A 56152-nucleotide genomic window follows, 5' to 3' on the forward strand; every position below is an offset into this window, starting at 1 on the left:
AGCATCGCCGCGAACTGCACCACGATGCTGAAGAAGATCCTGCAGCTGTTCACCGATCTCGACGAGAACACCGCGGCCGCGATCGATCAGGCCGACGGCCCCAACCTCGACAACCCGACCATCAACGTCGGCGGACACGATGTACAGATCCCGTCGATGGACACCGCACCCGCGGACGTCAAGCAGTGGTGGGACAGCCTCAGCGAGCAGCAGCGCCAGGAACTGATCGCCCAGCATCCCCCGATCCTGGGCAACCTGAACGGGTTGCCGGCAGAGGTGCGCGATCAGGTCAACGTCGCGGTGATGGACGACGATCTGGACCGGGTCGAGCACACCGCGCACCAGCACGGGGTGTCTGTCGACGACGTGAAGTCCGATCCGAGCCGGTTCGGGCTCTCGCGCAACGACGTCGTGCGCTACGACAACGCCAAGCGGACGCAGGACGGACTGCTGCATCAGATGGGAATCGACGGTGACGAGCGCAACGCTCGCCGCTACAGCGACATCAGCCCGCAGGAACGGATGGACCGCAACCTTCGCCCGACGATGTTGTGGGCTTATGAGCCAACGGCTTTCGACGGCAAGGGGCGGGCAGCCGTGTCCATCGGCAATCCGGACAAATCGGCCAACACCGCGGTCATCGTGCCCGGCACCGGGTCCAGTGTGCGCGACGGGTGGCTCTCCGACGGTCACAACGACGCCCGCAATCTCTACGATCAGGCGCTGCGGGCAGATCCGAACAACCCGACCGCGGTGATGTCGTGGATGGGTTACGACACTCCCGAGAGCTTCACCGATCCGAACATCGCCACCCCCGGGCTGGCCCGCACCGGCGGCGACGCGCTGGCGTGGGATGTCAACAGCCTGGGCGTCACCCATGACCCGTCGGTGCCCCAGCACACCACGGTCATCGGGCACTCCTACGGATCGACCACGGTGGCCGATGCCTTCGCCCGCAGCGGTATGCAGGCCAACGACGCCGTGCTGCTCGGCTGCCCGGGCACTGATGCCGCCCGCAGCGCCGCCGACTTCCACCTCAACGGCGGACAGGTCTACGTCGGCGACGCCTCCACCGATCCGGTGGGCATGCTCGGCGAAGCCGGGCCGGGTCTGCCCAACGCGCTGAACGAGAAACTGGGCAACATGATGGGTGTCTCGGCCGGACTGGGCACCGACCCCGCCGGCCAGGACTTCGGGTCGGTCAGGTTCCGCGCCGAGGTCGCCGGGGCGGACGGCATCGACCCGGCCGACCATTCGAACTACTACACCGTCGGCAGCGAATCGTTGCGCAGCATCACCGACATCGCGTCCGGGAACGCCGACCGCCTCGTCACGGACAACCTCATCGCCGAGCACCGCCACCCGGTGACCGTGAGTACGCCCCGCGAGGTCGACGTACCCAACATCGGAAAGGTGCCGATCCCCGGCGTCGACGTGCAGACCCCGATCACCTACGACCCGGAATGGGACCGAGAGACCGTCACCAATGACCACAAATACTGACATGCGGTTACGCGTCTGCGCGGCAGCGTCATTCACTGCCCTCGCTGTCCTCGCCGCCCTCACAGGAGGTTGCTCATCGATGTCTCCCCCGCCCAAGGACACCGCATCCGCCGGCCCGTCGGCGCAGGGCCTGCCCGACGATCAGGCCCGCGCGCAGGTCGTCGACGCGGCCAAGGAGATCGCCCGGGCGGCGAATCTGCGCGTCACCTTTGCCACCTTCGAGTGGGAATGGTGCAACGATCAAGGCGAACCGCCGTATCACGGTCGTGTCGACGTGGCATATGAGGTGCCATCGGGCACGGAGAGCGCGGCGATGGCCAAGCAGGTTGCCGCAGTCGCGGCGAAGTTGCCGGGCTGGGCGGCCGGTCCGCCGCCGGGACTCAACCCCTTCGGTGAAGTCGCGCACAAGGGCGGCGTCATGGCGATCGCTGCAGTGGGCAACTACCCCGAGCGCGGTGCGCTGCAGATCTTCGGCGAGTGCCGGAACATGAACGACCACCGCCACGACAGCGCGCTGAACGACATCACCGGCGAGGTACAGGGTCGCTGAGGCGGTGGCCCCAGGACGGGACCAAAGCCCCTTCTGAGTACGCGCCGCTCGTCGTCACACTGGTGCGCAGGAGATGACGATGAACGAATTCATGCGCAGCAGCGACGCTTTCACGTGGTCCATGGAAAGCGATCCACGATTGCGTTCCACTGTGGTCACCGTGATGCTGCTCGATCGCCTGCCCGATTGGGATGAGGTGCGACGTCGCGTCGAGGCCCTCAGCCTGACGCTGCCGATGCTGCGGCAACGCGTGGTGGAGACACCGCTGTACGCACCGCCGCGATGGCACGACTGCACGAACTTCGATCTCGACTTCCACATGCGCCGAATGGCGTTGCCGTCGGACGGATCGTTCGCAGACGTCCTCGAACTCGCCCGCCTGGCGCAGATGGAGGACTTCGATCGCGCTCGACCGTTGTGGAAGATCACGCTGATCGAGGGACTGCCCGACGGTGGGGCTGCAGTGCTGTGCGTCTTCCACCATGCCCTCTCCGACGGGGTGGGCGGCGTGCAGATCGCGATGACCCTGTTCGGCCTGACAGAGCTCGCGGCGCACCACGACGCGCAGCGAGTCAGCTCGTCGCACACCGTGTTCGACGGCTATGCCGAGGCGGCGCGATACGGCGCCGGCCTCATCGGCGAGGCCGCGACCGAGGCCGCGACGGCGTTGCCGCGGCTGCTCGTCGACAGCGTCCGATCACCGCTGCGCGCCACGCGCTCCGCCGCGGAGATGGCCACGTCGGTGTACCGGACCGTCCGACCGGTGAACCGCGCGGGATCGGCTCTGATGAGCAAGCGAACCCTGCTGCGGCGCCTCGACGTGCTCGACATCCCCATGCCCCGGCTGCGGGAGGCCGCCCACCGTGGCGGGGGCGCGCTCAACGACGCCTTCGTCGCCGGGGTGGCCGGCGGGTTGCGCCTCTACCACGAGCGACACGACGTCGGTGTCACCTCGCTACATCTGACCATGCCGATCAATCTGCGCACCGACGACGATGCGCCCGGCGGCAACCGCATCACCGTGATGCGGTTCGACATCCCGGTCGACGAACGCGATCCCGCCATGCGCATCCACCGGATCCGCGAGGTCACCACCCGGGTCCGGCACGAGAAGTCGCTCCCCCACACGCAGCTGATCGCCGGAGTGCTCAACAGGGTGCCGCGGTGGTACATCGGGTCGATCCTGCGGCACGTGGACTTCCTGTGCAGCGACGTGCCCGGCATCCCGGTACCAGTCACCCTGGCCGGGGCACACGTGTTGAAGCAGTACGCCTTTGGACCGACGATCGGCGCGGCAGTGAACGTGACCCTGCTGACCTACGTCGACACGTGCGCGCTGGGTGTCGACGTCGACGCCGGCGCGGTCCCCGACCTGCCCCTGTTCATGGAGTGCCTCCGGGACGGCTTCGACGAAGTGCTCGAACTCAGCGAGACGGGCGCATCGATCAGCGACCGGGGTCGGTCGCTGACGGCGAGAAGAGCCAGGCGGTGAGCCACACGATCGCGGCGACGAGGAACAACGCGCCCGGTATGTGAAATTTGAGGGTGTCGCCTTCCCCCAAGGCGGCCTGGATGAACGAGTAGACGAACGCGAGACCGGCGAGGATCACCGTCCACCACCCGCTACGCCGGTGATAGGCGAGCCCCGCCAGCGCGGCTGTCAGCCCGGCGGTGACGACGTGCAGCGCGATCGCGGCACCGCCGTGGATGTCTTCGAGTTCGTGCAGCTGCACCAGCTCACCCGCCGTCACGAACGAGACGATCAGCACCGCGACCGTTGCCAGCGCGAAGCCGCGGGCAGTGGTCAGGAAAGCTGTCGCTGAGTTCCGTACATCGCCTTTCGGCATGGCTGTCCCTCTCCTCGGCGGTACCCCGACAGTACCGACACACCCACGATCGTTCCCTAACACAGCAGTTTTTCAGAGTTATCACAGCGGAAACACTGCGCGGGAATCCCTTTCACGCTCCCGACGAAAGGTGACCGATGACTGACATGGCTCGACACGCAGCAGAAGCTCTGTGCACGGGATTGGGGCGACGGGATTTCCTGCGCGCGGTCGCGGCCGTCGGCGCCGGAACGGGTGTCGTCGGCGTCGCAGCGGCGTGTTCCTCGGGCAGCTCCGCACCATCGTCGCTTTCGGCGACCGCAGGGACCTTTTCGCTCTTGCAGCCGGGCCAGGGCGATCCCGCCGGCGACCACTATCTACAGTCCCGACCGGACGAGGTGCTGTGGGGTTACGTGCCGACCGTCCACGCGAAACCCGTGCTGCAGATGACGTCCGGCCAGACGGTCAGCATCGACGCGGTCAGCCATGAAGGCATCCTCGAAGATCAGGGCCGAAACCCCGTGGAGTACTTCGGCGGCCACGGGGTCGCGAGATCCGATGTGCTCGACGACGCGATCGCGATCGCCTCCGAGTACCGCAGGACACCACGCGACTTCGACAAGGACGGTCCGCACGTCGTCACCGGGCCCGTCTTCGTCGAGGGAGCACAGCCGGGTGATGTGCTGAGGATCGACGTACTGGAGGCGATTCCGAGGGTCCCCTACGGCGTGGTCTCGAGTAGGCACGGCAAGGGTGCGCTGGCCCGCACGCCCGACGGTGGCCCGCCGCCGGGAATCACACTGGCGGAGGTGATGCCGCCGATCAGCACCGACGGACGGTCCACCGACGACCCCGTCCGCTACGGGAGCGTATCGACCTTCACCACGGTCGAGGACGGTCACGGCGTGATGACCTACGGCGACTCCCAGGTCCGGTTTCCGCTGCGGCCGTTCATGGGAATGATGGGCGTCGCGTTCTCACAGGACACCGAGTTGACCGCGGCGACGGCGAATTCCATCCCGCCCACCGTCGGCGGCGGGAACATCGACATCCGTCTGCTGGGCATCGGCTCGACGTTCTACCTGCCGGTCTTCGCCGAGGGCGCGCTCTTCTACGTGGGCGATCCGCACATGGGCATGGGTGACGGTGAGGTGGCGCTGACGGCGATGGAGGGTTCGCTGCGGGGCACGTACCGGTTGACGGTGTGCAAGCCCGGATCGGGTGATGCGCCGTCGGTGTCGTACCGCTACCCGTTCGCCGAGACCGCGGACGCCTGGGTGCCCATCGGACTCTCGGACCCTGACGCATCGATCGGCGGTCAAGGCAGTGACCTCGACGTGGCGATGCGCCGCGCGGTGGTGAACGCTTTGGACTTCCTGGAGACCGACAAGGGGATGGATCGCGCGACGGCGTACGCGTATCTGTCTGCGGCTGCGGACTTCTCGGTGTCGCAGGTGGTGGATCGCACCGTCGGCGTGCACGGGCAGGTGTACAAATCGCATTTCGCGTGAGGCGGGGAGGTCAGGGTAAGGACATGGCTGGCAGTGATGTCAAAGCGGGCATTCAGGACTTGTCGAGGCGGGTCAGCTGAGCCCGGTACAGCGTGGGCAATGCCGCCGCGAGCGCCTGATCGAAGCGACCGCCGCGCGGACCCGGGGTGTACTCCGCTGTCACCAGGACCCCGCGGTGCACGCCGACGATCATCGCGATGTCCCAGGCCAGCGACTGCGTGTCGGTGGTCGTTCGAGTGTGCATCAGCACGCCGACCGAGCCGGCGGGCACATCGTCGAAAGGCGGTGCAGCCAGCCGGGTCTCGGACTGCAGCGCCGGTGTCTTCAGCGAGAACGACGCGCACCTGTCGGCGAGCCCGTCGATCTGCACCGGCCGCGGGGTGAGCGCCAGCTCCACACCGATGGCGGCGCCGATCATCGACCGCAATCCCAGAGCTTTCTGCGTCACCTCGCCCTGCGACAGGAACACACCGCATTCGGCGGGCCGAACGGGAGCGGGCCCGCCCTGCGGGGATGCGACGATGGTCGCCCACCGGGTGCCCGGCATGGCGGGCACCGAGCGCTGATCGACGAGCATCGACTCGGTGAGGAAGGTCAGATCCGGCAGCACCGGAGGACCGCCGGTGCGTGCGGGTCGCGAGAGAGCACCACCGACCACCACGATTCCGATGGCCGCGAGTACGACGTGAAGAATCGTGAGCAGCACCCGCACGGAGCGCGCGGCGCTAGCCGGCGGCCGGATGTCGATCCACCCGTTCGACGAACACCGGCACGCTCACGCTGCCACCTCCCTCGATACTGGCGATCAGCGCCACCCGCCCCGTCGCGTGGGCCGTCAGCCCGAAGTCACTGATCCAGAAATGGTTCTCGCCCTCGCGATGCCCCCCGGGGATCTCCTGATCGCCGAGGACGATGACCTCTCCGTTGGCGGAGACGACCTCCAACGTCATTCGGAATGGCCTGCCCTCGTCGTCGGGCCCGGCTTGCATCAACGTCACCAAGCTCAGCGGCAACGCCAGTTGCTCGCCGCGTTCGGTCGTCAACCCCACCGCCGGAGCCTTGACCAGGTCGAGGACACCGCCCGTCACGTTGAGTTTGCCGTCGACGATCTCCGCGTGCTCGGCCAGGAACGCCCCGGTGATCTGCATGGTGCCGACAGTAGTCAGCTGTTCGGAAACCTCTGTAACGCCGCGAACGCCCGGGCCGACGTCCAGAGTGACCGCCGTGACGCACGATGCGCAACGGCACTTGTGTGAGTGAGGTCCGCCCATGACTGGACGAGGTGGCTACCCGAGCTCCTCCACGCACCCACACGGCCTGCGTCTTCCGCCTCCGACGCAAGACTCGTGGAGCTGGCAGTGGCGGGGCAGCTGCCGCGACCACCCCATCGAGGTCTTCTTCCCCGACGACCCCCATCGGGCCGTGGTGCGGCACAAGGAGAGGGTCGCGAAGGCGATCTGCCGGGAGTGTCCCGTTCTGCAGCAGTGCCGTGATCACGCCCTGCGGACCCCCGAACAGTACGGAGTCTGGGGCGCGATGACGGCGATCGAGCGCGGACGTCTGCTTCGGCACCGGTCGGCTGTCTGACCAGATCCCAGCTCTTTTCGGCAAGTACACAGCCGGCGCCGACACGATGGAGACATGCCGCCGCCGACGCCGACGCCGCCTCCACCGTTGCCACAGCTCCCGGCACCTGACTTCCACGAATTCCGCCGCGGCATCTCGCTGCTCAGCGGCTGGTTCCCACTGACCGTCGAGATCGTCGCCGTCGTCGTGCTGATCGGGGTCATCGGCTGGCGGACCCGACGGTGGCGAGTGGTCTGGGTGCCGATATCGGCGGCCGTCGGCATTCTCGTCGCGCTGGCAGCGCGCACCTATATGAACTCCGAGGGACTGGCCTCGGACCCGGCACCCGTCACGCTGTGGGTGTGGACGGCGGTGTACGGCGCGGCAGTCGCGATCGCGGTACTAGGCTGGCGCGACGCCAGTTGGTGGCGGCGAGGGCTGTCGGTGCTCGCCGTACCGCTGACCTTGGTGGTCGCGGCGATCTCGCTGAACCAGTGGGTCGGCTACTACCCGTCGCTGCAATCAGCCTGGGGTGCCGTCACCGCGGGCCCGCTCCCCCACGAGGTCGACGTCTCGGCGCTACCCTCGCTGCGTGACACCACCCCGGATACCGGCAAGGTGGTGAAGGTCGACATTCCTGACACCGCAAGCGGTTTCACACATCGCAGCGAGTACATCTACCTGCCGCCCGCCTGGTTTGCCGGCGCCGTGCCACCGCGACTGCCGGTGGTGATGATGATCGCGGGTGAGTTCAACACCCCTTCGGACTGGATGCGGAGCGGCAACATCATGCCGATCATCGACCAGTACTCGAGCCAGCACCACGGCCAGACCCCGATCTTCGTGTTCGTCGACGTCGGGGGCAGCTTCAACAACGACACCGAATGCGTCAACGGGCCGCGCGGCAACGCCGCCGACCACCTGACCGAAGATGTTCGCCCCTATCTCGTCGCGAACTACGGCGCGTCCGACGCAGCGATCAACTGGGCGGTCGTCGGGTGGTCGATGGGCGGCACGTGTGCGGTGGACCTGACGGTGATGCACCCCGATCTTTTCGCGACGTTCGAGGACATCGCGGGCGACCACGGCCCGACCGCGGGCACCAAGCCGCAGACGATCGACCGGCTCTACGGCGGTGACGCCGCACAGTGGGACGCCTTCGATCCGCGCACGGTGATGGCCGAGCACGGCCCGTACACCGACGTCGCGGGCTGGTTCGAGGACACGGTCACCCCGGCCGACGCCGATCAAGTGATGAAGAACGCCGGCCTGCACCGCCCGCAGTCGAGCTCCCCGACAGGATTCGGTGGCCATGACGGGGAGCGCGACACCGACGAGTTGGGCGCTGCCGAAGATCTGTGCGCGGCCGGTCAGGCGGTGGGAATCTCGTGCTCGATCCACAAGATCATCAGCTTCCACACCTGGCAGTTCGCCGAACACGCCTCCTCCGACGCACTGCCCTGGCTGGCGCAGCGCGTGCAGACACCCGGCACCACGGGTTCGTGAGAACTCATGGCGCGGCTGCTGCCGTCAGCTCGCGGACAGCTGCCGCCAGGTGCGCACCAAGTGGCCGAACTCCTTGACCTGGACCAGAACGTGGTCGCGCGCCGCGTTCTCGGCGGCCCCCGCGTCACCCTGCGAGATGGCGTCGGCGATCACCCGATGCTCGGCCATCGAGCGTCGCATGCGGTCGGGCACGCGAAGTTGTAGGCGCCGATACGGCTGAAGCACCCGCTTCAACGCATGGGCCTGCTGACGCAGGTAGTCGTTGCCGCACGAGTCGTAGACAACGCCGTGAAACCGGGCATTGGCGTAGTAGTACGCGTCGGCATCGCCTTCGGTTGCGTGGAGTTCGCACTCCCGCAGGGCGGACTCCAGTTCCGCCAACGCCTCGCGCTCGATGCGGCCGGCAGAAAGTCGGGCGGCCATGCCTTCGAGTTCGGCCATCACCTCGAAGCGCTCGGCCACTTCCGAGATGCTCAGCTCGGTGACGAACGTGCCCTGTTTGGGCCGGATCTGCACCAGGCCGGAGCGCTCCAGCGCTTGCAGCGCCTCACGGATCGGCGTGCGGGAACAGCCGAACTCCTTCTCCAGCTGTGCCGGGTCCAACCGCTGACCGGGCCGGTAGTGGCCGTCGACGACGGCGTTCTCCAGCGCGTCGCGCACCCGCTGCGATTCCGGGACTCGTACCATGCCGCACCTCCTGGGGCTCAGATTAACGAACGACGGGGGTGGTGCAGCTCACTTTTATACGATACGGTCGACGTTATATATATCACGTCGGCGGATGAATATCGGCTCCGTCACATCGTAGCCAGCGAGCGACGGGCATCGGAGAAGGAGCAGACATGGAACGCGTTGACAGCCGGTCACTGACCGAGCTGCTCGCCGCGTGCGCAACCCTGATGAGCGACGTCGGAGAGGCGTCCCTGCGCTCGATCGCCCACGACGCGCTCGGCGCGTACGCCGACCTCGACGACGACGCCAAGCTCCAATTCTTCAGTCACATCACCACCGCCTACGACGTCGACGCCGACCGCGTCCGCGCCGCGTTCCAGCAGTGGGACGACGTCCGCGAGTCCGGTTCACACGCAGGCGAGGAACTGATCGGGTTGTTCACCGCCGTCGAACCGGCGCGCCAGCAGCTGCTCCGCAGGATGAACCACGCTCCTGGCGCCACTCTGGCACTTGTGGAGATGCGTGCCGATCTCCGTCGTCTGATGCGCACGCACCCCGGTCTGCGGCCCCTCGACCACGACTTCCACCACCTCCTGACGTCCTGGTTCAATCGGGGATTCCTCCACATGTCGGAGGTGACGTGGAACTCGCCGCCGCGGCTGCGCGAGCACCTCCTGCGCTACGAGAGCGTCCATCCGATGACAGGAGACGCCGAGCTCCGTCGACGACTGCAACCCGACGATCGCCGCGTCTATGCGTTCTTCCACCCCGCTACCGGCGACGTGCCGCTGATCTTCGTCGAAGTCGCTCTGGTACAGGGCATCCCAGACCGGATCACCCCGCTCTTGGACGCAGATTCGCCGCTCGATCCGTCGAGCGCGGACACCGCAGCGCTGTATTCGATCAACAACGCACTCGATGGGCTCGCCGGCGTGTCGTTCGGCAGTTTCCTGATCAAGCAGGTCATCGAGCAGGTCAGCGCCGAACTCCCCCATCTGCGGCAGTTCGCCACGATCTCACCGATTCCCGGTTTCCGCACCTGGCTCGACGCGAGGATCGGCTTCGATCCCGAATTACGTTCGCTTACCGACGAATTGGATGTGCTGGACCCGGCTGATCTCACCCCTGCCCGGGTGGCACGGTGTCGCGACCGACTCCTGTCGGCGCTTCTCACCTATCTCACCGTGGAGCGGCGTGATGACGGACGCCCGGTCGATGCGGTCGCCCGTTTCCACCTCGGTAACGGGGCTGCCGCGTGGCGGCTGAACTGGCCGGCCAACCCCAGTGCCGCAGCATGGCAGCAGTCCTACGGGGCGATGGTCAACTACCTCTACGAACCCAGCCAACTCGAGCGTCGCCATGAGGAGTTCGTGCGCCGGCGCAGCGTCGCTGTCATCGGGCCACTGCATGCCCTGGCCGACGCCCGATCCTGATCCCACGAGAGAGGAACACCACCGATGGCGCATGACCCCACCATGTACCGCATGTTCGCCGATCATGTTGCGCGACAGCCTGACAAGGGTCTCTTCGAAACCCCAGACGGGCGCACCGTGAGTTACCGCGACACCGCCGACACCGTGCACCGCATCGCCGCCCGACTCGTGGCCGACGGTGTCACGCCGGGCGACCGTGTCGCCATGCAGGTGGCCAAGTCACCGGAGGCCGTCGCGCTGTATCTGGCGACCCTGCAGATCGGTGGCGTGTTCCTGCCGCTCAACACCGCCTACACCGCCGCCGAGATGCGGTACTTCCTGGGTGACGCGCAGCCCCGTGTGCTGGTCTGCGCGCCCGAGCGGCAGGCGGACTACGCCGATCTCGCCGCCGAACTCGGCGACCTCGCCGACGGGCTCGTCGTCGAAACCCTCGGCGAGTCCGGTGACGGCACCCTGCTGCGCGACCACCAGCGGCACGAGGAGATCTTCGACGCCGATCCGACAGATCTCGCGGCCATCCTCTACACCTCCGGCACCACCGGACGTTCCAAGGGTGCGATGCTGACCCACGGCAACCTCGCATCGAATTGCCAAGCGCTCGTGCAGGCGTGGCGGTACACCGCCGACGATCGACTCATCCACGCCCTGCCGATCTTCCACATCCACGGCCTGTTCGTCGCCGTCAACATGACGCTGGCGGCCGGCGCGTCGATGTACTACCTGTCGAAGTTCGACACCGACGCCATCGTCGACCTGCTGCCGCGCGCCACCGTGCTGATGGGCGTGCCCACCTTCTACACCCGGTTGCTCAAGAGCCCGCGGTTGACCGCCGAACAGTGCTCGCAGATGCGCTTGTTCGTCTCGGGTTCTGCGCCGCTGCTGGCCAGCGACCACGAGGCGTTCGCCGAACGAACCGGCCACGCGATCCTCGAGCGCTACGGCATGACCGAGACGGGCATGAACACCACGAACCCTTACGACGGCGGTCCGCGCAGACCAGGCACCGTCGGAAAACCACTCCCGGGCACCGAGATGCGTGTCGTCGACCGCGACACAGCAGAGGTGCTGCCCGACGGTGACGTCGGCATCGTCGAGGTGCGCGGTCCCAACGTCTTCGCCGGTTACTGGCAGATGCCGGACAAGACGGCGGCCGAGTTCCGATCGGACGGGTTCTTCATCACCGGCGACCTGGGTCGCATCGACGAGGACGGCTACCTCTGCATCGTCGGTAGGGACAAGGACCTGGTGATCTCCGGGGGATACAACATCTATCCCAAGGAGATCGAAGAGCTGCTCGACGGCCACCCGAAGGTGCTCGAGTCCGCGGTGATCGGCGTACCGCACCCGGAGTTCGGCGAAACAGTGGTGGCGGTCGTCGTGCCGGCGCCGGATCAGCAGCCACAGGAGCGCGAGTTGCTCGACCACGTCGCTGCTGATCTCGCGCGGTTCAAGCAACCCCGCGCGGTGCGGGTGGTCGACGCACTGCCCCGCAACGTCATGGGGAAGGTCCAAAAGGCCGAGCTCCGAACGCGTTACGCCGATCTGTTCGCCGACGTCGACGCGTGACGACCCTTCAACACAGGAGTAGATGATGGTTCTCTATGGAGTGGCCGCGCTGGCTCTCTGCATGCTCACCGGCACGATCGTCGGCGAGTTGCTGGGCGTGGTTCTCGGTGTGGATGCGAATGTCGGCGGTGTCGGCTTCGCCATGATCATGCTGATCTTCGCCACCGACTGGTTGCGCCGAAAAGGCAAGTTTCCAAGGGCAAGTGAGCAAGGCGTGCTGTTCTGGAGCGCGATGTACATCCCCATCGTGATAGCGATGGCCTCCATCCAGAATGTCGCCAAGGCTGTCACCGGCGGTCCCATGGCGATCCTTGCCGGGCTGGGGGCACTGACCGCCGGTGCCGCGCTGGTTCCGGTGCTTTCCCGCATCGGCGAACCAGCCGAACCACTGCCGCCGTTGACCGAAGAAGAGAAGCAGGAGGCCTGAGATGGAGCTGATCAGTTCGGTACTCCAGAAGAACGATCTGCTGGTGGCGTTCGTGGTCATCGGCGCCCTGGTGTTGCTGTCGGGCTGGCTGTCGAGAACGCTGACACGCGGCCGACTGCACGGGTCGGCCATCGCGATCATCCTCGGGTTGGCGTTGGCCTACTGGGGCGGGGTGACGACCGGCGGCGACCACGGATTGGCCGATTTCGCCTTCTTCTCCGGCTTGGGCCTGATGGGCGGAGCGATGCTGCGCGACCTGGCGATCGTGTCCACCGCATACGGAGTCGATCTGAAAGAGATCAGGCGATCGGGTACAGCCGGCGCCCTGTCGATCGTGTTGGGCGTGGTGGTGTCGTTCATCGTCGGAGCCTGCGTCGCTGCGGCTTTCGGGTACCGCGATGCCGAGTCGTTGGCCACCATCGGCGCCGGTGCCGCCACCTACATCGTCGGTCCGGTGACCGGGACCGCCGTGGGCGCCAGCTCGGAGGTGATCGCGCTGTCGGTGGCGGCCGGGCTGGTGAAGTCCGTTGTCGTGATGGTCGGCACTCCGATGATCGCGCGGCTGATCGGACTGAACAATCCGAAGTCGGCCATGGCTTACGGCGGTCTGATGGGAACCACGTCCGGAGTGGCCGGCGGCCTCGCCGCCACGGACAAGCGCCTCGTGCCGTACGGCGCCATGACCGCGACGTTCTACACCGGGCTCGGTTGCCTGCTGGGCCCGTCGGTGTTCTACGTGGCGTTGAGGGCCCTCGTCGGAGCGTGAGCCCTGCCGGGCCGCCGCAGCCGCGTTCGCCGTGAGCCGGCGCGGCTAGACTGAGCGCCATGGCTGGCAGGATGTCCGAGCGGCGTACCGCGGACTTGGTATCCAATTTCCTTGCTGCGCAGCGGTATACCCGTGACGAGGTGTTCTCCGAGGCAGATCCGGTGCCGTCCCGGCCGGGAGTGCACGGGTGGTGGTTCCGGGAAATGCCGGGCGGCATCGACGTCTCCGACTGCGAGCAGCGCGACGGCTGGACCTTGCTGTACGTCGGGGTGAGTCCCGGCCCGCCGCGGGCCGACGGCAAGCCGCAGACCCCGCAGGATCTCCGCAAACGCATCCGCTACCACTTCGGCGCGGGCAACGCCGGGGCGGACGGCTCGACGCTGCGCAAGTCGCTCGGCGTCCTGCTCGGTGGCGAGCTGGGCTTCGCGTTGCGCAGGGTCGGGTCAGGGAAGCGGCAGACCTTCGCCGGTGGTGAAGCGGTCCTGACCCGGTGGATGGCCGAGAACGCGGCGGTGTCCTGGGTGCTGCACCCGGAGCCGTGGCATGTGGAAGCCAAGCTTCTCACCGCGCTGATGCTGCCGTTGAACCTGCAGGGCAACCAGCGCAACACCTTCGCGCCGGAGTTGAAGCGGCTTCGGCGTGATGCGGCGATCAAGGCCGGCAAGATGCGGGTGCTCGCCGAGTGGTCCTGAGCGGCACTGCTGCACCTGAACGGCATCGATCACGCGATCATTCGCGGCTGTTGAGGGTTTCCTTCATCTTCGCGATCGCGAAGCCCCAGCCCTGCTCGACGGTCGGCTTCGGCGGTATCGAGATCTCGGCAGGATTGGTCCGAAAGTCCAGCAGAGAAGGACCGTCGTGGGCCAGCGCCTCGGCGACGGCGTCGGCGATGTCATCCGGTCGGGTCACACAACGGGCGTGCAACCCCATGGCGGTGGCGACATCGGCGATGTCGGGGTTGTCGAGCTCGGTGCCGTGTTCGGGCAGTCCGCTCTGCTCCTGCTCGAGCTTCACCATTCCCAGGCGTCCGTTGTTGAACACGACGAACGTCGCGGGCAGCCGATAGGTCACGGCCGTACGAAGATCGCCCAGCAGCATCATCAACCCGCCATCGCCACAGAACGCGATGACTTGACGGTCGCGGTCGAGCGCTGAGGCCCCCAGCGCCTGCGGCATCGCATTGGCCATCGAGCCGAGGTTGTAGGAGCCGAGCAGCCGCCGATCGCCGCGCATCTCGACGAACCGCGACAGCCACACCGTCGACATGCCGGTGTCCGAGGTGAAGATGGCGTCGTCGGAGGCGGCGTCGTCGATCGCAGCCGCCACCGCCTCCGGCCGGATCAACTCGTCGGGGTTGTCCAGGTGTTTGCGTAGTCGGCCCAGCAGTTTGCGGTCGTGATCGGGTTCAGCCAGCCGGCGCTGCGCGGCGTGCCACACCTGGAATTCTGCGCGATGGCGGTCGAGGAACTTGGTGTCGGACCGCCGCTGGAGCAACGGAAGTAGTTGCGCCAGCGTGTCTGTGGCATCACCGACCAGCGGAGCCGCGACCGGCAGGCGACAGCCGATGTGTTCGGGTCTGCTGTCGAGCTGGACCACCTTTTTGTCCTGCGGCAGCCAGTCCCGGTAAGGGAAGTCGGTACCCACCAACAGCAGGGCATCGGCCCGGTGGAGGGCCAGGTGCGCGGCCGGGTTCCCGATCAGCCCCGACTGCCCGACCTGGTAGGGGTTGTCGCCTTCCAGTCCCTCCTTGCCCTTCAACGTCAGAACCATCGGCGCCGCCAGTGTTTTCGCCACCGACAGCACCTGCTCGCGCGCCTCCCGGGCGCCACAGCCGACGAGCATCGTCACGGTGTCGGCGTCGTTGAGCAGCGCAGCGGCCGCCTCCACATCGGCGGGCGCGGCCACCTGCCGCGAGCGCTGCGACGCGAATGACCGCTGATGGTCGGCAACCTCTTGATCGCCGATGTCACCGGGAATCGTCAGGACCGCGACGCCGCGCCGGGCCAGCGCCGAGTTGACTGCCTGCTCGAGCAGATACGGCAGCTGGGTGGGCGCGGTGACGGTGGCGTGGTACACGGCCACGTCGGCGAAGACCGCGTCGTTGTCGACCTCCTGGAAGAAGTTGCTCCACATGTCCGACGTGGGGACCTGACCGCAGATCGCCAGCACCGGGGCATGCGACTTCTTCGCGTCGTAGAGACCGTTGAGCAGGTGCAGCGAGCCCGGACCGACGGTGCCCATACAGACCCCGAGCGAACCGGTGAGCTGGGCCTGCGCCCCCGCGGCGAATGCCGCCGCCTCCTCGTGGCGCACACCGATCCATTCCAGCGTGTCCTGGCGGCGGATGGCGTCGGTGATGGGGTTCAGCGCGTCCCCGACCACCCCCCACACCTGACGGACGCCGAGATCGGTGAGTGCGGAGACGAGCGTCGAAGCGACGGTGGCCATGTCGCTCCTTTCTGTGTCGGGGTCACCTGTGTTGGAGACGAGCAGGGGTGAACGAGTCGGCATCGGCGGCCGCCCAGTCCGAGCGCCACGTCGGAACCGCGTCGTCGAGTAGGGCTTTCGCCGGTAACCACTCGAAAATCTCGGCGTACGAGCGCTGCTCGGTGGCCGACAAGCGCTTACGCAGCAGGTGCGGCGACAGGTCGGCGGGGTCGGACACACCCATTGACGCCATCAATCGCATCGCCTCGGCGACCGTCGCCTGTTGGTAACGGTAGACACGTTCGCTCTTGTCGACGACGTCCAGAGCTCGGGCCCGCCGCGGATCCTGGGTGGCGACACCCACCGGGCAGTGGTTGGTGTGGCAGCGCTGGGATTGGATGCAGCCGGTCGCCATCATCATCGACCGCGCTGCATTGGTGTAGTCGGCGCCCTGGATGAGCCGTTTCACGATGTCCGTGCCGGTGGCCACCTTGCCGCTGGCCCCGATTCGGATGCGGTTGCGCAGCCCGGTGCCTACCAAGGCGTTGTGCACGGTCATCAATCCGTCGGTCAGAGGAAGACCGACATGATCCTCGAATTCCAGCGGCGCCGCGGCGGTACCGCCCTCGGCACCGTCGACGATGATGAAGTCCGGGGTGATCCCCTCAATGAGCATCGCCTTGCAGATCGCAAGGACATCCACCCGGGAACCGACGCACAGTTTGAACCCGACGGGTTTGCCGTCGGCGAGCTCACGCAGACGGGCGACGAAGCCGATCAGCTGACGCGGCGTGTGGAACTCCGAATGCGCGGCCGGGCTGACACACTTCTGACCGGCGGGAACACCGCGGTAGCGGGCGATCTCATCGCTGACCTTGGACGCGGGCAGCACACCGCCGACGCCCGGTTTGGCGCCTTGACTGAGTTTGATGGAGATGCACTTGACGGCGTCGTTGGCTGCCTTGTCCTCGAACTGGTCGGGGTCGAAGGCGCCGTCCTCGGTACGCGTGCCGAAGTAGCCAGAGCCTATCTCCCACACTACATCTGCACCGCCGAGGTGATACGGCGTCAACCCACCCTCGCCGGTGTCGTGGGCGAAACCGCCTCGCTTGGCGCCGTTGTTGAGAGCCTTCAACGCGTTGCCCGACAACGCCCCGAAACTCATCGACGAAATGTTCATCAGCGCCATGTCGTAGGGACGGCGACAGTCCGGCCCGCCGATGCGCACCCGGGGCGGATCGGACGGCTGCTCGATCGGCGCGGTCGAGTGCACGAGGTACTCGTAACCGGGTTCGTCGATGTCCCGTTCGGTGCCGAACGACAGCTCGGCCGCAGTGCCTTTCGCGCGCTCGTAGATCAGCGATCGCACGTCTCGGTCGAAGGGCCGCCATCGAAATTGCGCTCGATGAAGTACTGCTGCAGTTCGGGCCGTAGAGCCTCCAGCAGATAGCGCATGTGACCGAGAATCGGATAGTTCCGCAACACCGCGTGCCGCCGCTGCACCAGGTCGTAGCAGCCGACCACAGCCAACATCGCCACCAACGCCGCCGGGATGAACCACCCCCAGTGCAAGACAAAGCCACCCGTGGCCAGCACGACGGCCAGGGCTGCCAATCCCGCCACGACCCCGACTCGGATCATCACCGACCGCCTCGCTTTCCGGGCCCGGTGACCCGTCGTGCTTTCGTCTCGGCTTCATACCCCGGCGTGGCGTTTTTCATCCGTATGGTTCGTCGACTCACAGCAAGCACCCAGCAATCAGAAATGCGTCTGCGGACGGTCGAGGGCACGCCCGTCGACAGTGATGTCGACCTTCTCGTTGTAGAACGCGACCATGTTGGCGATCGGCGCGACCGCAGGTAGCGGGGACTGATAGGTCCAGGCGAGATCGGTGTGCGTCGTCTCTCCGATGCGCGCCGACCAGTACCCGGACGTGACACCCTTGTAGGGGCAGAGCGTCTCGGTGTCCGAGGGCTCGAGGTGATCGAACGAGACGTCGGTCCGGTCGATGTAATACCGTGTCGGCAGGCCTGTTTCGAAGACGAGAACCGCGCTACGCGTGTCGGCCAGCCGGACGCCGTCGACGTCGACGGTGATGTGGCGGTGCGAGCGAAGGGCATCCACCCGCACGTACGGATTACGTGGGTGGCCGTAGATCGGCTCGTCCTCTTCGAACCACGTCACGGCCGTCCACTCGAAGCGCACCAGACCGGCGACCATCCCGTCGCCGGCGTCGAACACTCGCGCCGCTGCCGGATGTGTCGTCGACGGACCTACGACGGTGAACATGCGGGAGGTGCCGAACTGCACTTTCTGAGGATGATCGTCGTCACGCAGGAAGTCGGAGCGGACATCACTGAGCGGGATGTAGTACTGCGGGTAGTACGGCACCTCCCAGACGTACCTGGCGGCGACCGTGTCGAAAAGCTGCTGGCCGTCCAAGAATCCGCGGACTCGGCGCGGTACCGGCTCGACGCGTCCGCGCGCGGCCGCCATCTGCGGGTAGTCGGGCAGGGCAACGTGTGAGCGATCGGTCACGTGAGAGCTCCTCGCGGTTCAGCGATGCCGGATCAGCCGGTCACGCAGGCTGGTGATCCGCCAAGGATGATCCTCGTGCGGCCACATCCGCTCGATTTCGGCGTTGAACTCGGCGCCGAGCAAGATGACGATGCCGGTCACCCAGAGCCACAGAACGACAGCCAGGGGAACGGCCAGCTGGCTGAAGATGGCGTCATCGGCGACGCTGAAGGTCAGGTAGGCCCGCAGTCCCGCTGACGCCAGCACCCAGAGGGCGACCGCGAGCACGGCACCGGGCAGATCTCGGCGCCACGGCGTCTTCCATGGGACCCCGATGTGATAGAGCGTGGCCAGCCCGACGAGGACGACCAGTATCACGCTGGGCCAGAACATCAGGTCCAGAGCACGCAGCGTGGTGTCGGCGATCGCGTCGGGTGCCAGCCAGCGCACCAACCGCGGTCCGATGACCATGGGTGGTAGAACCGCCACCGCGCCGGCGAGCGCCGCGATCGTCAGACCCAGGGCCAGCAAGCGCCGTCGCCACCCGGGCCTCGGCTCGACGCCGTAGACGATCGTGATCGTCTCCAGGTAGCGGTTGACTGCTCGCGATCCGGTCCACAGGCTGAGCGCCAAGCTCAGCGAGACCACGCCGCCGCGAGTCTCGGCGAGCACGGTCTGCACCGCGTTCTCGTAGGTGGCGTACGTCGGATCGGACAGGAACGACTCGGGGATACCGAGCACGAGCTCGCTGAGTTCGGCGGTGCCCTGGGGGCCCAGAGCTGCTGCGACGAAGCCCAGGGAGCCGATGACGGCCAGCAGCAGGGCGGGCAGCGAGATCAGGGTGAACAATGCCGCCTCGGCTGCCAGGCCGGGCAATCGATCGTGTACCGCGGCGCGTCCGGTCCGCCAGATCAGTCGGCTCGTCTGTTGCAGCGGACCCGGGAGGCGGTCGAAACGTGCGGTCCCCCGGCTCAGCACGACGTCGCGGACAGCGCGCGCCTGGCGGGACAGCCGTGCACGCAGGTCTCGTACCTCGCGCTCGGGATCCATCACCTCGAGCCTAGGAGACCGCGCGGCGAGCGAGGAAGTCGGCGCCGGTCCCGCCGAACCGGACGCCTCAGCCCAATTGATCCAGCACAAGCGCCAAGATGAGACCCCCGGCGGCGGCCACACCCGTGGTGTACGAATCCTGCTTGAACGCCTTCGGGAACACCTCCGTGGCCAGCGATGCCACCACGGCACCACCGGCGAAGCACCTGATCAGCGCCAGCGCCGCCGCCGGCACCCCCGCCAGCAGCAGGTTGCCGCCCAGTGCGGCGACCGAGAGAAGTCCGGCCGTGGCGCTCCACAACGCGAACACCTTGCCGTTGGACGCCCCGCCACTCGACATCTGCTTCGCCCCGCCGGCGGCCTCGGGCAGATTGGACAGGAAGATGGAGCCCGACAGAGCGGCGACCTGGAGCGGCCCCGCCCCGATGAGAGCCACTCCGAGCGCCATGTTCTCCGGCACACCGTCCAGCGTGATGGCGGCCAGCAGCCCACCGCCGCTGTCGGAATCCCACCTCGTGTTGACCCACCGATCGAGTACCGCGAAGACGATCGCGCCGAGCAGAACCACCAGCGAGACCGCCCATATCGGGGCCTGCTCGGTCGCGGGACGGACGAGCTCCAGGACGACCGAGATGATGAGGGCGCCGCCCGCCAGCGCGACGATGAAGCCCTCGACCTTCTCGGGTAGCGAGCCGTAGATTCCCCACGCCGCACCCAGCATGAGTGCTGCGGAGACCACCAGAATGACGACGACGGTCAGCAACGGTCCCCTCCCCGTTCGTAGATGTCGGCGGGCCATCCGCGGCGGTGAATGTTACCTGGACATCACCGCAATCGTTGCGCAACCGCAGTCATCATGGGAAAGGAGCCCGTGATGCCTCAGATCAAGATGCCCGCGAAATCTGATCCATGCCTCAGGTAAGAATGCCCGCGAAACGGCGTTGGGTCAGGAGGCCTTGATCCGGATGCCTTTGCGGGTGTCGGGTAGGGCGGTGGGGATGCTGGCGAGGTAGAGCTGTTCGGTTTTCTCCTTGGCCAGCTGGAGAAGTCGGTTCTGCAGGTCGGCGATCTGGCGTCCCATCGCGGCCGGGTTCAGGCTGTCGCGGTAGGTCAGGAGCTCCGATTCTTGGGCTGGTGAGAGGACGCCGGCCGCCAGTAGCCGGTCCAGTGGGGTCTTGGGCTGGTCGTAGAGACGGCGGCGCCGGCCGTCACCGCTGCTGGCGTAGCCGATGGGTTTGATGGTGGGGGTCAGGTAGTTGAGCCGGTCGTTGACCAGAGGCCAGAGCCGGTTGAGCACCGCACGTTCCTCGTCGGTGTCGTAGCGGTAGTAGAACCCGTACTTGCGGACGAGATGGTTGTTCTTGGACTCGATGGTGGCCTGGTCGTTCTTCTTGTACGGCCGGGAGCGGGTGAAGAAGATCTCCATCTGCCCGGCCCATTTGATGACGGCTTTGTTGAGGAACTCGGTGCCGTTGTCGAAGTCCAAACCAGTTACCTCATACGGTATTTCATGCACACCTGCTTTCAGGGCGGCCAGGATGTGGGTGTGGGCGTTGTTGCGCACGGTCCGCGTGAAAGTCCAGCCGGTGTGCACATCGGTGAGGTTGAGGGTGCGGGCGAACTCGCCCTTCAACGTCGGCCCGCAGTGCGCGACGGTGTCTCCTTCGAAAAAGCCTGGCGCAGCTTCGATTTCGTCGGTGGCCTTGCGAATCTTGACCGACGAGCGCAACAGCGGCGAGGGCTTGGTGGTGGACTTGCCCTTGATCTGGTCTTTGGCTTTCACCGGCGCCAGATAGCGGTCGATTGACGCCGCGCTCATCGCCAACAGCTCCTCGCGCACCGTCGGGCTGTAACGGTCACGGCCAAAGACCAACTCGCCGTGGCGCTCCAACCCGTCGAGCTGCAGGGCCATCGAAGCAGCCAGGTACTTGCCGCACTGCCCACCCGAGGCGGCCCAGACCTTCTGCAGCACCTTACGGGTGTCATAGCTGTACTTCGGCGAGCGCGGTTTGCGCGGCCGTTTTGCGACACTGCGGCCCGCACCCGGCGGGCGCCTGGCCGCTACCGTGAGCCGCCGGCGGGCGTTATCACGCGACCAGCCGGTCACCTCGACCACCTGATCCAGAATCCGGCCCCGGTCCTTCTTCGAAGCCCTCACATACGCCTTGGCGTACCTGGCGGTGACCTCGGCACGAGACGCCATCGACAACCCACTTCCCATGCTCCACGACGATCACCATTTCGCGGGCATTCTTACGTGAGGCACCGAGGGCGTTTCGCGGGCACTTTTCGTGAGTCAAGCCGGAGCCTGGCGAGGCAGCCATCGAGGTGACACAATTCAGTCACTTGAATGAGGACGTGATGACGTGGACGCTCTTGATATGGCGACCGCCGAACGCACGGATCTCGCTGACCTGTTGGACACCTTGACGCCCGCGCAATGGGCGGCGCCGTCGCTGTGCGAGGGCTGGCGTGTACGCGATGTCGTCGCACACGTGATGAGTTTCGACGGCGTCACCTTCGCCGGTATGGTGCGGCGCGCCATCCGCGGTCGAATGCGGCACATCAATCAGGTGGGTGTCGACGAACTCGCCTTTCTCACCACCGAACAACTCCTGCAGCGGTTGCGCGCGCATCTGAGGCCGCAGGGCTTGGCCACGACGTTGGGAGGTCGCCTCGCCCTGCTCGATGTCACCATCCACCATCAGGACATCCGGCGTCCGTTGGGGATGCCGCGCCAGATCCCGGCACCTCGACTGCGGCGAGTCCTCGCCGACAGCGTGCGCAGCCCGGAATTGCCGGCGTGGCGTCTCGCTCGAGGTTTACGGCTGGCCCCCACCGACCTCGACTGGACGCACGGCTCGGGCCCCGACGTCACAGGACCGGCGGAAGCCGTGCTGATGGCGATCACCGGCCGACGGATCGCCGTCCCGGAACTGGCCGGTCGCGGCCGGTCGATACTGTTGAGCCGGCTCGCTCGCTGACCCCAGCCGAGACCTGCCCTGAGGTGTTGTGACTCTCGGCTCGGCGGTGGCCGATCAATCCGCGGCGGTCGTGCTACCCAGCAGATCCCGGACGCGATTGGCGACGCGAATGAACTCCGGACGCTCCATCGTCTCGGCGTAGTCCCGATCCACTGGCAGGTCGACGTCGAGCGTCTCGACGATCCGGCCGGGACGAGGGCTCATCACGACGACACGGTTGGCCAGGTAGACGGCCTCGGCGACAGAGTGGGTCACCAGGACGACTGTCGTCTGTGTTTCCCGCCAGATGCGATGCAGTTCGACGTTCATCTTTTCCCGAGTCAGCGCGTCGAGCGCACCGAACGGCTCGTCCATCAGCAGCACGTCGGGTTCGTGCAGCAGCGCCCGGCACAACGAAACCCGTTGCTGCATACCGCCCGAGAGCTCGTAGGGCATCGCGTTGGCGAAGCCCGAGAGTCCCGTCATGTCCAACAGGTGATCGCACCGGCGCGCAGCGTCCTGCCGGGACATGCCGCGCATCTCGGCCTGAAGAAGGATGTTCTTGCGCACACTGCGCCATTCGAGCAGTGCGGCGCGCTGGAAGACGTAGCCGATCTCGCGCTGGGGCCCACGCACGGATCTGCCGCGCAGACGTACCGCGCCGCTGGTGGATCCGGTCAGTCCGGCGATCACCTTGAGCAGCGTCGACTTCCCGCACCCCGAGGGGCCTGCGATGGTGACGAACTCGCCGTCGGCGACCTGCAGATCGATGTCCTGCAGCGCAGTGGTGGTCCCCCGCTTGGAGGAGAACGTCACCGTGAGTCCTTCCACGGTGATGCCGGCGGGGGTCACGCCGGTCGACGGATCGATGGTGGCGGCGGTCATCTCCGGTCCCCTCACTCGTCGCCGCGCGGGCTGATGGAGGAGTCCCAGTACTCGCTGGGATCCTTGGCTGTCTCCAGCAGACCCGCCTGGTTCAGGGTGGCGATGGTGGACTTCCAGTCTGCTTCGGTGTTGACGCCTGGCGCCTGATCCGCGGTCGCCGGGGTGCTCAACAACGGAATGGTCTGACGCCACTGCTCGAGCAGCACCTCGCGCGGCGGCATCTGCGGGTCTTTGCCTGCCATGGCGTCCACGGCGCCCTCGGGGTCGGCGATCGCTGCCGCGAAGGCCTCGCTGGTGGCTTCGACCATCTGCTGCGCGAGTTCTGTCCTGTCGGAGAGGGTTTCGGTGTTGGCGATGAGGCCGTTGCTGTAGAAGTTCAGGCCCGCATCGCTGTACCGGAGGTAGCGCATCTCGCGACCGCTCTTGTTCGCGATCGTCGGGCCCTGGTCGTGGGCGAAGCCGATCAATCCGTCGACTCGGCCGGACATCAGGGCGGACATCTTGCCCGCGGCGTCGAGACTCTGCTGCTTGACCTGGTCCTCGGGCACACCGACCTTCTCGAGGTAGATCGGGAAGGTCGTCGTCGGCGCGTCACCGGCGGATACCGCGATGGTCTTGCCGACGAGATCCTGGGGGGTCTCGATCCCCGAGTCCGCGAACACCTGCACCGCCGACGGCGTCGTCTGCAGGAAGACGCCCATGCTCTTGGCCTTGACGCCCTTGTCGATGTTGCTGAGTACCGCAGGGGTGTCCGCCCAGCCGAAATCGACCTGCTGGGAACCGACGGCCTGCACGGTCTTGGTCGAACCCTGCCCGGCGTCGATCGTGAGGTTGATTCCATGTTCGGCGAAGATGCCCTTCTCGACGCCGTAGTAGAACGGCGCGTGCTCACCGTAGGGGTACCAGTTGAGCATCAGTGTCGCCGGTGAAGTCGATCCGTCGGCGGCGGTTGAGGTCTCGGAGCCACTGCCGCCGCAGGCGGTCAGCGTCAGCAGGGTGGCGGTGGCCGCGGCGGCGATGCCGACGGCCCGTCGGTGCAACGACATGGTCTCTCCTGGGTTCCGGGTCAGGCTTGGGTGGTGGATGAATTGACGCGGCGCGACGAGTGCCACGGGATGAGCAGCTTCTCGGCGATCTCGATGATGGCGAACAGTGCGATGCCCAGCACGGACATGATCACGAGTGCGGCGAACAGCATTGCGGTGTCGACGTTTCCGTTGGCCTGCAGGATGACGTAGCCGAGTCCCTCGTTGGAGCCGACGAACTCACCGACGACAGCACCGGTGACGGCGAGTGTGGCGGCGACTTTCAGTCCCGACATCAACTGGGGCAACGCTGCGGGAAAGCGGATCTTGGCGAAGGTCTTGAGCTTGCTCGCACCCATGGTCGACGTCAGTTCGAGAATCTCCGGATCGACCGACCTCAGGCCGGCCAGTCCCGAGATGACGATCGGGAAGAACGCCATCAGGACGGCGACCAGGATCTTGGGCGACGTGCCGAAACCCAGCCACACGATGAACAGCGGCGCGATCGCGATCTTCGGGATCACCTGGGCGAACAGGATCAACGGATAGACGGTTTTCTCGATGTTCGACGAGTAGACCATCACGACCGCGACGAAGACACCGACCACAGTGGCGATAGCGAAGCCGACCACCGTCTCCCAGGTGGTGACCCAGGTGTTCTGGGCGAGGTACGCGGCGTTGTCCACGGCGGTCTGCCACGTATCGGCGGGTGAGGGCAGGATGTAGGGAGCGACGAGGTCGGCCTCGGTGACGGCCCACCACGCCACGAGAAGCGCGAGCAGCAGAGCGGACGGGCGCCAGATGCTCGACAGCGTGGCCATCGGCGACAACGATGTCCGCGGGGATCGCCGCGGGCGCCTTTCCTGTGCGGCGGGGCGCGTGGCCCGGCGCGATTCCGCGGGTGCGGTTACGGCCATGGATGAATCCTTGATTCGAAGGTCCGGGCGGGCGAGCACCCGATGGGAATGCGCTTTCCGAAGCACTTCCGACCCTAACGTGATGCAGCGCACACTGTCAACGACGCTGCGCAACGACCCGGCGTCAGTGGAGGTCAGAGTTGCGTGCTGGTGCGGAGCACGACCTCGCCGGGGACTCGTTCCCGACGGTCGCCGGCGCCCGGATCGGTGCACAGCGCGAGTTCGACTGCGCGTGCCCCGATCCGTTCCAGCGGAAGGGCCACCGTCGAAAGACTCGGCCAATGGTCACGCAGCGTGGGGATGTCGTCGAAGCCGGCGATACAGACGTCGCGCGGGACCTCCAGGCCCATCTCCCGCCATGCGGCGATCGCACCGATGGCCATCACGTCGGTGACGGCGAAGACGCACACCGGCGGGGCGCCGGTCGCGGGGCCGAGCTGCAGCGCGGCGGCCAGCCGCCGGGCAGCCGAGTGCCCCCCGTCGCGGGTGAAATCGCCCGAGACCTCGACCAGCGGAGTGATGCCTCGCCTCCCCAGGGCGTCGACGAAACCGTTGCGGCGGTCCACCGCGGTGCGAATGCTGCCCGGCCCGCCGATCACGGCGAACTGCGTGTGTCCCAACTCGACCAGCTGATCAGCGAGTTCTGCTGAGGAAAAAGCATTTTCGGGTTCGACAGCACCGCCGAAGGCCAACGGCTGACCGATGACGACGATGCGACCGCCGTTGTCCCGATAGCGGCCGAACTCGGTTTCGATGTCGCGGTCGAGGTGTCCGCTCTGGCGGGAACCAGCCAGCACGATCGCGTCGGCGCGGTGCGAAATGAAGGTGCTTACCGCGTCGCGTTCGATGTCGTAATCGCGGTCGGTACTGGCGAGCAGCACCTGCTTTCCGGCCGCGCGCGAGGCGTTCTGCACGCCGCGCGCTATCGACGAGAAGTACGGGTCGGCGATGTCGTGCACCACCAGGCCGAGCAGTCCGGTCGACGCTCTCGCCAGCGCCTGGGCCTGCGCGTTCGGCACGTAGCCCAGCTCCCTGGCCGCCGCCCGGACGCGATCGGCGACGCCCTCGCCGGGCACGCGAGCGGACCCGTTGAGCACCCGGGACGCCGTTGCCTGGGACACGCCCGCACGGGTCGCCACGTCCTGCAGGGTGACCGCCATCCGCTTGCCTTTCTCAATCGCCACGTCACGGGCGAGTTCCGGCGCACGGGTTGACCGACGCGCGGCTGTGAGCTTACCGTGGAATGCGCATTCCGAAGTGCAATCCACCGCCCTTTCGCGCAGCGTCGACGCCGCGCCCCACGATGGAGCACATTCACCATGACCACTGCCCGCAAGACTCTGCGCATCGCCATGAACGGCGTCACCGGCCGCATGGGCTACCGCCAACACCTGGTGCGCTCGATCCTGCCGTTGCGCGACTCGGGCTTGGCGCTCGAGGACGGCTCACGCGTCGCCGTCGAGCCGATCCTCATCGGCCGTAACGCCGACCGTCTCGCCGATCTCGCCGCCCAGCACGGTGTCGAGCACTGGACCACCGACACCGCTGCGGTCATCGCCGATCCCACCGTAGACGTCTACTTCGACGCCCAGGTGACGTCCCGCAGGGTCGAGGCACTGACCGCCGCGATCAAGGCGGGCAAGCACGTCTACTCCGAAAAGCCAACGGCCGAAACGTTGGTCGAGGCCATCGAGCTCGCCCGGATGGCCGAGAACGCCGGCATCGTGGCCGGCGTCGTCCACGACAAGCTCTATCTGCCCGGCCTGGTCAAATTGCGCCGACTCGTCGACGAGGGCTTCTTCGGCCGCCTCCTCTCGATGCGTGGCGAGTTCGGCTACTGGGTGTTCGAGGGTGACGGTCAGGCGGCGCAGCGGCCGAGCTGGAACTACCGCGCCGAGGACGGCGGCGGGATCACCGTCGACATGTTCTGCCACTGGAACTACGTCATGGAAGGTCTGCTGGGCAAGGTCGAGGCGGTCACCGCGAAGACCGTCACCCACATCCCGACACGCTGGGACGAGGCAGGCAAGGAGTACGCCGCCACCGCTGACGACGCCGCATACGGCATCTTCGAGATCGCCGGCGGCGTCATCGCGCAGATCAACTCGTCGTGGGCGGTGCGTGTGCACCGCGACGAACTCGTCGAGTTCCAGATCGACGGCACCCACGGTTCGGCCGTTGCGGGACTGCGGAATTGCGTCGCGCAGCAGCGCGCGCACACGCCGAAACCCGTGTGGAATCCCGATCTGCCCGTCACCGAGAAGTTTCGCGACCAGTGGCTCGACGTGCCGGCCAACGCCGACCTGGACAACGGCTTCAAGCTGCAGTGGGAGGAGTATCTGCGCGACGTGCTCGCCGCGCGGTCGCATCGCTTCGGACTGCTCTCGGCCGCACGCGGTGTCCAGCTCGCCCAACTCGGCCTCGAGAGTTCCGCACGCGGTGTGCGCCTCGAGGTTCCGGAGATCGTGCTGTGACCCTCACCGCGGACACCACCGCCCGCATCGCTCTCCCCCTCGACGGCGCCGTGCGGTCCTACCAGCTGTCCTCGCCGGGTGCGTGGCGACGGCCCGATCGGCCGATCACATCGCGGATCGCCTACGCCGCAGCACATGTCGTGCCGAGGGTGACCGCCGACAACACCCCCGGCGCGCCCGCCGATCTCGACTGGGACGCGACGCTGGCCTACCGGCATGAGCTGTGGTCCTACGGCCTCGGTGTCGCCGACGCGATGGACACGGCGCAACGCGGCATGGGCATGAGCTGGGCCGCCACCGCCGAACTGATCCGCCGGAGCGCGGTCGAGGCAGCTTCGGTCGGAGGCCGGCTGGCCTGCGGCGCGGGCACCGATCAACTCGAGCTCCCCGACATCCGCTCGGGGACGGCGGGTCTGGCCACGGTGACCGACGCCTACCGCGAGCAGATCGCCACCATCGGCGAAGCGGGTGCGCAGGTGGTCGTGATGGCGTCACGCGCGCTCGCGGCCGTGGCCACCTCAGCCGACGATTATCTCTCGGTGTACCGGACGCTGCTGTCGGAAGTGGAGCGCCCGGTGATCCTGCACTGGCTGGGCGAGATGTTCGACCCGGCGCTGCGCGGATACTGGGGAAGCGCCGACATCGATTCGGCCACTGCCACATTCGTGCGCCTCATCGAGGAGAACGCGGACAAGGTCGACGGCGTCAAGGTGTCCCTGCTGGACGCCGGGCGCGAGGTCGCGCTGCGTCGGGCACTGCCGGCGGGAGTCCGGCTGTACACGGGCGACGACTTCAACTATCCCGAGTTGATCATGGGCGACGAGCACGGACACTCCGACGCCCTGCTCGGCATCTTCGCAGCGATCTATCCCGCCGCGTCGACGGCCCTGCAGGAGATCGACGCCGGTCATCCCGTGCTCGCCCGCGAGATCCTCGATTCGACACAGGAACTCGGCAGGCACATCTTCGAGGCCCCCACCTACTACTACAAGACGGGCATCGCCTTCCTCGCCTGGCTCAACGGCCATCAGCCCGGTTTCGCGCTCGTCGGCGGACTGGCCTCCGGACGGTCGGTGACGCACCTGACGAAGATCTTCGTCCTCGCCGACAGGGCCGGCCTGCTCGCAGATCCCGACCGCGCGGTCCACCGGATGCGCGTGTTCCTCGAACTGAACGGAATTACCCAATGACCGGCACGGACTTCGCCCGGCTCTCGTTGAACACCAAGACCACGAACTCGTGGAGCCTGCGCGAAGCGGTCGAGGGAGCGGCAGCCGCCGGGCTGCCCGCTGTCGGGTTGTGGCGCGACCGGGTCGCCGAGGCCGGTGTCGCCGAATCGGCCAAGACACTGGCCGACAACGGGATTCGTGCATCGAGTCTGTGTCGCGGCGGTTTCCTCACCGGGTTCGACGACGGCGCACTCGATGACAACCGGCGCGCCATCGAGGAGGCCGCCGCGCTCGGGGCCCCCGAACTCGTCATGGTGGTCGGCGGCGTCCCGGACCGGGACCTTCCCGGGGCGCGCGCACGGGTCGCCGACCGAATCGGCGCGCTGGCTCCTCACGCCGCCGCGTGCGGGGTCCGGCTGGCTCTGGAACCCCTTCACCCCATGTACTGCGCCGATCGTGCGGTGATCTCCACGTTGGCCCAGGCCCTCGCTCTCGCAGCACCGCACCCGGCGGATGTCGTGGGCGTCGTGGTGGACACCTTCCACGTGTGGTGGGACCCGGAGTTGACTCAGCAGATCGCTGAAGCCGGAAGACAGGGGCGCATCAGCAGTTACCAGGTCTGCGACTGGCTGGTGCCCATGGCTGCCGACCCGCTGATGTCGCGCGGCATGATGGGCGACGGGGTCATCGATTTCGCGTCGGTGACCGCGATGGTGTCTGCTGCTGGTTACCGCGGTGACGTGGAAGTCGAGATCTTCAACGCCGACGTGTGGTCCGCCGATCCGCGCGGGGTCGTGCAGACGATGAAGCAGCGGTATCGCGAGTTGGTGCTGCCCGCTCTGTCAGAGTGAGGGTGCTCGTCGCGCCGTAACTGGAGCCTTTTTGGGCGCCGGGCGTGCGACTTTGCCCTCGCCGTCCTGGCATCGTGGTCGGCCGGTCAGGAGACTGTCGCGACCGAGCGCTCCTGTCACCAGCGGTAGTCGAGGAACTTCCCGTCGAAGGTGACCACTACACGGTCGCCGTCCGGATCTGCGCGGCGCTTGACGTCCACCTTGAAGTTGATGGCGCTCATGATGCCGTCACCGAACTCCTCGTGGATCAACTCTTTGAGGGCGGGCCCGTAGACGGCGAGCGCCTCGTGGAACCGGTAGATGGTCGGATCGGACATGAGCGCGGGGTCGATTCCGCGGCTGGGCTGCAGCGCAAGGCTCTCGGCCACCTCGCTGTCGAGCTCGAGCAGCGCGCACACCCGCTCAGCCTGAGCGGCCGGCATGGGGTGCTGGCCGAGCAGGGCGGCCACACACCACACCAGGGGCGCATCGATCTCCGCCGCGATGTCGGACCATTCCAGCTTCTTGCGGATGCGAGCGGCCTTGATCAGCTCCGCGGCCTCGTTCTTGGGCATGATCGGGGTCATCGGGCACTCCGTCCTGTTGCCATCAGCGAGCGGTCCTCCGAGGGTAGTTCGACCAGCCGTGTATCGCCGGTGCGGGCGTGCGTGGCAAACAGCGTCAATCCCACGAAGGTCAATCCACCGACGAGATTGCCGATCACCGTGGGGATTTCATTCCACATCAGGTAGTCGCCGATCGAGAAATCGCCGCCGAGCATGAGCCCCGACGGGAACAGGAACATGTTGACGATGGAATGCTCGAAACCCATGTAGAAGAACAGCATGATGGGCATCCACATCGCGATGACCTTGCCCGAGACGCTAGTGGACATCATCGCCGCCACGACGCCGGTGGAGACCATCCAGTTGCACAGCACTCCGCGGATGAACAGTGTCAACATGCCTGCAGCACCGTGCTCGGCGTACCCCACCGTCCGGCTGTGGCCGATCTCACCGATCCGCTGACCGACTTCGTTGGGGTCGACACTGAAGCCGTAGGTGAACACGACCGCCATCATCAGGGCAACGACGATGGCGCCCGCGAAGTTTCCGACGAAGACCAGGCCCCAGTTGCGCATCATCGACCTGAACGTCACGCCGCGCCGCTTGTCGAGCAATGCCAGCGGGACGAGCGTGAAAACGCCTGTCAGAAGATCGAATCCGAGCAGATAGAGCAGACAGAATCCGACGGGGAACAAAACCGCGCCGAGCAACGCGTTGCCGGTCTGCACGGTGATGGTCACGGCGAACGCCGCCGCGAGGGCGAGGATGGCGCCTGCCATGAAGGCTCTAATCAAGATGTCGCGGGTCGACATCAACGCTTTCGACTCGCCGGCGTCGATCATCTTGCCGACGAACTCGCTCGGACTCACATACGACATACACAACCTTTCCGGGGGACCGTTGCCTTCACGATTCCCCGGTCGGATTGCCGATTCGCAACAGCGTGTGGACAGTCGTGTTGCCACCCCCTCACAGCCAACCCCCAGGTTGTGTGAGGCGGGCTGGTGAGCGGCGGAGACGGCTGTCCACCCATTGCCGGAGCCGATCCGCCTGACTCAATCGGCCCCTGCGGTCAGGATGCTGCCCGCGAATTGTCCTCTCGCGGCGTCGACGTCGAACCGGATCCGGCCCCGATCCGGGGGCGTAGCCCATAGTCGTCGGGCCGCATCGTCATGTCGGCATAGCTGTCGAGATCCTGTTCGGTTCCAAGCGTCAGCTCGACCGCCGTCTTCGCTTGGAACAGTGCGATCACCGCCTGCTGGTGATGGTCGGTACCGAGGGAGGTGAGGGCCAGCGCAAGCTTGCGGTCGACGTAATCGACAGACCGCTCCAGGTCCGACTTCGCCGGCTGGATCGGGCGGGGCTGCGGCGCGGCAACTCCTTCCATGCCGAGCCCGCTGTACCAGCGATACCCGAGCGCGCCGAGAACAGCCGCGCAGCCCGGGATGACGACGATGACGCAGAGCAGACCGGGAGTGCCCTCGAGAACCAGTGCACCGACGAATCCGAGGAGCAACGTCGTGCTCGTCACGAACAGCAGTCGCGCCGAGGGGGGCACCGCTGCCAGCGCACGACCCATCTGAACGACCGTGCGTGCGCCCGACCGTGCCGCGCGACCGATAAGACTGAACAGCGATCGGAAGATCGTGACGACTCGGCGTCCGATGTCGTCGACGTGCTGGCGGGTGACAGGTGACTTCGGTATCGACCACGTGCGCTGCTGTGGCGATGGGCTTGTCGCGCACGGAGGGTCTGTAGGCGCCTCGGTGGGGGCGGATTCGGCTGCGCTGCTCGGCTGGGCATCCACTCCCCCCACCGGTTCCGAAGCCTTCGTCACATCCGCATCAGAAGTCACAGACGCATCATCTCGCAATTGGTGCTCGCGATCACCGTGACGCGCCGTCGGAGGATGGCTCGACCGATATCCGTCGGGCGGCCTGTCGGGCCAATCGGGCGGGCCGTCGCGGCGCCTGTTTCGTCGGGAGGTCTAGTGCGACGCGGTCAGCCGCGCGGAGCCCGTCACGCGGCCCGCCGAGCGTGGGCGCCGGCGACGCACAGCGACGGCATCCTGCTCGGTGAGGTACTCGACGAAGTGGGTGACGATCCACGCTGCGCCGCAAAGCGCCAGTGCGAGACCGAAGCTCGCGGGCGATCCGAAAAGCATTGCGACCAAGGCGAACGTGCCCGACGCTATGGCGGCGACCATGGCGACCGTGTGGACGATGACATATCGACGTCGCCGACGAAGTGTTGGTGTACTTGTTGTCATGTGACGTACCTCCGTCACAAGCGATTCCCGAGCGTCCGCGGCGCTAAACAACATGGTTGTTATTCGTTCGTGATTCGGGTGGTCTCAGAGGCCGAACCGACACCGGGTCGAGCGGACTTCAGTTGCTCATTGGGCTCGAGGTCCGGTGCGGTGCCGAGGTCAGCGTGCGGAGCCCGCATCCGTCAGTAGCAGCGCTGCCTCGTTGTAGGGAAACGCCCGAAAGAGCAGCCGGGAAGGCCCTGTGACGAGGTCCGCGGCCTCGGCTTTACTCACCACCCGGGGCTCGACGAGCGCAACAGCTCGTCCGCGCTTACGCAGCACTGCCGGTCCGCCGGCCAGGACGTTCTTCAACCAATCCGTCTGCAGGCCATAGCCGATGAGGATGGCGTAACCCTTATGGGTCTTGAACACCAAAAGGGGTGTGCGATATCGCTTCCCCGACTTCCGCCCGATGTGCTCGAGTGTCCCGAGGTTCGGAAGCCACGGTGTGATGGTGCGGGCCGCCGGATTGGTGATCCGCTTGTTGAACTGTGCGACTCGTCGAGGGACGCGCATGTTCGGAGTCTAGGTGTCGGTCGAAGGGAGTTGATGCCGACGCGGTGTTGACGCAGGGAGCTGCCGGCGACAGCGATCACTCGAAGTTCGAATCGCAAGTGGCCCCGCCCGGCGAGGATGCTTGTGCCCCCAGTCGGACTCGAACCGACACTTGGCGGATTTTAAGTCCGCTGCCTCTGCCAATTGGGCTATGGGGGCTTTGCAGCTCAGAGCATACTTCAGGCCGTTTCGGCCTTTTTCTGACGTCCCGAGTACCGCAGTGATACCGCAGTACTGTCGATGGCCTTGCCCAGCGCATCGGCGACACCGCTCAGATCATCGTTGAGCAAGTGACCGTAGCGGTCGAGCGTCATCGCCGCCGTCGCGTGTCCAAGTAGCCGTTGCACGACCTTGACGTTAGCGCCTGCGCTGATCGCCAGCGACGCCGTGGTGTGCCTTAGGCCATGGGGTACCAGCCCCTCGATCCCGACTTCGGCGCACGCATTGTCGAACGCCCACCGGTACTCGCCGAGCGGCAAGAACCCGCCTTTGCGGCTCGGGAACACCAGTGCATTCGGATCGGTAGGCAATTCAGCGTGAAGCCGCTTCCACACAGGTTCGGGTACCGGCACGTGGCGATCCCGCTTCGTCTTGGTCGTTGACTCGACGATGCCCTTACCGGTGACCGCGGTCGCGGACGATCGCACCGTGAGCACGCGGTCACCCACATGCCGGCGCCTCAGTGCTACGGCTTCGCCGAACCTCAGCCCGCAGTAGCCGAGGACCAGCGTCAGCGTCTCGAACCGATCGGCAGCCTTGGCCAGCATCAACAGCTCGGCATGACTCAGATACCGCCGCTCACGCTCGGCTTGTTCGGGAAGATCCTCATCCCGCTTTATCTCCAGAGCGACGTTCTTCGCGACCTTGCCGGTTCGTTGCGCGTATTTGAGGACAGCGCCGACGAGCTGGTGCGCCTGGGTGATCCGGCTTGCCGACAGACCCGCGCCTCGTTGCCCACCATCGACAGACAGAGCGCCCAGCCAGGTCGAGTACGACTCGTAGTCGAGCCGTTTCAGCGGGACGTCTTCCCACTTGGGCAACACCACCGTGTCGAGCAACGAGCGATACCCTGCAACGGTTTTCGGCTTCCGATGCTGTTTGGTGGTGAACCACTGCTCGGCGACCGTGCCGAACGTTTCGGCACTCTTGCGGGGATCGACATACTCACCGCGCTGAACGTCCGCAGTGAGACCGTTCAGATAGGCCTGTGCATCCGGCTTGCGCTGGAAGCTCTTGGTGCGCTCGGCTCCGGTGGCATCAACCCACCTGACGCGCCAGCGCGACACCTTGCCGTACACCGCGGATCTCTCGGTGCGCATCGTTCCGTCCGGATCTTTGACGCGCTTGTGCCAGCGGTCGTCGATACCCGCTCGCTCGTTCCGGGTGATCACGAATCGAACATACCGCAGTAATCCGCGTCATCCGTCCGCTTTGCGATCCATCGTTCTTCGACCTTCGGCCAACTCAATCCGAAGCAGCATGACCGGAAATACTTTTCGGTCAATGTGGCTGTGGTGGTGGACACGGCGCCATAGCCGCAGTCACTGTTGGCTCAGCCAAACCAACCGTAATTCAGGAGGAATCTGATGGAATTGCTAGGAGCCAAGGAAGTCTCGGACCTGACCGGTGTCCCGGTTGGGACGCTGAGGTACTGGCGTCATTCGGACATCGGTCCAGCGAGCTTCACCTTGGGCCGCCGGGTCGTTTATCGACGCGATGAGGTTCTGCGATGGATCTCCCAGCGGGAGAGCACAACCCGGCGCGGAGGCGGCGACGCCGCGTGACGCCGACGAATGAGAAAGACCTCGGGGTCTAGCCGAGGCCTTTCGTTCGAACCACCCGATTACCCAAAACGGAAGTTCCCCATGAGACTAACCCGTCATGCCGGCCTGCGGAAGCACCACAGGCTTGATTGCCTATGAGCAGCAACGCAGATAATGACAAGAAATCCGTCGCCGCACGCCTGGTCACTATGGCCCAAGAACGCTATCTCCTCGGAGTTTCCGAAGACGGCAAGCCCTTCGGCGCCGAACGCAGCCGGCCCCATCTGGCGATACTACTGCGCGCAGGAAAAGCTGGCCTGCGCGCCGAGCTCGCCTCCCGGTACTTCAATGACACCGGGACCGTTGCCGGCGGCCAGGCCCTCACCGACGCCACGCTGGTCCTCGAAGGCTTGGCCGCCAACCAGCCCCCGGAGAAACTGCACCTGCGCATCGCCGACCACCACGGCACGAGCTACATCGACACCGGCCGACAAGACGGAAAGGTCATCCGCATCGGCCAGGGTCGATGGACAGTCGCCGACTCAGCTCCGGTTCGGTTCTTGCGGACAGCGCTGACCGCCGAGATGCCTCTCCCACCCGCCAACGGTGACGTCAACAAGCTATGGAACTTCGTTAACGTTGCCGTCGAGGACCAACCCGTGTTGCTTGCAGTGCTCATCGCTGCGCTCGTCCAGTGCGATGTCCCGCACCCTGTGTTGGCGCTGTTCGCCGAGCAAGGCAGCGCCAAAACCACGACGACGCGCATGCTGGTCGATCTCATCGACCCCTCCTCTATTGAAGTGCGCCAGGCGCCCCGCGACGCCGACTCGTGGGTGACCGCTGCCTCCGGTTCCTGGGTAGTGGCCCTGGACAATTTGTCCGCGATCCCACCGTGGTTGTCGGACTCGCTGTGTCGAGCTGCGACAGGCGACGGCAACGTCAAACGCGCGCTCTACACCGATGCGGACCTCGCAGTGATCAAGTTCCGCCGCTGCATCATCGTTAACGGCATCGACGTCGGCGCAATACGTCCCGACCTCGCCGAACGCATGGCAATGGTTGATCTGCGACGCATCGAACGCCACATGCGACAGTCTGAGGCCACTCTGCGACAACAGTGGCGCACGGCTCTACCAGGCATTTTAAGCGGGCTCCTCAACCTGGCCGCCACCGTTCATCAACGCCTCGAAACCATCGTGGTCGATGATGCGCCACGCATGGCGGACTTTGGTCGCGTGCTGGCGGCCGTCGACGAACTTTTGTCGACTCATGGCTTACGCCGCTACATGTCCCGCGCAGATCAGCTCGCGGAGGACAGCTTGTCCGGCGATCTCTTCATCGAACAGCTGCGCCACCACATATTAGAACCGCTGCGCGGACAGTCCGGTGTCGACCTGCTCGCCCTCTTCACCCCGACAGGCGATCACTGGCGACGCCCCAAGGAATGGCCCAAGAACGGCCGCGATGTGACAAGCCTGCTCCGTAGACACGCGCCGGCGCTGCGAAACCTGGGATGGGCGATCGAGAACGACGGAGCCCGCAACCACCGCAACGTCCTGCTGTGGACCATCTATCCACCACACAAAGATGTGGCTGCCCATCAAGCCTCGCAGCCCTCGCGTCCCTCGCTGCTACGGCCCAGTCCCCCCGCAGCGCCCGCCCGAGAGAACCCGACCACTTCTAGCGCCGACGAGCGCCGCGACGACCTCTCCGCATAACGGCACCCCGCGGTCCAGATTCGACGAGCTGTCGGTGCCTGCAGGCAGTATCAGGAGCAGCCGAGAGGGAGCAGCTGCGATGAGCCTTGATGACGACCTGGAGAACTTGGCCACTGCCGCGGTCAGCGATTGGCCCGAGATCGTATTCTCCGGCCGGCTTGATGCGGCGATCCGCGACCTATACCGGACGCATCTGCGGTTCCCGCCATCCTGGACCCCGGACGAGCGCGATGAGTTCATCGAGGAACGCGCCGACACCGAAGCCCAACGATTGGCCACCCGGTTCGACGACGCCATCGACGTCATGATCGACGATTTCGGCCGGCAGAACGGGTACTTGCCTCATCATGAGTACGCATCAACGATGATCACCAAAGCACGAAAGGACGCCGTTTACGAGTTGGAGGCCAGCATCGAGTACCTAGCCGATGACCTCGCTCAGACGGTTACGCACACCGCTGGCCGTACCGTCGCGAGCATGACCGGGCGCAGTCCCGCCGCACGACGTCCCCATAGAAATGGCCCTCGCCGAATCAGCTGACTTCTCACCAACTACGGCGCGGATGAACGGCATTGGACAGGTCACGGGCAGCCGTCAGCGTGGCACGATCAAGTTTCTTGAGCCGAGCCTGCTCTGCCAAGCGAGTAAGCAACCCGCGTAAAGCCTCGCCATCGTCCAGGACCCTGTTGGCGGCATCCACCGGTGCGACGGGCCGGTGCGGCTCGGGTGTTCCCGCAGATTGCTTCTGCGATGCAGCGGCTTTCGGGACTTCGATCACGCGAATCGGCGCCCCGTATCGCTGTGCGGCGATACGGGCCGCCGATGCGTCCCGACGACACGTATCCGAGCAATACAGCCGGCGTCGGCCACGTCTAGGAGTGGCGTCCTCATCGAGCATCACCGCATCGCAGCGGACACACCGAGTCGGATCGTAGGCACCGCCCTCGCTCTCATTTCTTTCAACACCATCACAGATCGGATCATCGTTGACTGCAGCGCCTTCGGGTACGACATCAGCAGCTCTCGAACGTGCTGCCGGGGAGATTGCCGAATCATGTCCACCCTCGCCCCCGGCCCGGCGCAGCTGTGCCTGAATCTCACGGACATCGACACCGACAAGCTCAGCGATCTGCGCGAAGGTCAGACCACGACCACGCATCTGCCCGACCAGCGCCTGCAGACCACGAAAGTGACCGGCCCTGCGCTTTACGGCATCAGCACGGATGTTCTCCGCCGCCTGGTCAAAACGCTTGCGCTCCCATGAATCAACAGCACCGACTCTGTGCAGCATTGCACGGATCGACTCGGCATCAGACGCATTGGCGCGATCCCGCCGAGCCCGCGAAGCATTCTTCTTGCGCTGCAGTTCGACCGCCCGATACCGGGCCTTCAGCTTCTCGTTCGCTCCCATGCCTGCAACCTACGAACCGACGGACGAAATAGTCCACCACCACAGCCACATTCGCCTACAACCCAGATTCGTGTGCGTTCGCCAACAGGCACAGCCCCGAGGCCTATGTAGCCACCGGTCAAGGCGCGTACGACACAGCCAGCCGAAGCTCATCGACTTCCAGGCCCGTTAGGTGGGCGATGTCGGCCAACGATTGTCCGGAATCAACCATCTGCTTCACCTGCTTGCTGTACGTGCACAGAGACATGGTGAGTTCCGCCGAAGCCTCAACGCGCTCATGGTCATCGATGTCATCGCCAGCCGCCGAGAGAGTCTCGAGCTTCCACACTTGCACCTCGGCAACGCCAGCCAGTGCACGTGTGAGGATCACGCCATCGGCCATATTGGCCAACTCCCGTTCGGCGTCGGCATTGTCGGTACGCGTTTTTCTATCCACGGCCGAACGATAGGACCCCGCTCCTGTCGGCGGCCACCACCACAGCCATATTCGCCCAAAGTAAAGCGAGCCAACGACAGGCTCCCCGAGGGCTACTCAACCGCACGTGATCCCGACGTGCCGTTTCCGAGGGCGTGTTGCCGCCTTCACGCACGGCCAAGCGGCAACGGCCAGACAGGCACACACCTCTTGCACTCCGGGGCCAGCACGATCATTCAACGACGGACGATATTCGGGTAAAGATCCTCGGCGCGGACACCCCGCGCCCCAAGCAGTGCGAGACCGCGGATGGGAGGAGTTGCCTGCGAGACACCTCACGGACGTAGGGGGAAGAGTTCTCAACGCGGGAAACGGCGGTCCGAACACTGGGGTGGTGCACTCACTTTGCCGGCACGAATCGTCACGCGGATGCCCATGGAATCTGCGCACACGGCCTCGCCGATGACGGCGCCGAACGGCCCTTCGATGCCATCGCCGACGCGATTTGCGAGAAGGCGAAAAGAGCCCGAATACCAGCCGGCTGGACGTTGTGATTTCGTTGTGCCTACCGAGCTAGACGCGCGGGGCGGCCCGTCTGCTTGGTTGAGATCTTCGACTCTTTGGCGTCGCTGTCGGTCTTGCGGTGTGCGGCGAGAAAGTCATCGACGATGTTCGCGCAGTCATTGTGGGTGATGGTGCGAATCCCAGTCATTCGGGCGAAGGCGAGTGGTCCGACGAGTTGGCAGAGCGCCAGTTCCCGGTCGAAGCCGTCAAGTTCGGCTCGTGCTCTCGGGCTGGTGAGTATGGCGTCAAACGGTTGACGGTACTGGTCAACGACTCGAGCCCGTAACGCGCCCGATGTGTGGCGGTCATCAGCATCGTTATTGGAGCCGGTGGGCCCCAATGAGAGCCACGCGAGTGTCGTGACATGCAGCGGTGCGTCGTTGAAAAGGGCGGCTTGGCGGCTGAGCAGTTCGATCAGCTGCTCACGGAGGGGTCCGCTGGTCGGTGCCGGAGTGGTCACTTGTGGAAGTAGGCGTTCGAACGTGGCTGCGAGTAAATGCGACGAACTGTGGAAGTGGCGGTACAGCGTGGTTCGGGCCACTTTGGATGCTTTGGTGACGGCATCGATAGTGACTGCTTCCACCCCACCGGTGCTCAGTAGCGTTGCAGCAGCATCCAGCAGCCGGGTGCGTGACCGGATGCGCCGAGGGTCCACGTCGTCGTCAGGGACTGGCACTGACTGGCTGTCGCTCACTCTTTCACCTCGGCGGCCGATCTTCACGCGATGCTGTCACTGCAGTCTAGCAGTGTGGTACTAACGGTAGCGCAGCGAAACCGCTCGTATTGGAGGGTGATGGTGCCCGAAAGCGTGTTGCCGCCGGAGCGGCTACCCTCGCACACCACGACCTGCATGGGTTGCGGCCCGGACAACCCTCACGGACTGCGGCTAGTGGTGCACCGCAGCGGCGACGCGGTGTACACCGATGTGACGTTCGACGAGCGGCATATCGGGGCCCCGGGCCTGGCTCACGGCGGGGCAGTGGCCGCCGCATGTGATGACGTCCTGGGCTTCACGTTGTGGATCGCCGGCACCCCAGCGGTCACCCGCACCCTGACGGTCGAATATTTGCGGCCGGTGCCGCTGCATCAGACCCACCGGATTACTGCCCACATCGTCTCTCGTGAAGGGCGGGCGCTGCATGTCACGGCGACAGGCACGGGTGAGGGTGGGATCGCCCGCTTCACCGCCAGTGCAGTATTCATTGCCGTCAGCCCTGAGCACTTCGCCGCACACGGCGATGTCAGCGCTTTCGGCGATCTTCTGGAGCAGTTCTCGCGCCGCGGCGGTCTCGACCCGGAGGGCGTGTCAGATGGTTTGTGTAGCTGTGGCTCCTAGTGGATGGAGCACTATCGATGGATATGACCGCTGAAGAGCAGCTCTCTGGTGCTGATGCTGTGGAGCAGCTTCGCGCTGCAGGGGTGTTGGATGACGTGTTGGCCAGGATTGATGCCGGCCAGCTGCAGTTGACCGGGCAGGGTGGGTTTCTGCCCGAGATGGTCAAAGCTGTCTTGGAGCGCGGACTGGCTGCCGAGCTGACCGAGCATCTGGGCTATGACAAGGGCGATCCGATCGGGCGGGAGCTGCCCAACGCCCGCAACGGGTTCACACCCAAGACGGTGGCCAGCGAGGTCGGCGACGTCGGATTGGCGATCCCACGCGATCGTGACGGCAGCTTCCGCCCGACGCTGGTCCCCAAGGGTTCGCGGCGCCTGGGCGGCCTCGACGACATGATCATCTCGCTCTACGCCGGCGGGATGACCATCCGCGATATCCAGCATCATCTGGCCGCCACGATCGGCACCGAGCTCTCCCACGAGACGATCTCCAAGATCACCGACGCGGTGCTCGAGGAGGTCACCCAATGGCAGAAACGGCCGCTCGAGGAGCTCTATCCGATCGTCTACCTCGACGCTTTGGTCATCAAGATCCGCGACGGCCACCAGGTCAAGAACAGAGCGGCCCATATCGCTATCGGTGTCGATCTCGACGGCATCCGCCACGTGTTGGGGATCTGGGTGACCGCCAACGAAGGCGCGAAGTTCTGGGCCGGGGTGTGTGCTGAGTTGGCTAATCGCGGCGTCAAGGACATCCTGATTGTGTGCACTGATGGGCTGACCGGGTTCGCCGAAGCCGTCGAGGCGACCTGGCCGCAGACCACGGTGCAGACCTGCGTGGTGCATCTGATCCGTAACTCGATGCGGTTCGTGTCCTACGGCCAGCGCAAGACGATCGCGGCGGCACTGAAGACCATCTACACCGCTCCGACGGTCGACGCCGCGGCTGAGGCGTTCGAAGAATTCGCCAATTCCGCTCTGGGGCAGTCGAATCCGACGACAGTGATTGCCTGGCGTAACGCCTGGGAGCGGTTCATCCCGTTCCTGGCGTTCCCGCCGGAGTTGCGGCGCATCATCTACACCACCAACGCGATCGAATCGCTGAACTACCAACTGCGCAAAATCATCAAGAACCGCGGCCATTTCCCCAATGACCAGGCCGCAGTGAAACTGCTGTGGCTGGCGATCTGCAACATAGAAGACAAACGCGCCCGAGAACGTCAAAAGTTCATCGACGACCCCCTCGCCACCGGTGACCGCTCACGCCACAACCGCCTCGTCGAAGGAGCCCGCACCAACGGCTGGAAACAAGCCCTCGGAGCCCTCGTTCTCAACTACCCCGACCGCATCAACCCCTACCTGTAAACCGCCACCTACACAGAAACCTTGACAAGCTCGACCCGGAGCCGTCATGACTTTCCCTCAGGCGCGCAGCCACGGGAAAACCCTGCCTTCGGAAGCGAACTCGGTCGCTACCGAGAAGCGGGCCGCTAACGCGTCGCGTTCACGCGCCTCCGCACGGCGCCGCGAAACAATTCTGGATGCAGCTTTGGCCGTGGCCGCGGCCGGTGGTTACGAGGCGGTTCAGATGCGGACGGTTGCCGAGCGGGTCGGCATCGCCGTCGGCACGCTTTACCGCTATTTCCCGGCGAAAACCCACTTGCTGGTAGCAGCGCTGACGCGCGAGTTCCGTCGACTCGACTCCGCCGGCGACTGGGCGAGTGGTGAGGGCCCACCGCTGCAACGGCTCGAACGCCTCACCGCACATCTGCATGACCGCTGGCAGCGCGACCCACGGCTGACGACAGCCATGACACGGGCCTTCGCCGTCGCAGACACCCGCGCCGCCGCGGAACTCGACCGCGCGGCCGATGAAATCCAGATCCTGCTGGCCCGCACGCTCAGGGGCGGCGAGCCCACCCCTACCGATCTGCACGTCGCTGGGGTCATCTCCGACATCTGGTTGGCCAACCTCGTGGCCTTCAGCGGCCACCGCGCGACAGCCGCCGACACCCGCGAGCGCATTGACCGAGCCACCAGGCGCGTCGTGACCAGCGCTGCTCGGCCCACCGCAAACCGGTAACGATACTATTAGTATCGCAGCGCTACTTAGCGTACTCTTTGGAGATACGGCCCATGATGCGTTCGAAAAGAGACTGCCATGTACACCCAATGGATCGAAAACCTTGTCGTACAACGCCTCTCGCTGCGCGGCGGCCTGGTTCTGGATTTCGATGACTACAACGAAATCGTCATCTCCTGCCCCCTGCTATTGACCCTTCCTGCCGTCGGCACCTACCCCATCGAGGCGGTGCGTATTGACCCCCTCAGGATCGCAACCCACGAACGTCCACTGCTGAACCTCGCCGGCGCGGTGTGCACCCAAGCCTGGTCCAGCGACGATGGAGGGCTACACCTGAGCTTCTCGGGCGGGCACCGCATCGATGTCGACCCCGACGCTGAACAGACAGCATGGGAGCTCTATGGCATGCGCCACGGCTACATGGCCTGTCTGCCCCGGGGGCGGGTTCGCGTGGTCCGCCATGACCTCCCCGACACCGACGACGCCAACATTCTCAACAGCGCCACGCAATCATCGGCGGGGTCGGCGCGGCAGACGCACTAAATGGGCCGCGGACACGGGGACGGGTCGACGTGGGCGGCAATGCGTCGATCAGGTTGAACGTGGACCGGACTGCCCTGGCGACATCGAGGCGGGCGAGCATTCCCCGATGATGCTGTCGAGGTTTTGCTGCACCCGTTCCGCAGCGATGCCAACCGATGGTGAATACAGCATGATGTGGTCGAGGACGCCTTCGTAGCGTCTCAGTTGTTCCCGGACCTCGTGTGCCGTCCCTGCGACGCCCATGGTGTCGATCATCTCCTCGGACACCGCGGCGAACATCGCCGGGAAATCGCGCTGGGCGAATGCTTCCCGGATGGTTCGGCCTTCGCTGGCGAAGCCGTTCACATCAAGTACCGTCTCGTAGGATTTGACCGAGGAGTAGAACGCAATCTGCTGCGCCAGTTCGCGCCTGGCGACCTCGGCGTCGTCGTGGATGGCGCACATCACCATGGAAATGATCTCCACGTCACTGGGGTCGCGGCCGGTGCGCGCGGCACCCCTGGCGATAGCGGGCCGGACTATCTCCTCGACGTAGGTGGTGGTGAACAGGGGATGTCCGGCCAGGCCGTCGGCCACCCGCCCGGCCGCCTCGCACATCCGGGGCCGGACACCGGCAGTGACGATCGGGATCGGCCGGCTGGGGGGACCCACGTCGCCGGTCGGGGTGAGATTCATTCTGTAGAAACGGCCCTCGTGATGGATCGGCCCTTCATGCAGGTTCCATATCCGGCGCAGCAGCATCACGAGTTCTTCCATCCGCAGCGCGGGTGCGGAAGTGTCGGGCACGCCGTGCCAGTCGCTCATCATCCGTTTGGTGCCGTTGCCGATGCCGAGCACCAGCCGTCCGTTGGAGAGTTCGTCGAGATCACGCGCCTCGGTGGCCAGCACCAGCGGGCTTCGGCCGACGCCGTAGAGAATGGAGGAACCGATCCGGCAGTTCTGTGTGCTGTTGGCCATCGCGGCCATGGAGATCGATCCGGACCGGGAGTAGAACTCCGAGGCCCATACGGCGGCGAACCCGGCCGCGTCGGCGGCCTGGGCGGTCTGGGCCAGTGACTTCAAATCCGCGCCGAGAACCGACAGGCCGTAGGTGCTCATGACTGGTCTCCTGTGCGCGGGCGCAGGCCGTCGAACATGACGGCGCTGAGGGTGCTGGCGACCACCGTCTCGTCGAGGTGGTTCCCGGTGACCAGGTACATGAGTGCATTGATGGTGACCGCGCCGAACAGCGCAATGGACGTCGATCGTGCATCGGGCTGAGCGACGAGGGAGCCGTCGCGGGCCCCTTCGACGAGCAGAGTTTCAACCGGTTGTTGGTATGCGGTATTGATCATCTCGGCGATGGCCGGCATGCGGGCCGCTCGTCCCAGTTCGCCGATGAGTGCACGGCATACCGCTGGCCGCTGCGCCATTGCCCGCAGTTGTGCGCGGATGACAAGTTCGAGGCGTTCGGCACCGGTGCCGTCGGTGTGCACGATAGCGGTCACGGCCTCGGAGATGTCCTTGAGGAGGTCTTCGAGCAGGAAGGCAAGGATGTCCTCTTTGCCGGCGAAGTAGTAGTACAGCGTCGCTTTCGGCACACCGGTCACCGCGGCGACGTCTTCGATCTTGGAGTCGTTGAGCCCCTTCTCGGCGAACAAGTCCGCCGCGGCGCAAAGCCGGTCAGAGATCTGACGTGGAATCTTGCGCATTGCCCCACCTGTCCCGTTCAGCCGGTTTAGACTGCCAGTCTAAACCGTCGTTACTTTGGTGGTAGGAGGGCTCGTGGTCTCGGTACAGATTCGTTACGACCCGTTCGACGCCTCGATCCTCAACGACCCCTATCCGACGTATCGGTTATTGCGTGACGCGGCTCCGGTGTACCGCGCCGAGGAATCCCATACCTGGGTGTTGAGCCGCCACGCCGATGTCCAGGCCGCAGCACTGGATCACGGCACGTACTCCTCGGTGGACGGCATCTTCCCCACCCCGCCGGGATCGGACTTCATCGGTTCGTTCCTGCCGATGATGATCGTGATGGACCCTCCGCGCCACGACCAGTTGCGTGCCCTGGTCAGCCGGGCGTTCACTCCCCGGCGGGCGGCCGGGCTGCAGGGCGCCATCACACAGATGGCCGCGGAGTTGTTCGAGCGCCTCGACGAGGGTTCCGGATCGGCGGACTTCGTGACCGACTTCGCCGCGATCCTGCCCGCCGCGGTGATCGCCGATCTGCTGGGCGTTCCCGCCACCGATCGTGATCAGTTCCGATTGTGGTCGAGCCAACTGGTCCAGGTCGACGTCAACCACGGACAAACCACCGACGCACTGACCGCCGCCGCCGCGATCTACGCCTACTTCACCGACTTCCTCGCCGACCGCCGCAAGAACCCCCGCGAGGACCTGATGTCGGCGTTGGCCAACGCCACAGTCGACGGGATCGGACTGACCGACGAGGAAGTCCTCGGCTTCTGCGCGCTGCTGCTCGTCGCGGGCTACGAGACCACCACCAATCTGCTGGGGAACTCCGCGGTCGTGCTGGCCCAGCATCGGCAAACCCGCCGACGCCTAGCCGCCGATCGAACACTGTTGGGGCCTGCGGTGGAAGAGTTGCTGCGTTACGACTCACCTGCACAGGGACTTTCACGAACCCTGACCCGCGACGTCACCCTGCACGACACGACGATGCGTCAAGGTGAGAAGGTGCTGCTGTTGTTCGGGTCGGCCAACCGCGACGAGCGTGCCTTCCCCGATCCGGACGTGTTCGACATCGAGCGCACCAGTGAGCACCAGGTCGCCTTCGGTCGCGGCATTCACTTCTGTCTGGGTGCGGCGCTGGCGCGGATGGAGGCCCGCATCGCTCTGGATGCGTTGTTGGACCGGGTGCCTGACTGGGAGGTCGATCTTGAATCGGCGCGGCGGCTGCGGTCCGGGCCGATCCGGGGCTACACATCGCTGCCCATCACTTGGACCACACCGGTCTAGCCCGTGCCCTTCTTCGACGACGCGTCGTGTGCTTCACCGCGACGGCCAGGTTCATCGCCGTCGATGTCGAGCACTCCGCCGCGCATGTCGACCTCGGCGCATTCGGCGACATGCTCAAACGATTCGCAGGCTCGAACGGTGATTGAACCCATGGCCGGACAGGAGAAAGGGGCATGGTGGTGGCAGTGACATTCGCGCACTTCGATGAGCAGATCGCCGGCCAGCTGCTCAGATCGGCGAACACAGCGGGTGGACTGTCGACGTTTCTGAGCTTTCGGCACACCGAACTCGCCGCCGGTCGGCTGGTGGCAGAGATGGAAACCCGCGCCGAACTGCTCACACCCTTCGGCACCCTGCACGGCGGATGTCTATCGGCGATGGTCGACCACTGTCTCGGAGTCGTGTTCTACCCCGTCATTCCGGGCGGATCATGGGTCGCCACCACCGAATTCAAGCTGAACCTGCTGCGACCCGTGTCCAGCGGGGTGTGTGTCGCCGTCACCGACATCGTGTCACTGGGCAAGCGCAGTGGAGTAGCGCGCATCGACATCAGCAACGGCGACAAAGCCGTCTGCGTAGCCCAGGGCACGGTCACGATCGTGAACGCCGCGGGCAACGCACAATGAAGGTGCTTGTAACGGGTCGCACGCTTCGGGCGGACTCCGATCTTGCCAGGAAGGTGTCATGACCTCCGCCGTGCAGCATCGGGTCCGAACCCAGGACGGGATCACCCTGGCCGCCGACTGCTACGACCACGATGACGCCCGTCCCGTCGTGCTGCTCCTGCACGGCGGCGGCCAGAACCGGCACGCGTGGAGCGCTTCAGCGCGTCGTCTCCACGCATGCGGATACACAGTCGTCGCCTACGACACCCGCGGTCACGGCGACAGCGACTGGGACCCAGCCGGCAGGTACGACCTCGAGCGACTCGCGACCGATCTGCTCGCCGTGCGTGAGCACTTCAGCGCCGATATCGCCCCGGCCGTCGTAGGTGCATCTCTTGGGGGCATGACCGTGCTCGGCACGCATCTGTTGACATCCGGGGCGTCGTGGGCGGCGGTCGTCCTGGTCGACGTCACCCCGCGGCTTGAATTCCAGGGCGCTCGTCGCGTGGTGACGTTCATGGCCGCACATCCCGATGGCTTTGGCACCCTCGACGACGCCGCCGAGGTGATCGCCGCGTACAACCCCCATCGCTCGCGCCCGGCCAACGTCGACGGCCTACGCAAGGTGCTACGGCAGCGTCACGACGGCCGCTGGATCTGGCGGTGGGACCCGGCATTCATTCACTCCAACTTCGACTTCCTCCGCGACGAATCGACCACGGGAACGGAGCAATTCGACGCAATCAGCCACCTGCTGATCGACGGAGCCCGACGGGTCAGCGCCCCAACACTTCTCGTAAGGGGCCTGTTATCCGACGTGGTCTCCCAAGCCACCGTCGAGGAGTTCAAGCAACTGGTTCCCCACGCCGAGACCGTCGACGTATCCGGCACCGGACACATGATCGCCGGCGACGACAACGACGCCTTCAGCTCCGCCGTCACCGAGTTCCTCGGCCGGAGCTTCCTGTAGGTCGCAACGTGATCGAGCACCATCGAGCGGCCAGTAGAAAGAACTGGGCTTGACTTCACTGCGCGCGGAGCGAAGCCCATGAATTGTTCTTCGCTTAAGGCCGACTCTGACCGCGACAGGCTCTGGTCGAGCTAGACGCTGCTACGCGCTTGTTGGCCACCATCGGCGTCGAAGAGTTCCTTGGTCCAGCGTTCGAGGATTTCTGCGCTGTCCCAGTCGTCGGGATGAAATCCGCCGCGGGTGTAGGAACGAAAGCGCTCAATTGCTGCTGAGCTGAATAGCGGGTTATGCCGGAAGGCTCGAAGGCTGCGCAGCAACCGCACCGGGTTGTAGGCGGCACGGTCACCGGCCAGAGAGCGGGTGGTCTGGATAACCAACTCGCTGAACAAGAGGAGGCTGGCGATCCGCATCCCCCAGACCCTGGTGCGTTCGCTTCCACCGACCGTCTCGTAGACATCGAAAGCGACGGCCTTGTGCTCGCATTCTTCCAGTGCGTGCCAGAGCAGAATAGGCCGCACTTCGGTGTAGCCGATGAGTTCCTGAGCTTCGTCGCTGGTGAGAATGATTTCGGCGAATGTCGCCGTGTAGTGCTCCAGGGCGGCCGTCACAGCCAGGCGCATCGTGGGAGAAAAACGCTTCTCAAGTCGGCCAACCAACTTCTTGATATGCCGATCGATCCCCTCGGTGGGATAGCCCATCGCTTGGAGCCGATCGTTGAGCAGCCGATGCTGGTGTCGGTGGGTGGCCTCTTGTGCAATGAATCCCTTGACCGCCTCCTTGAGGTCAGCGTCGCTGATGTGGTCCCGGTACTCGCGGACTGACCGGATGAAGAAGTCTTCGCCTTCGGGGAACGTGGCCGACAAGGTGGACACAAAGTGGCTCATCACCAAGTCGCCATCGACGAAGTGCTGCCGACTGGTCCCAGCAGGCATGTCGAATCGAACACGGCGGGGCTTCGGGACGACCCGCATGGTGGGCCGTGTGGACGAATCGTCGCTCATGTTGTTCTCCCGTTCGTCAAAGGCACGCTGGCAATCTGACTCTAAGCCTTGTCAGAATTAGATGGCAAGCTATCCACGTGGTTTCGGCGCGGGTGTATAGCGGGATGTCCGCCGAGGAGCGTCACCGGAACCGGCGCACCCGTCTCATCGAGGCCGCAACCGAGTTGATCGGCACGCGCGGTGTTGCCGCCGCCACTGTGACTGCCGTCTGCGCTGAATCAGGCGTCACGTCACGCTACTTCTACCAGCACTTCTCCGGCCGAGACGCCCTCCTGCGGGCTGTCTACCAGCAGCTCTATGCCACCTTCCAGGAGGTGATAGTCGACGCGATCCCCGATGCCGGCGAGCCACCGGAGGTGCTGGCGTACGCGCCGATCCGCAGGCTGGTCAGCATGATCGACAACGACCCTCGGCTGGGTCGGATCCTGTTCGTGGAATCTGCCACCGAACCGCTGCTCCGAGAGCTACGCAGCGAACTGATGGCGGGTTTCACCGACCTCGTCTTGCGCGAAGCCAGACTCCACCTCGACATCGCCGACTCCGCCGTTGGGGTTGCCCATTTGGCTTCGACCTTGGGCGTGGGAGGGCTATTCGAAGTCTTGCGCCGCCGACTCGACGGAGAACTCGAGTTCACCACCGATGAACTCGTTCAGCACTGCGCAGGTTTACTGGGCAGCCTCGGCAATTACGTGCTGCTGCAGAACACGGACCAGTCGGCCACAACCGAAGCCCGACCCCACAGGTAGCGGCCCGCGGCCCCGCTACGCGATGTGGCCGTCGGTGCATTCGATGTCAACGTCGGGGACCAGCAACAGCAAGACCCTGAACGACATCCAAGGCCAGTGTCGTCGACTGAACAGCGTCGGCCCTGGCTTCCAGAAGCCAACTGAGGGTTCGACCATTCCTCTGCCTACTGTGACCGCGGCCGCGGGCCTACTCGATAGCGGCCGCCACCACGTGCACTACATGCGGTAGCGTAGCGATACCGACAGTATCGCTACCATTCGCGACCAGTGGAGGTCCAGTGACCGACGGCACTGCAGATTCCCCCAGCCAGGCCACGCGCCGTGACCGGCGGGCCAACGGATCCCCCGACCCCGCCGACACCCGCGAGTACAGCGAACGGTTGGCAGCGCTAGCCCGATTCACCCTCCGGCACAAAGCCCTGGTCATCGGGGTATGGCTGGGCGCCGCAGTGGTTCTCGCACTGCTGTTCCCCCAGCTGGAAACCGTGGTGCGCCAACAGTCGGTGGACCTCATTCCTCGCGATGCCCCCTCCTTGCAGACGGTTGACCGCATGAGCGCCGCGTTCGGCGAAGAAGGCTCAAAAACCATGGTGTTTGTCGCCATGGAAGACCCCAATGGCTTGACTCCAACTGCGCGGCAGCGCTACGGCGAACTCGTGAGCCGGTTGCAGACCGAAGGCGACCACGTCCTGCTGGTGCAAGACCTACTGGCCGATCCGATTACCGAAGCCCAGGCGGTCAGCGTCGACCGCAAAGCCTGGTACCTGCCCGTCGGCGTCGCCGGCACCCTCGGAGACCCCACGGCCGCAGAATCCGTCAACGCGGTGCGCGACATCGCCGCGGAGGTGTTCACCGGCTCGACCACGACCGTGCAAGTGACGGGACCACCGGCGACCTTCAGCGACATGATCGCCTCGGCCGAGCACGACCTGCTGCTGATCTCAATCGCTACCGCGGGCGTGATCGCCCTGATCCTGCTGATCGTCTACCGGTCGGTGTTCACCGCGCTGTTACCGCTGCTGGTAATCGGGTTGAGCCTGGCGGTCGGGCGCGGCGTGCTGTCCGCCCTCGGCGAGATGGGCATGCCGGTCTCCCAGTTCACCGTCGCCTTCATGACGGCGATCCTGCTCGGCGCCGGAACCGACTACACCGTGTTCCTGATCAGCCGATACCACGAGCAGCGCCGCGCCCAAGTACCCGCCGATCAGGCCATCATCCACGCCACCGCCAGCATCGGGCGTGTCATCCTCGCCTCCGCCGCCACCGTCGCACTCGCGTTCCTGGCCATGGTCTTCGCGCGGCTCAGCGTCTTCGCCGCCCTGGGCCCCGCGTGTGCCATCGCCGTGCTGTTCGGATTTCTGGCCACCGTCACCCTGCTGCCACCCGTGCTGTCGCTAGCCGCCAAACGCGGCATCGGTGAACCCAAACCCGACCGCACCCGCCGCTACTGGAACAGCGTCGCCGTCGCCGTGGTCCGCCGTCCCGTGCCACTACTGATCGTCAGCCTGGTCATCTTGCTCGCCCTGTCGGCAGCCGCTGCAACCATCAAAATCAGCTACGACGACCGCAAGGGACAACCAGACACCACGGCCAGCAACCAGGGCTACCACCTGCTGGACCGCCACTTCCGCAAAGACGTCGTCATCAGCGAATTCCTCGTCGTGGAAAACCCGACCGACATGCGGACCGGGAAAGGACTGGCCGACCTCGACGAGATGGCCTCCCGCGTCTCCCAGATCCCCGGCGTCACCAAAGTTTCCGGAGTCACCCGCCCCACCGGAGAGCGCCTCGACCAAGCAGAACTGGCCTGGCAGAACGGCCAGATCGGCGACAAAATGGCCGGCGCGGTCGCCGAGGGCAACTCACGCAAAGACGACCTCGCCAAACTCACCGGCGGCGCCGACCAGCTCGCCGACGGCCTCGCCCAACTCGACAGCACCGTGCGCACCGCCCTCACACCACTGGCCGGAATCCTCACCCAAGCCCAATCCGCAGGAACTCAGGTCAACCAATTCCGGCCACTGCTGCAACAGCTTTCCGCCACTGCCCCCGCCGTCGACCAAGCCATCCAATCCGGCCCAGGACTACGACCGCTGGCCAACCAAGCCCAAAACGCAATCACCCAGCTCGACCCACTCGTCGGCGCCCTCAACACCTCACCGTGGTGTGCCACCACCCCGCAATGCGCCCAAATCCACGACCAGGTGAAGATCCTGGCCACTCTGCGCGACAGCGGATTCTTCACCCAGATCGCCGACCTCGGGGACCGCTACGATCCCGCCACCAATGCCACAGTCGGTGGCACCCTCGCCAACGTCGAGAACGCAGTCGCCTCGCTGGACAAGGCATTCGGAGCCCTCGGTGACCCCGCCGACCTGGCCACCAACCTCCGCCGATTGCAGGACGGAATCGGACAGCTGGCCTCCGGCGCCCAAGCACTCGCCACCGGCGTCCGCACCCTCGCCGACAGCAACATCGAAATGCTGTCCGGCATGAGCCAGATCGCCACCCAACTGCAAAACTCTTCACGCGCAGCGGCCGACTCCGACTCCTCGAGCGGTTTCTACCTGCCCGCCAACGCATTCGAGAACCGGCAATTCACCGACGTCGCCGAACAATTCCTCTCACCGGACGGCAAAACAGCGCGGTTCATGATCGAAAGCAGCCACGACCCATACAGCGTTGAGGCGATGGACCTCGCCAGCCGCATCACCGACACCGCCAACACCGCACGACCCAACACGTCACTCGCCGACGCCACCGTGTCCGTCGCCGGCTTCCCCGCCGTCAACTCCGATATCCAACGACTCCTATGGGCCGACTTCGCACAACTGGCCATCGCCACCATAATCATCGTCGGCGTCATCCTGATCCTACTGCTGCGCGCACTCCTGGCACCCCTCTACCTCTTAGGCACCGTCGTGCTGAACTACCTCGCCTCGCTCGGCATCGGCGTTGTGGTCTTCCAATGGGGACTAGGCCACGAAATCGCCTGGCCCGTACCATTACTCGCATTCATCATCCTCGTCGCCGTCGGCGCCGACTACAACATGCTGCTCGTCTCACGGCTCCGCGAAGAATCCGGGACCAACATCCGCGTCGGCGTCCTGCGCACCGTGGCAAACACCGGAGCCGTCATCACCTCAGCGGGCCTGATATTCGCCGCCAGCATGTTCGGCCTCATGGTCGGCTCAGTCGCCATCATGATCCAAGCCGGCCTCATCATCGGCTTCGGGCTGCTGCTCGACACCTTCCTCGTGCGCACCCTCACCGTGCCCGCCATCGCCACACTCCTACGCGAAGCCAGCTGGTGGCCCACCAAAGCAACAAACCCGCGACGTGGTCAGACCAACGCAGGAGGCATGAAGGACGCACCTCACGTGCTGGGACTATCTCGCTAACGGTGTTTCCGGCGGTTTTCATCAGTAGGTTTCGGCTGCCGGGAATCGATCGGCGAAGGTGATCGCGAACGCATTCAGGGCAGGTTTCCACCGCATCGTCCATCGTGCCCTGCCTGCACCGGTCGGGTCCAGTGATCGGGTGACCAGATAGAGGCACTTGAGGGCGGCCTGCTCGGAGGGGAAGTGGCCGCGGGCCTTGATCGCGCGGCGGTAGCGGGCGTTGAGCGACTCGATGGCATTGGTGCTACAGATGACACGGCGGATCTCCACGTCGTAGTCCAGGAACGGGATGAACTCCGCCCAGGCGTTGTCCCACAGGCGGATCACCGCCGGGTAGCGTTGCCCCCATTTCTCGGCCAGATCGTCGAACGCTGCGCGGGCCGCGGTCGCGTTGACTGCGGTGTAGATCGGTTTCACATCACGCTTGATCTCATCCCAGTACTTGCGGGACGTGAGCCGAAAGGTGTTGCGCAGCAAGTGAATGATGCACGTCTGCACGATCGCCTGCGGCCACACGTTGCCCACCACCTCGGGCAGTCCCTTCAGCCCATCGCAGACGACGAAGAAGCTGTCCTTGACGCCGCGGTTGCGCAGATCGGTGAGCACGCTCATCCAGAACTTCGCGCCCTCCCCGCCGGTGCCGGCCCACAATCCGAGGATGTCGCGTTCCCCGGCCAGGGTCACTCCGATCGCGGCGTAGAACGGGCGGTTGGCGACCTGGCCGTCGCGGACCTTCACCACGATCGCGTCGATGAAGATCGCGGCGTAGGTTTCATCGAGTGGCCGCACCGACCAATCGTTCATCTCCTCGATGACCTTGTCGGTGATGCGGCTGATCGTCTCCTTCGAGACCGACGCGCCGTAGATCTCAGCGAAATGCGCTGAAATCTCCCCAGTGGTAAGCCCTTTGGCGTACAACGACAAGACCACCTCATCGACCCCGGACAATCGGCGTTGACGTTTCTTGACGATCTGGGGCTCGAACGTGGATGCCCGATCGCGCGGCACGTCGAGTTCGACCGGGCCGGTGGTGTCGGTCAGCACCGTCTTGGTGCGGGTCCCGTTGCGGATGTTGCCCGACCCCGCCTCCGGCGGGTCGTGTTTCTCGTAACCGAGGTGCTCGGTCATCTCCTCATTGAGTGCGATCTCCAGGACCGTCTTGGCCAGCTGTTTGAGCAGCCCGTCGGGCCCAGTCAGCGACAGGCCCTGTTCCTGTGCCAGTCGGACCAGCTCGACGGCAGCCTTCTGCTCTGCGGACTGCTCAGCCGCCTTCTTCTTCGCCACATCTTCCAGTGTCGTCATCACGGCACCTTTCTCGCCGAGCATCGCTCAGCGTGTCAGTACCGGAAACACCGTTATTTCCACAGTCCCCACGTGCTGGTCCAGGAGAGGTGAGAAGCGAACAGAGCAATACCCGGCGCTACATGCCGACCAGCGTGAGGGCGTATTCACCCCGAATGAATACGACCCCTGCGCCAGTAAGATCCGTCGGCTATCGACGGACGAAGTTCGGAAACACCTTCACAACGGCGTAGTAGTTTCGCGGCAAGAGCCGCGAGGTTGGCGAGGGATGGACCGGTTGAAAATCTTCTCGCGACACCCAGTTCCCCGCAGGTCGAACACCTCAAACGGGCTACTCGTGGTTGTCGTCATCGCCCGGGTGGGTTAAGTCGCGCTGATCCCATGGCAACCGACCGGGTTCTCTGAAGTGCTCGGCCAGATTATCGAGCTCGCCCTGCCGTGCATTCGCAGCATCCAGCGCCGCATCCAGCTTGGCTAAACGCTCACGGAGCCGTACTAAGTGCTCCGTCTCGAATCGCTCGTTCGCGGACTTGACGGCTGCATCGAACCCCTCGATGACGAGCGGCAGAGCAGATCTCGCAGCTTCGAAGGTCGAGGACTGGTACGGACCCTGCGAATGACTCTGGTTCGAGCGGATGCCGGCTGCGCGGAGCCCGTCCCTGAAGTACTGGTACCAAGGTTGGGGCGCGTCCGGAGCGTAGCCGATTTCGATCGCCAGCAATTTCGGATCGGAGTGGTGCGGCTCGACGATCGGGGCGCCGATGCGTTTGACGGGAGTCCAGTCGTTGACGATGTTCCTTGCTGCCGTTTCAGTCTCAGCAGAATCGCCACTCTCCTCGTCGCCGAAATCGGGAACGTCTGGCCCACCAAATCGATGGGCTTTGGCTTCCTCCGGGGTAATGGTCTGAATCTGCGAATAGGGTTGCACGCTGTCAGCTGTGCGGGGTGCGGGCACCGCGGTGGTGGATAGCACCCGCTCGATTTTGCCGTCGAGGGTCTGCTTCCACCGCAGCCCGTTGGCGTCGGTGCTGGTGGTGCTTTTCGGTGGATTCATTCGTATCCAAAACCGTGGCCCGAGAGGACAACAGTCACAGCCGCATCATCCCAAGTTTGCGGGCGAATTCCCGCGTGGTCCCGGGTGACGATGCACCAAGCCGCTATCTATGCCGTGAAGGTTCCAGCGAGGTCGACACAGAGTTTGTTCCCGAACCGGTAATCGAGCAGTCTGCGTCGGTGCATCTGGTGAACGGCCACACCTGGCGAGACACCTAGCTGTCTCGCAACGGTCTCGATGTCGCGATCGCGCGTCAGTCCCTCGAACGGCTTGATCCCGGTCTCGCCGAACAAGACGTCCATCGCGAACTTGTTGGCGGATTTCTCCGCTTCGCTGTTGCGTTTCTTCTCCGTCTTGTACTCCAGATGCATCTCTCCGCGGGGGTCGTTCAGCACGTGGCCGAGTTCGTGAAACAACGCCCAGATGACGAAGCCATCTTTGCCCCACCGCCCGGTCTGTTGAATCACAGGTACTCGCTTGTCGATCCAACGCGTCATGCCATGCAGCGGGAACTTCTTGGGCGGGTCGACCACCATGAAGACGACTCCGACATCGGCAAGCATGTTCGCGATGTCGCGAAGCATCGTGGCGCCGGGTTCGGCTGCTCGAGCTCGCAGCTGTGGAAGCGCCTTTCTCAGCCGGTCTGGGTCGTAGACGAAGCGCCGCCCACGTTCAAACGGCTCGGCGAGCTCTGCTGCGCGTAACCACGTCGATAGCACCGTCGCGTCGATCTTGGCGTCGCCGGACTCCTTCAGAGCGGCGAGCGCATAGTCGCCCGTGGATGCGGTCTCATGCAGATGAATGTAGGCATCCCAAGTACCGCAGCGGTGGAAGGCCAGGAAATCCGATACCAGAGACCCAGGTGACTTCCGTGTCGCCTTAGTCGCGCCCAAACTTCGAAGGTAGGTCACTGCGCCCGGATCGATCTCGTCTGCGTGCGCCGCTAGGTTCTCTTCATCGGCGATCCGTGCAAGGTCAGCGCGATATGCGGCTTCGTAGCGGAGCCATGAGTCGGCCGGGATGCCGACGACGCGCTCCAAGCGAACCGCGGTATCGCTAGTGATCGGTGCGCGCCCGTTGACGATCTCGTTGACCTGCTTGCGGCTACACCCCAGCTGCTCGGCGACGCGCTGCTGAGACAAGCCGTGCTCGTTTATCCACTCCTCCAGGTATTCACCTGGAGCAACGGCGTAGTTGGTCGCAGTCATGGCTTCTCCTCTCAGTGGTAGTCGTCGATTTCGATCACGGTTACGGTCACCGAGTTCCA

57 protein-coding genes, 1 tRNA gene and 1 pseudogene (2 of these 59 cut by a window edge) are annotated in these 56152 nt (G+C 65.3%); 27 read left to right on the forward strand and 32 right to left on the reverse strand.

Annotated elements, in window-relative coordinates; all coding sequences use genetic code 11:
• The 3 genes from ACXYX3_RS20060 to ACXYX3_RS20070 form a co-directional block, all read left to right on the forward strand.
• A protein-coding gene (locus ACXYX3_RS20060) for an alpha/beta hydrolase (protein WP_458608750.1) crosses the window boundary here: on the forward strand, positions 1-1503 show its 3' portion. It extends 381 nt beyond the left edge of the window; the window shows 1503 of its 1884 coding nt (coding positions 382-1884); its start codon lies off the left edge, out of view; its stop codon occupies positions 1501-1503.
• Between the two features lie 79 nt (positions 1504-1582).
• A complete protein-coding gene (locus tag ACXYX3_RS20065; protein ID WP_458608751.1) occupies positions 1583-2053 on the forward strand; it encodes a hypothetical protein in 471 nt (156 codons plus the stop codon).
• A 79-nt stretch (positions 2054-2132) separates the two neighbouring features.
• Positions 2133-3545 carry a wax ester/triacylglycerol synthase domain-containing protein gene (locus tag ACXYX3_RS20070; protein WP_458608752.1) on the forward strand — a complete coding sequence of 471 codons (1413 nt, stop codon included), beginning with the start codon at positions 2133-2135 and terminating at the stop codon, positions 3543-3545.
• On the opposite strand, the gene ACXYX3_RS20075 is transcribed toward ACXYX3_RS20070, so the two are convergent.
• Positions 3499-3900, reverse strand: a complete 402-nt coding sequence (locus tag ACXYX3_RS20075; protein WP_241205698.1) for a hypothetical protein — start codon at positions 3898-3900, stop codon at positions 3499-3501. The genes ACXYX3_RS20070 and ACXYX3_RS20075 overlap by 47 nt on opposite strands.
• Positions 3901-4037: 137 nt before the next feature.
• On the opposite strand from ACXYX3_RS20075, the gene ACXYX3_RS20080 reads away from it, so the two are divergent.
• On the forward strand, positions 4038-5390 hold the full coding sequence (locus ACXYX3_RS20080) for an acetamidase/formamidase family protein (RefSeq protein WP_458608753.1): 1353 nt from the start codon (positions 4038-4040) through the stop codon (positions 5388-5390).
• Between the two features lie 52 nt (positions 5391-5442).
• Here the strand turns inward: ACXYX3_RS20080 and ACXYX3_RS20085 are convergent, their stop codons facing one another.
• Both ACXYX3_RS20085 and ACXYX3_RS20090 read right to left on the reverse strand, forming a co-directional pair.
• Entirely contained in the window at positions 5443-6102 is a 660-nt protein-coding gene (locus tag ACXYX3_RS20085; protein WP_458608754.1) for a hypothetical protein, read from the reverse strand.
• 13 nt (positions 6103-6115) lie between these two features.
• Positions 6116-6538 carry a hypothetical protein gene (locus ACXYX3_RS20090; protein WP_458608755.1) on the reverse strand — a complete coding sequence of 141 codons (423 nt, stop codon included), beginning with the start codon at positions 6536-6538 and terminating at the stop codon, positions 6116-6118.
• 121 nt (positions 6539-6659) lie between these two features.
• Between ACXYX3_RS20090 and ACXYX3_RS20095 the strand changes: the two genes are divergently transcribed.
• The gene (locus tag ACXYX3_RS20095) at positions 6660-6977 is read left to right on the forward strand and encodes a WhiB family transcriptional regulator (protein WP_458608756.1); all 318 of its coding nucleotides are present in this window, start codon (positions 6660-6662) and stop codon (positions 6975-6977) included.
• 54 nt (positions 6978-7031) lie between these two features.
• A complete protein-coding gene (locus ACXYX3_RS20100) occupies positions 7032-8462 on the forward strand; it encodes an alpha/beta hydrolase (protein WP_458608757.1) in 1431 nt (476 codons plus the stop codon).
• 24 nt (positions 8463-8486) lie between these two features.
• On the opposite strand, the gene ACXYX3_RS20105 is transcribed toward ACXYX3_RS20100, so the two are convergent.
• Positions 8487-9149 (reverse strand): GntR family transcriptional regulator, encoded by a 663-nt coding sequence (locus ACXYX3_RS20105; RefSeq protein WP_458608758.1) that lies wholly within the window; start codon positions 9147-9149, stop codon positions 8487-8489.
• Positions 9150-9304: 155 nt separating this feature from the next.
• On the opposite strand from ACXYX3_RS20105, the gene ACXYX3_RS20110 reads away from it, so the two are divergent.
• From ACXYX3_RS20110 to ACXYX3_RS20130, 5 genes are read left to right on the forward strand one after another with little or no spacing between them, the layout of a single operon-like run.
• Positions 9305-10567, forward strand: a complete 1263-nt coding sequence (locus tag ACXYX3_RS20110) for a malonyl-CoA decarboxylase domain-containing protein (protein ID WP_458608759.1) — start codon at positions 9305-9307, stop codon at positions 10565-10567.
• 51 nt (positions 10568-10618) lie between these two features.
• Entirely contained in the window at positions 10619-12133 is a 1515-nt protein-coding gene (locus ACXYX3_RS20115; protein ID WP_458608760.1) for an AMP-binding protein, read from the forward strand.
• A 40-nt stretch (positions 12134-12173) separates the two neighbouring features.
• Positions 12174-12560 carry a malonate transporter subunit MadL gene (madL, locus tag ACXYX3_RS20120; protein WP_458608761.1) on the forward strand — a complete coding sequence of 129 codons (387 nt, stop codon included), beginning with the start codon at positions 12174-12176 and terminating at the stop codon, positions 12558-12560.
• Between the two features lies 1 nt (position 12561).
• Positions 12562-13326 carry a malonate transporter subunit MadM gene (gene madM / locus ACXYX3_RS20125; RefSeq protein WP_458608762.1) on the forward strand — a complete coding sequence of 255 codons (765 nt, stop codon included), beginning with the start codon at positions 12562-12564 and terminating at the stop codon, positions 13324-13326.
• 59 nt (positions 13327-13385) lie between these two features.
• Entirely contained in the window at positions 13386-14018 is a 633-nt protein-coding gene (locus ACXYX3_RS20130) for a GIY-YIG nuclease family protein (RefSeq protein ID WP_458608763.1), read from the forward strand.
• 37 nt (positions 14019-14055) lie between these two features.
• Here the strand turns inward: ACXYX3_RS20130 and ACXYX3_RS20135 are convergent, their stop codons facing one another.
• The 6 genes and pseudogenes from ACXYX3_RS20135 to ACXYX3_RS20160 all read right to left on the reverse strand — a co-directional run bounded on the left by ACXYX3_RS20135 (position 14056) and on the right by ACXYX3_RS20160 (position 21523).
• On the reverse strand, positions 14056-15774 hold the full coding sequence (locus ACXYX3_RS20135) for a thiamine pyrophosphate-dependent enzyme (RefSeq protein WP_458608764.1): 1719 nt from the start codon (positions 15772-15774) through the stop codon (positions 14056-14058).
• A 22-nt stretch (positions 15775-15796) separates the two neighbouring features.
• Positions 15797-17394: pseudogene (locus ACXYX3_RS20140) on the reverse strand (FMN-binding glutamate synthase family protein).
• 117 nt (positions 17395-17511) lie between these two features.
• Positions 17512-18249 (reverse strand): DUF427 domain-containing protein, encoded by a 738-nt coding sequence (locus ACXYX3_RS20145; RefSeq protein ID WP_458612154.1) that lies wholly within the window; start codon positions 18247-18249, stop codon positions 17512-17514.
• Positions 18250-18309: 60 nt separating this feature from the next.
• Positions 18310-19320 carry a YihY/virulence factor BrkB family protein gene (locus tag ACXYX3_RS20150; protein WP_458608765.1) on the reverse strand — a complete coding sequence of 337 codons (1011 nt, stop codon included), beginning with the start codon at positions 19318-19320 and terminating at the stop codon, positions 18310-18312.
• Positions 19321-19387: 67 nt separating this feature from the next.
• On the reverse strand, positions 19388-20083 hold the full coding sequence (locus ACXYX3_RS20155; RefSeq protein WP_458608766.1) for a ZIP family metal transporter: 696 nt from the start codon (positions 20081-20083) through the stop codon (positions 19388-19390).
• A gap of 183 nt (positions 20084-20266) precedes the next feature.
• On the reverse strand, positions 20267-21523 hold the full coding sequence (locus ACXYX3_RS20160) for an integrase catalytic domain-containing protein (protein WP_176215952.1): 1257 nt from the start codon (positions 21521-21523) through the stop codon (positions 20267-20269).
• A gap of 178 nt (positions 21524-21701) precedes the next feature.
• On the opposite strand from ACXYX3_RS20160, the gene ACXYX3_RS20165 reads away from it, so the two are divergent.
• Positions 21702-22304 (forward strand): maleylpyruvate isomerase family mycothiol-dependent enzyme, encoded by a 603-nt coding sequence (locus ACXYX3_RS20165; RefSeq protein ID WP_458612156.1) that lies wholly within the window; start codon positions 21702-21704, stop codon positions 22302-22304.
• A 54-nt stretch (positions 22305-22358) separates the two neighbouring features.
• On the opposite strand, the gene ACXYX3_RS20170 is transcribed toward ACXYX3_RS20165, so the two are convergent.
• The 4 genes from ACXYX3_RS20170 to ACXYX3_RS20185 all read right to left on the reverse strand — a co-directional run bounded on the left by ACXYX3_RS20170 (position 22359) and on the right by ACXYX3_RS20185 (position 26270).
• Positions 22359-23168 (reverse strand): ABC transporter ATP-binding protein, encoded by an 810-nt coding sequence (locus ACXYX3_RS20170; RefSeq protein WP_458608767.1) that lies wholly within the window; start codon positions 23166-23168, stop codon positions 22359-22361.
• A gap of 11 nt (positions 23169-23179) precedes the next feature.
• The gene (locus ACXYX3_RS20175) at positions 23180-24214 is read right to left on the reverse strand and encodes an ABC transporter substrate-binding protein (RefSeq protein ID WP_458608768.1); all 1035 of its coding nucleotides are present in this window, start codon (positions 24212-24214) and stop codon (positions 23180-23182) included.
• A 20-nt stretch (positions 24215-24234) separates the two neighbouring features.
• The gene (locus tag ACXYX3_RS20180) at positions 24235-25014 is read right to left on the reverse strand and encodes an ABC transporter permease (protein ID WP_458608769.1); all 780 of its coding nucleotides are present in this window, start codon (positions 25012-25014) and stop codon (positions 24235-24237) included.
• 230 nt (positions 25015-25244) lie between these two features.
• Entirely contained in the window at positions 25245-26270 is a 1026-nt protein-coding gene (locus tag ACXYX3_RS20185; protein ID WP_458612157.1) for a LacI family DNA-binding transcriptional regulator, read from the reverse strand.
• Positions 26271-26429: 159 nt separating this feature from the next.
• Between ACXYX3_RS20185 and ACXYX3_RS20190 the strand changes: the two genes are divergently transcribed.
• From ACXYX3_RS20190 to ACXYX3_RS20200, 3 genes are read left to right on the forward strand one after another with little or no spacing between them, the layout of a single operon-like run.
• A complete protein-coding gene (locus ACXYX3_RS20190) occupies positions 26430-27584 on the forward strand; it encodes a Gfo/Idh/MocA family protein (RefSeq protein ID WP_458608770.1) in 1155 nt (384 codons plus the stop codon).
• On the forward strand, positions 27581-28774 hold the full coding sequence (locus ACXYX3_RS20195; protein WP_458608771.1) for a dihydrodipicolinate synthase family protein: 1194 nt from the start codon (positions 27581-27583) through the stop codon (positions 28772-28774). The genes ACXYX3_RS20190 and ACXYX3_RS20195 overlap by 4 nt, the downstream gene beginning before the upstream one ends.
• On the forward strand, positions 28771-29604 hold the full coding sequence (locus tag ACXYX3_RS20200) for a sugar phosphate isomerase/epimerase family protein (RefSeq protein WP_458608772.1): 834 nt from the start codon (positions 28771-28773) through the stop codon (positions 29602-29604). Before ACXYX3_RS20195 ends, ACXYX3_RS20200 begins: the two co-directional genes overlap by 4 nt.
• A gap of 116 nt (positions 29605-29720) precedes the next feature.
• Here ACXYX3_RS20200 and cynS read toward each other — a convergent pair whose 3' ends face one another.
• The 7 genes from cynS to ACXYX3_RS20235 all read right to left on the reverse strand — a co-directional run bounded on the left by cynS (position 29721) and on the right by ACXYX3_RS20235 (position 34310).
• The gene (cynS, locus tag ACXYX3_RS20205; RefSeq protein WP_458608773.1) at positions 29721-30170 is read right to left on the reverse strand and encodes a cyanase; all 450 of its coding nucleotides are present in this window, start codon (positions 30168-30170) and stop codon (positions 29721-29723) included.
• A complete protein-coding gene (locus ACXYX3_RS20210; RefSeq protein ID WP_458608774.1) occupies positions 30167-31027 on the reverse strand; it encodes a formate/nitrite transporter family protein in 861 nt (286 codons plus the stop codon). The genes cynS and ACXYX3_RS20210 overlap by 4 nt, the downstream gene beginning before the upstream one ends.
• Positions 31028-31221: 194 nt before the next feature.
• Positions 31222-31728, reverse strand: coding sequence for a hypothetical protein (locus ACXYX3_RS20215; protein ID WP_458608775.1), 507 nt, complete (start codon positions 31726-31728; stop codon positions 31222-31224).
• 408 nt (positions 31729-32136) lie between these two features.
• Positions 32137-32355, reverse strand: coding sequence for a hypothetical protein (locus tag ACXYX3_RS20220; RefSeq protein WP_458608776.1), 219 nt, complete (start codon positions 32353-32355; stop codon positions 32137-32139).
• A 222-nt stretch (positions 32356-32577) separates the two neighbouring features.
• On the reverse strand, positions 32578-32973 hold the full coding sequence (locus ACXYX3_RS20225; protein WP_458608777.1) for a nitroreductase family deazaflavin-dependent oxidoreductase: 396 nt from the start codon (positions 32971-32973) through the stop codon (positions 32578-32580).
• Positions 32974-33097: 124 nt separating this feature from the next.
• Positions 33098-33171: transfer RNA gene (locus tag ACXYX3_RS20230), tRNA-Leu, on the reverse strand.
• Between the two features lie 20 nt (positions 33172-33191).
• Positions 33192-34310 carry a tyrosine-type recombinase/integrase gene (locus ACXYX3_RS20235; protein WP_234797888.1) on the reverse strand — a complete coding sequence of 373 codons (1119 nt, stop codon included), beginning with the start codon at positions 34308-34310 and terminating at the stop codon, positions 33192-33194.
• Between the two features lie 288 nt (positions 34311-34598).
• Here ACXYX3_RS20235 and ACXYX3_RS20240 point away from each other — a divergent pair, with 288 nt between their 5' ends.
• From ACXYX3_RS20240 to ACXYX3_RS20250, 3 genes are all read left to right on the forward strand, one after another.
• Positions 34599-34796, forward strand: a complete 198-nt coding sequence (locus ACXYX3_RS20240; protein WP_013471006.1) for a helix-turn-helix transcriptional regulator — start codon at positions 34599-34601, stop codon at positions 34794-34796.
• Between the two features lie 134 nt (positions 34797-34930).
• On the forward strand, positions 34931-36493 hold the full coding sequence (locus ACXYX3_RS20245; RefSeq protein WP_013471005.1) for a hypothetical protein: 1563 nt from the start codon (positions 34931-34933) through the stop codon (positions 36491-36493).
• Positions 36494-36599: 106 nt separating this feature from the next.
• Positions 36600-37034 carry a transposase gene (locus ACXYX3_RS20250; RefSeq protein ID WP_458608778.1) on the forward strand — a complete coding sequence of 145 codons (435 nt, stop codon included), beginning with the start codon at positions 36600-36602 and terminating at the stop codon, positions 37032-37034.
• Positions 37035-37038: 4 nt separating this feature from the next.
• Here the strand turns inward: ACXYX3_RS20250 and ACXYX3_RS20255 are convergent, their stop codons facing one another.
• The 3 genes from ACXYX3_RS20255 to ACXYX3_RS20265 form a co-directional block, all read right to left on the reverse strand.
• A complete protein-coding gene (locus ACXYX3_RS20255; RefSeq protein ID WP_013471003.1) occupies positions 37039-37905 on the reverse strand; it encodes a hypothetical protein in 867 nt (288 codons plus the stop codon).
• Between the two features lie 118 nt (positions 37906-38023).
• On the reverse strand, positions 38024-38341 hold the full coding sequence (locus ACXYX3_RS20260; RefSeq protein ID WP_013471002.1) for a hypothetical protein: 318 nt from the start codon (positions 38339-38341) through the stop codon (positions 38024-38026).
• A 544-nt stretch (positions 38342-38885) separates the two neighbouring features.
• On the reverse strand, positions 38886-39578 hold the full coding sequence (locus ACXYX3_RS20265; RefSeq protein WP_458608779.1) for a TetR/AcrR family transcriptional regulator: 693 nt from the start codon (positions 39576-39578) through the stop codon (positions 38886-38888).
• A gap of 102 nt (positions 39579-39680) precedes the next feature.
• Here ACXYX3_RS20265 and ACXYX3_RS20270 point away from each other — a divergent pair, with 102 nt between their 5' ends.
• The 4 genes from ACXYX3_RS20270 (at position 39681) to ACXYX3_RS20285 (ending at position 42845) form a co-directional block, all read left to right on the forward strand.
• Positions 39681-40220, forward strand: coding sequence for a PaaI family thioesterase (locus tag ACXYX3_RS20270; RefSeq protein WP_458612158.1), 540 nt, complete (start codon positions 39681-39683; stop codon positions 40218-40220).
• Positions 40221-40237: 17 nt separating this feature from the next.
• On the forward strand, positions 40238-41584 hold the full coding sequence (locus ACXYX3_RS20275) for an IS256 family transposase (RefSeq protein ID WP_396884637.1): 1347 nt from the start codon (positions 40238-40240) through the stop codon (positions 41582-41584).
• Positions 41585-41630: 46 nt separating this feature from the next.
• On the forward strand, positions 41631-42302 hold the full coding sequence (locus tag ACXYX3_RS20280) for a TetR family transcriptional regulator (protein WP_152515078.1): 672 nt from the start codon (positions 41631-41633) through the stop codon (positions 42300-42302).
• A gap of 78 nt (positions 42303-42380) precedes the next feature.
• Complete coding sequence (locus ACXYX3_RS20285; RefSeq protein ID WP_152515077.1) at positions 42381-42845, forward strand: DUF6188 family protein; 465 nt, start codon at positions 42381-42383, stop codon at positions 42843-42845.
• Positions 42846-42893: 48 nt separating this feature from the next.
• On the opposite strand, the gene ACXYX3_RS20290 is transcribed toward ACXYX3_RS20285, so the two are convergent.
• Complete coding sequence (locus tag ACXYX3_RS20290) at positions 42894-43943, reverse strand: LLM class flavin-dependent oxidoreductase (RefSeq protein WP_152515076.1); 1050 nt, start codon at positions 43941-43943, stop codon at positions 42894-42896.
• Positions 43940-44536 (reverse strand): TetR/AcrR family transcriptional regulator, encoded by a 597-nt coding sequence (locus tag ACXYX3_RS20295; RefSeq protein ID WP_458608780.1) that lies wholly within the window; start codon positions 44534-44536, stop codon positions 43940-43942. Before ACXYX3_RS20295 ends, ACXYX3_RS20290 begins: the two co-directional genes overlap by 4 nt.
• A 73-nt stretch (positions 44537-44609) precedes the next feature.
• Here ACXYX3_RS20295 and ACXYX3_RS20300 point away from each other — a divergent pair, with 73 nt between their 5' ends.
• Positions 44610-45806: a cytochrome P450 gene (locus ACXYX3_RS20300; protein WP_152515074.1), complete on the forward strand. Its 1197-nt coding sequence runs from the start codon at positions 44610-44612 to the stop codon at positions 45804-45806.
• On the opposite strand, the gene ACXYX3_RS20305 is transcribed toward ACXYX3_RS20300, so the two are convergent.
• Positions 45803-45958 (reverse strand): hypothetical protein, encoded by a 156-nt coding sequence (locus ACXYX3_RS20305; protein ID WP_163672697.1) that lies wholly within the window; start codon positions 45956-45958, stop codon positions 45803-45805. The genes ACXYX3_RS20300 and ACXYX3_RS20305 overlap by 4 nt on opposite strands.
• 21 nt (positions 45959-45979) lie before the next feature.
• Between ACXYX3_RS20305 and ACXYX3_RS20310 the strand changes: the two genes are divergently transcribed.
• Positions 45980-46432: a PaaI family thioesterase gene (locus ACXYX3_RS20310; RefSeq protein WP_152515073.1), complete on the forward strand. Its 453-nt coding sequence runs from the start codon at positions 45980-45982 to the stop codon at positions 46430-46432.
• A gap of 58 nt (positions 46433-46490) precedes the next feature.
• Positions 46491-47381, forward strand: a complete 891-nt coding sequence (locus ACXYX3_RS20315) for an alpha/beta fold hydrolase (protein ID WP_152515072.1) — start codon at positions 46491-46493, stop codon at positions 47379-47381.
• A 131-nt stretch (positions 47382-47512) separates the two neighbouring features.
• Here ACXYX3_RS20315 and ACXYX3_RS20320 read toward each other — a convergent pair whose 3' ends face one another.
• Complete coding sequence (locus ACXYX3_RS20320; protein ID WP_152515071.1) at positions 47513-48382, reverse strand: metal-dependent hydrolase; 870 nt, start codon at positions 48380-48382, stop codon at positions 47513-47515.
• A gap of 104 nt (positions 48383-48486) precedes the next feature.
• Here ACXYX3_RS20320 and ACXYX3_RS20325 point away from each other — a divergent pair, with 104 nt between their 5' ends.
• Both ACXYX3_RS20325 and ACXYX3_RS20330 read left to right on the forward strand, forming a co-directional pair.
• Complete coding sequence (locus ACXYX3_RS20325; RefSeq protein WP_152515070.1) at positions 48487-49128, forward strand: TetR/AcrR family transcriptional regulator; 642 nt, start codon at positions 48487-48489, stop codon at positions 49126-49128.
• A 278-nt stretch (positions 49129-49406) separates the two neighbouring features.
• Positions 49407-52529 (forward strand): MMPL/RND family transporter, encoded by a 3123-nt coding sequence (locus tag ACXYX3_RS20330; protein WP_458608781.1) that lies wholly within the window; start codon positions 49407-49409, stop codon positions 52527-52529.
• Between the two features lie 21 nt (positions 52530-52550).
• On the opposite strand, the gene ACXYX3_RS20335 is transcribed toward ACXYX3_RS20330, so the two are convergent.
• From ACXYX3_RS20335 to ACXYX3_RS20350, 4 genes are all read right to left on the reverse strand, one after another.
• On the reverse strand, positions 52551-53834 hold the full coding sequence (locus ACXYX3_RS20335) for an IS256 family transposase (protein WP_458608782.1): 1284 nt from the start codon (positions 53832-53834) through the stop codon (positions 52551-52553).
• Positions 53835-54162: 328 nt separating this feature from the next.
• The gene (locus tag ACXYX3_RS20340; RefSeq protein ID WP_104864096.1) at positions 54163-54885 is read right to left on the reverse strand and encodes a hypothetical protein; all 723 of its coding nucleotides are present in this window, start codon (positions 54883-54885) and stop codon (positions 54163-54165) included.
• A 107-nt stretch (positions 54886-54992) separates the two neighbouring features.
• Positions 54993-56093 (reverse strand): HigA family addiction module antitoxin, encoded by a 1101-nt coding sequence (locus tag ACXYX3_RS20345; RefSeq protein WP_458608783.1) that lies wholly within the window; start codon positions 56091-56093, stop codon positions 54993-54995.
• An 11-nt stretch (positions 56094-56104) separates the two neighbouring features.
• Positions 56105-56152 carry the end of a type II toxin-antitoxin system RelE/ParE family toxin gene (locus tag ACXYX3_RS20350; protein ID WP_236645037.1) on the reverse strand. It continues 255 nt past the right edge of the window, so 48 of the gene's 303 nt are visible here — the last part of the coding sequence; the start codon falls outside the window, past its right edge — the gene reads right to left on this strand; its stop codon occupies positions 56105-56107.

This window comes from Mycobacterium sp. Panama NTM2 (assembly GCF_054355555.1).

Coding starts and splice junctions, on each gene's coding strand:
- ACXYX3_RS20065 (WP_458608751.1), top strand. CDS start 1,583: ATGTCTCCCCCGCCCAAGGACACCGCATCCGCCGGCCCGTCGGCGCAG.
- ACXYX3_RS20070 (WP_458608752.1), top strand. CDS start 2,133: ATGAACGAATTCATGCGCAGCAGCGACGCTTTCACGTGGTCCATGGAA.
- ACXYX3_RS20075 (WP_241205698.1), bottom strand. CDS start 3,900: ATGCCGAAAGGCGATGTACGGAACTCAGCGACAGCTTTCCTGACCACT.
- ACXYX3_RS20080 (WP_458608753.1), top strand. CDS start 4,038: ATGACTGACATGGCTCGACACGCAGCAGAAGCTCTGTGCACGGGATTG.
- ACXYX3_RS20090 (WP_458608755.1), bottom strand. CDS start 6,538: ATGCAGATCACCGGGGCGTTCCTGGCCGAGCACGCGGAGATCGTCGAC.
- ACXYX3_RS20095 (WP_458608756.1), top strand. CDS start 6,660: ATGACTGGACGAGGTGGCTACCCGAGCTCCTCCACGCACCCACACGGC.
- ACXYX3_RS20100 (WP_458608757.1), top strand. CDS start 7,032: ATGCCGCCGCCGACGCCGACGCCGCCTCCACCGTTGCCACAGCTCCCG.
- ACXYX3_RS20105 (WP_458608758.1), bottom strand. CDS start 9,149: ATGGTACGAGTCCCGGAATCGCAGCGGGTGCGCGACGCGCTGGAGAAC.
- ACXYX3_RS20110 (WP_458608759.1), top strand. CDS start 9,305: ATGGAACGCGTTGACAGCCGGTCACTGACCGAGCTGCTCGCCGCGTGC.
- ACXYX3_RS20115 (WP_458608760.1), top strand. CDS start 10,619: ATGTTCGCCGATCATGTTGCGCGACAGCCTGACAAGGGTCTCTTCGAA.
- madM (WP_458608762.1), top strand. CDS start 12,562: ATGGAGCTGATCAGTTCGGTACTCCAGAAGAACGATCTGCTGGTGGCG.
- ACXYX3_RS20130 (WP_458608763.1), top strand. CDS start 13,386: ATGGCTGGCAGGATGTCCGAGCGGCGTACCGCGGACTTGGTATCCAAT.
- ACXYX3_RS20135 (WP_458608764.1), bottom strand. CDS start 15,774: ATGGCCACCGTCGCTTCGACGCTCGTCTCCGCACTCACCGATCTCGGC.
- ACXYX3_RS20145 (WP_458612154.1), bottom strand. CDS start 18,249: ATGGCGGCCGCGCGCGGACGCGTCGAGCCGGTACCGCGCCGAGTCCGC.
- ACXYX3_RS20150 (WP_458608765.1), bottom strand. CDS start 19,320: ATGGATCCCGAGCGCGAGGTACGAGACCTGCGTGCACGGCTGTCCCGC.
- ACXYX3_RS20160 (WP_176215952.1), bottom strand. CDS start 21,523: ATGGCGTCTCGTGCCGAGGTCACCGCCAGGTACGCCAAGGCGTATGTG.
- ACXYX3_RS20165 (WP_458612156.1), top strand. CDS start 21,702: ATGGCGACCGCCGAACGCACGGATCTCGCTGACCTGTTGGACACCTTG.
- ACXYX3_RS20170 (WP_458608767.1), bottom strand. CDS start 23,168: ATGACCGCCGCCACCATCGATCCGTCGACCGGCGTGACCCCCGCCGGC.
- ACXYX3_RS20175 (WP_458608768.1), bottom strand. CDS start 24,214: ATGTCGTTGCACCGACGGGCCGTCGGCATCGCCGCCGCGGCCACCGCC.
- ACXYX3_RS20180 (WP_458608769.1), bottom strand. CDS start 25,014: ATGGCCACGCTGTCGAGCATCTGGCGCCCGTCCGCTCTGCTGCTCGCG.
- ACXYX3_RS20185 (WP_458612157.1), bottom strand. CDS start 26,270: ATGGCGGTCACCCTGCAGGACGTGGCGACCCGTGCGGGCGTGTCCCAG.
- ACXYX3_RS20190 (WP_458608770.1), top strand. CDS start 26,430: ATGACCACTGCCCGCAAGACTCTGCGCATCGCCATGAACGGCGTCACC.
- ACXYX3_RS20200 (WP_458608772.1), top strand. CDS start 28,771: ATGACCGGCACGGACTTCGCCCGGCTCTCGTTGAACACCAAGACCACG.
- cynS (WP_458608773.1), bottom strand. CDS start 30,170: ATGACCCCGATCATGCCCAAGAACGAGGCCGCGGAGCTGATCAAGGCC.
- ACXYX3_RS20210 (WP_458608774.1), bottom strand. CDS start 31,027: ATGTCGTATGTGAGTCCGAGCGAGTTCGTCGGCAAGATGATCGACGCC.
- ACXYX3_RS20215 (WP_458608775.1), bottom strand. CDS start 31,728: ATGGGTCGTGCGCTGGCAGCGGTGCCCCCCTCGGCGCGACTGCTGTTC.
- ACXYX3_RS20220 (WP_458608776.1), bottom strand. CDS start 32,355: ATGGTCGCCGCCATAGCGTCGGGCACGTTCGCCTTGGTCGCAATGCTT.
- ACXYX3_RS20225 (WP_458608777.1), bottom strand. CDS start 32,973: ATGCGCGTCCCTCGACGAGTCGCACAGTTCAACAAGCGGATCACCAAT.
- ACXYX3_RS20240 (WP_013471006.1), top strand. CDS start 34,599: ATGGAATTGCTAGGAGCCAAGGAAGTCTCGGACCTGACCGGTGTCCCG.
- ACXYX3_RS20245 (WP_013471005.1), top strand. CDS start 34,931: ATGAGCAGCAACGCAGATAATGACAAGAAATCCGTCGCCGCACGCCTG.
- ACXYX3_RS20255 (WP_013471003.1), bottom strand. CDS start 37,905: ATGGGAGCGAACGAGAAGCTGAAGGCCCGGTATCGGGCGGTCGAACTG.
- ACXYX3_RS20275 (WP_396884637.1), top strand. CDS start 40,238: ATGGATATGACCGCTGAAGAGCAGCTCTCTGGTGCTGATGCTGTGGAG.
- ACXYX3_RS20280 (WP_152515078.1), top strand. CDS start 41,631: ATGACTTTCCCTCAGGCGCGCAGCCACGGGAAAACCCTGCCTTCGGAA.
- ACXYX3_RS20285 (WP_152515077.1), top strand. CDS start 42,381: ATGTACACCCAATGGATCGAAAACCTTGTCGTACAACGCCTCTCGCTG.
- ACXYX3_RS20290 (WP_152515076.1), bottom strand. CDS start 43,943: ATGAGCACCTACGGCCTGTCGGTTCTCGGCGCGGATTTGAAGTCACTG.
- ACXYX3_RS20295 (WP_458608780.1), bottom strand. CDS start 44,536: ATGCGCAAGATTCCACGTCAGATCTCTGACCGGCTTTGCGCCGCGGCG.
- ACXYX3_RS20305 (WP_163672697.1), bottom strand. CDS start 45,958: ATGGGTTCAATCACCGTTCGAGCCTGCGAATCGTTTGAGCATGTCGCC.
- ACXYX3_RS20310 (WP_152515073.1), top strand. CDS start 45,980: ATGGTGGTGGCAGTGACATTCGCGCACTTCGATGAGCAGATCGCCGGC.
- ACXYX3_RS20315 (WP_152515072.1), top strand. CDS start 46,491: ATGACCTCCGCCGTGCAGCATCGGGTCCGAACCCAGGACGGGATCACC.
- ACXYX3_RS20320 (WP_152515071.1), bottom strand. CDS start 48,382: ATGAGCGACGATTCGTCCACACGGCCCACCATGCGGGTCGTCCCGAAG.
- ACXYX3_RS20325 (WP_152515070.1), top strand. CDS start 48,487: ATGTCCGCCGAGGAGCGTCACCGGAACCGGCGCACCCGTCTCATCGAG.
- ACXYX3_RS20340 (WP_104864096.1), bottom strand. CDS start 54,885: ATGAATCCACCGAAAAGCACCACCAGCACCGACGCCAACGGGCTGCGG.
- ACXYX3_RS20345 (WP_458608783.1), bottom strand. CDS start 56,093: ATGACTGCGACCAACTACGCCGTTGCTCCAGGTGAATACCTGGAGGAG.